Raw genomic sequence first — 57,264 nt, 5'->3', positions numbered from 1 at the left:
TATAGGATTTTCTCCATGTGTAACCTCAGTTGAAAGGAGGACCGCTGTGAAACAAGATCGTGATCTCCGAAGCATTATTAAGAGCCATCAAGAAGAAATGACGGAGCTAGAGTTAGACATTGCCCGCTATTTTTTATCTCCTGAAGCACAGCAACACTCTCTTTCCTCGTCTAGAGTGACGGAACTGTTGCATGTATCAAAAGCTGCTTTGACCCGTTTTTCCCAAAAGTGTGGCTTCACAGGCTATCGAGAATTTATCTATCACTTTAACGAAGAAACCAAATCTCAAAAACAACAATCCCCGCACGACGAATTAACCCAGGATGTCTTGCGTCGCTACCAACATGTCCTTCAGGCTACAGAAAACCTAGCAAAAGATGACCAAATCAAAGAAGTCGCTAACTTAATCACTCAAGCAGATCGGGTCTACTTCTTTGGAAAAGGAAGCTCAGGATTGGTGGCTTCTGAGATGAAACTTCGTTTCCTCCGACTAGGCGTTATTTGTGAGGCCTTAACCGATCAAGACGGCTTTGCATGGACGACCAGTATCTTGGATAAATCCTGTCTGGTCATTGCCTTCTCTCTGTCGGGAACCACACGCTCGATTATCCATAGCCTCTTGGATGCTCAAGAAATGGGGGCAAAAACCGTTCTTCTTACTGCTCAACCAGACGCTATCAAAGATGACTTTACGGAAATTTTACCAGTTGCTCCCCTACCTGGAAGCACCTATATTGACCGTATTACGGCGACCCTTCCGTTCTTAACCACGATTGATTTAATCTACGCTCACTTTCTTGAAATGGATCGGGAGCGCAAAGAGAAAATTTTCAATAGCTATTGGGAAAACAAAAAACTCAATGGCTACGATTCACGTAGACGGTAGTCTCCATATGTATCACCAGGCGCCAAGGGCTTTTGCCTTCGGCACCTGGTTTTTCTTTTCCACAAAAAGAGAGTGGGACAGAAATCGGTAATTCGTTAGAATTCGATTTCGTCGTCCCACCTCCGCACAGTTGAGTAGGGCTATAAAAGCTGATGAAAGCAGCATAGTAGAGCCCATTCAACCACTGCGTCTTGCTCGACAATGCAAAGGCTGGGACAAAAGTCCCAGCCTCTTTTCGATTTAATTGCGTCTAGCTTGCTGTTGCTTGAAATGGTAGTAAGCCCCTATCATCCCCGCAGTATTTTGATGATGCGCAAACTCCAATCGTGTTTTGTCTGCAAGGCTCGGAACGAGGGAGTCTTTGAGGGCAACTGAAATTTTTGGTTTCAATATAGCTTCCTGTCCCATGACCCCACCACCAAGAATGACCACTTGAGGATTGACAACATAACAGATATTTGCAAGCCCCTTACCTAGGTAGTCGACCATGCGATCGATTCCCGCCATACAGATGGTATTTCCTTGGGTCGCTTCCTTGAAAATACGACGACCACTCCATTGTTCGACAGGGTCCCCATGTTGCTTGGCAACATATTCAACTAAAGCTGTTGTTGAGGCCAAATCTTGGAAGGCGCCATCTTGAAGATGGAGGTAACCGACTTCACAGGCAGAATTGCTAAAGCCATGGAAAATCTCCCCATTGATTAGGAGACAGCCACCGATTCCAGTGCCGACTGTTAAACAGACCGCAACTTGAGACCCCTGGCCATTCCCTGACATGACTTCTGCTAAACCAGCACAGTTGACGTCATTTTCAATTTCGCAGGGAATATGATAGGCATCTTCAATTTCTTTTTTAAACTGAGTTCCCGCATAATTGGGAATCTGAGGACCTGCATAAAAGATTTCTCCCTTATCGGGATCAACCATGCCAGCTGACGAAATACAGACTCCAAGAATATTATTTTCTTGGAGGTAAGATTCTACTAAAGCTTTGGTTTTCCCTAGAATTCCAGGTCCCCCTTTTTCAGCTTCTGTCGGCATTTCATGCGACTCAATCAAATTCTCTGCTTCATCAATCAGACCATATTTAATATTGGTCCCACCGATATCAATCGCTAGGTAATAGGCCATACACCTCTCCTTTCCGATTTCCATTCCTTTTTAAAGAAAACGTTCCTTGACTTCACGGATTAAACTAGCTGCCTTTTGAACTACTTCCTGGTCTGCTTCAGTTACTGGAGTTAATGGACTCCGAACAGATCCCAGTTCTAGACCTTCATTGATCCGCAAGACTTCTTTAATGACTCCATACATGTTTCCATGAGCAGACGTCAAGACTCCGATGATACCATTGACGGCAAACTGCAAGGCACGCGCAGTCTCCAAGTCCTTGTCCGCAATCAGTTGATTGAGTTTCAAGAAGAGCTCAGGCATGGCACCATAAGTGCCTCCAATACCCGCTCCTGCTCCCATCAGACGGCCACCTAAGAATTGCTCATCCGGACCATTGAAGACGATATGGTCTTCACCACCTAAAGAAGCAAAGGTTTGGATATCCTGCACAGGCATCGAAGAGTTTTTCACCCCAATGACCCGTTGGTTTTTCAACATTTCTTTATAAAGACTCGGTGTCAAAGCCACACCTGCCAATTGAGGGATATTGTAGATAACAAAGTCTGTGTTTGGCGCTGCTGCGCTGATTTCATTCCAATAGTGGGCGACACTATATTCTGGCAAGCGGAAGTAAATAGGCGGAATGGCCGCAATGGCATCTACTCCTAGTTCTTCTGCATGTCGTGCCAATTCCACACTATCCTTGGTGTTATTGCAGGCTACGTGAGCGATGATAGTCAATTTTCCTTTAGCCACTGCCATGACTTCTTCTAAGACTAGCTTGCGATCGGCCACACTCTGATAGATACATTCGCCGGAAGATCCGTTGACATACAAGCCCTGCACACCTTTCGCGATAAAATATTCTACGAGAGCACGTACCCGCTCCGGGCTAATTTCTCCTTGGTCATCATAGCAAGCGTAAAAAGCTGGGATGACTCCTTCATATTTTTTTAAATCTGACATTCTTTTTTCCTTTCACGAGTGTTTACTAAATCCTAATTTTTCTTTTTTATTCTTTAAAACGAGCAAATATCTTTTCCATCAATCCAACCTGTAGGAAGGTCAGGCTAGAAAAACCAATCAAGAAGAAGACCATGAGCCCTAGTAGAAAGCTTAAGACAGAAGTCACAAAAACCATAGCTACCAGCAACAAGAAAGTCCCCATAACGAAAAACCATGGGAAATACAAACCGGTTACAATCAGAGCTTTTTGAAGACACTCTACCCAAGTCAAGCGGTAACGCGCCGCAATTGGATAGGCCGCTAGCATAACCAGAAGGAGGAAGATGAAGAGCCCTAGACACACAGCTTTTAACACCTGCATCGGCAAAGCTGTCTGGTTCCAAAAGAGCAACAAGTCAAAGAGACAGACCCCTGAAACGAGCAACTCAATCCCTCCGAGCTGAAGACCCAACTTCCAATTTTCGCGAAAGGCGCTGATGTAGGTTCGAATGACTGGTAGGCGACGCTGGTGTTTGATCGCAAAAACCGTTTGATACAAACTAATCTTCGCGATTCCGATGGTGACAATCGGTAGACAGCTCAGCACAAAAAGAAGATTGACTGTGACTAAGTCCGCTATTTTCTCGCTGATTCGCATCACCAGATTGTCTGTATTAAAAACTGTTTTGATCAATCCTGTTTCTCTTTGTGACATACCGTCTCCTTTCTGACTCTCTTAATCGATTAAAATCTTCACTAACTGTTTTCGAACCTTATCTTCTTGACCTGCATAACCATTTGGCTGGTGAGGTTCTCCTGGGAAGAAAATCGCAAAATTATGATAACCCAGATGCAGCGGATAAGACTCCTGACAATGGACAAAACCGATGTCAGATGCTTCATCAAATGCGATAGCCTCACCTGTCACACGAGATCCATAACTCGAAAACTCATGACCTTCTACCAATAGATGCAAATCGGCATATTTTTTGTGATGCTCAAAGCGGTCGCTTTCTTCTTTATTGAGGGTGTTTTCTTGAACAAGAAGAAAAACCTTATCCCCATCAATATCGTATCTTCCCAATTCAAAAGAATCCTTCCGATGCTCATAGAGAAAATCAATGGCCTGATCTAGATTGGGGTGGATTCCCTTGTAAAAGGTGATGTTTTTTAAATCATCAAATATCATACACTCATCCTTTCGACACTTCTTAAGACGAGAAAAGAAAACAAGCAGTTTCTTCCCCAGCCCCTTCTAAGGCACCGATGAGGTGTGGAGCTCGCAAGAGCCCTACACCTCTCAGCCTAGAAAAAAGTATCTGTACACAACTATCGTTTGTCCAAACGGACAACTTATCCTTTGACCGCTCCCATAGTAATCCCTTGGGTGAAGGATTTTTGGAAAACGAGGAAGACCGTAACGATTGGCACCGCTGCTAGGGCTGCACCAGCCATAATCAAGCCATAGTTAGTAGCCATTTCAGCCTGCATGGTCGCAACCCCTAAGGAAATGGTCAAGTTTTGACGAGAGGTCAACATAACCAATTGCATAAAGTAGTCGTTCCAAGTGTTGATGAAGGTGAAGATGGCAAGAGCTGCAAATCCCGGCTTGACAATTGGGAAGGCAACGCTCCAGAAAGTCCGTAACTCTCCACAACCATCGATCTTAGCAGATTCTAAGAGTTCTGTTGGGATGTTTTCACTAAACTGCTTCATCAAGAAGACCCCGAATGGCCATCCAACCAATGGCAAGATAACCGCTGCTAGGGTATCGTGGATTCCCATAAAGTTGATAATCCGTACCAATGGAACCAAGACAACTTGCTTCGGAAGGGCCATGGCTGCGATAAAGATGGCAAAGAGAATTCGCTGTCCATAGAAACGTTTCTTAGCTAAGACATAACCCGCTAAAGAAGAGGTCATACACACTAAGAGCATGGTAGCAAGGGAAATGAAGACACTGTTCCACAACCATTGTAGGGCTGGGTTTTGTACCATTAACTGTTGGAAGTTTTCCATGGTTGGTGTCTTTGGCCACCATTGAGGTGGGATCATAATGGTATCTGGTTGAGACTTAAAGGCCCCCGTCAAAATCCAATAAAATGGGAAAATGAACAAGACTGTCAAAAGGAGCAAAACGATGGTGGAAATCACTGTAAAGGCAGTGATGGGTTTCTTTTGTGTTGATTTCATCTGAGGCTCCTTTCTTTAGTATTCTACGTCGTTTCCGAGGATCTTGAATTGCGCAAAACTAATAATGGCAATCATCACCGCAAGGAAGACACCCATGGTGTTAGCATAGCCGTATTCAGAGAGTTTAAAGGCTTTTTCATATAAGTAGTACATAAGGGTACTTGTTGAGTAATTAGGACCACCGGATGTCAACAATTGGATCAAGGCGAAACATTGGAAAGAGTTAATGGTCGTAATGATCGCAATATACAAGGTTGTTGGCAACAAACTTGGCCATTTGATCTTCCAGAAAACTTGAAGTTCTGTCGCACCATCGACACGCGCCGCTTCTACGAGAGAATTATCAATATTCCCCATAGCTGCGATGTAGAGGATGATGGGTTGACCAACAGAGGTGGTTAACAAGATAACAATAATAGCCATCAAAGCCCAGTTCTTATCTCCCAACCAAGAAATATTTTGGTTGATGACATGTCCAGATTTCAATACAAAGTTCAAAATACCAGATAGTGGATCATAGATCCATTTCCATACCACTGTAACGGCCACACTCCCTGTAACAACAGGAAGGAAGAAGACGAAACGGTAGAAGGAACGCGCAATAGCATTTTGATGATAGGTCTGAGAAGCCACAAACAAGGAGAACAATACTACGATTGGAACGGATCCAATAACGATGATAACGGTATTGATCAAGGACTTGATAAAGACTTTATCCGCAAACATGCGGGAATAATTTTCAAAACCAACAAATTTGAAGGAGGTCATAGAGTAGTTGAAGAAACTAGTGACAAACCCCATAATCATTGGTGCTAATACAAAGACAATAAAGAAGATTAAAATGGGTGCTAAGAATGCGTAGGAAACCAGCGTCTCCCTCATTCGGATTTTGTTTACCTTCACAATAAGGCACCTCCTGATGTTCTTTTTCTATTTTGATTACTTGATTCTTTATTTGAAGCAATTCCATGTTGCTTCAAATAAAGAATCAATAGGGAGAATGAAAACACAAGGGCCCCTCTTTCAATCTACACATGGAGATAAGAAATCGAGGGGCCTATGCTTTCTTATTTCTATGAAAGGATCATTTTAATTTCATAGATGATCTATTTTTTCTTGATCGTTTCGTTTGCTTTTTCGGTGAATGTCTTCAAAGCATCTTCTGCTTTTTCATCTCCGTTTGAAACAGATTGCAACATTGGGAACCAAAGTGTACGCATTTCTGCAAAGCCATCGATTGTGTTGTAGTATGGTGAGTAGTATTGAGTCCAAGTGCTGATGGTTTCCATCCGTTTGTCATCATACAATTTACCAAATGAGCTACGAACCGGGAAGGCACCTGTACGAACAACGTTCTTAGGACCCCATTCTTTGTCATCAGCGATGAATTGCACAAATTTCTTAGCTGCTGCTACTTTCTTTTCATCCTTGTTGTTGAAGACTGCAAAACCATTGACAAGGTATTCCAATTTTGGTTTGCCTGAATCAGATGGGAATGGTACTTCGACTACTTCAACTTTACTTGCGTCCAACAATTTAGCTTGAATACCGTTTTGTGAAGGAGCCCAAAGGATAGTGTAAGAAGTTTGGCCGTTGGCAAAGTTTTGGATGTCTGCTCCACCATCAAATTGGGAACCATTCATCATCAAGCCATCATTGATCCATTTAGAAGCTTTTTCTAAACCTTTGACAAATTTTGGATCATCCGTTGTATACTTGGTTACTTTTTCATCTGTTACAGAACCACCGTAAAGGTTGGCGATAAAGGCACGAGTACCTTGGTCTCCACCTTGACCGTTACTGAAGAGTGATCCTGGTGTGTAACCCTTGTCTTTCAAGGCTTTCAAGACTTTTTCAAAGTCATCTGTTGTCCAACCTTCTTTCACAAGGTCTAGAACTCCTGCATCTTCCAACATTTTCTTGTTCATGGCCATGTAGAATGGTGCTGAACTGATTGGATACATGTAGGCAGTGTCGCCAGCCTTGCTAGCTTGGATGATATTGTCGTTGTTGACATCTTTTACAAAATCTTCTGTAAAGAGATCGTTCAAATCAGCCAATTTACCATTTTTACCATATTGGATGATCCGCCCTGGTGCGTCAAAGAGCACGTCTGGAGCAGTTCCAGCTTCGATGGCTGTAGTGATCTTTTCAGGACCAGATTTGAAATCGATGGTTTCTAATTTCACTTTGATATCTGGATTGGCTTTTTCGAAGGCTTCGATAATTGATTTTTCGTAAGTTCCTACGCCATCCTCAGCTTTTTCTTGTGTAAAAACTGGGAAAGCCCACCAAGTGATTTCTGTTTTACCAGAGTTATCGCTTGAAGATTCAGATTTAGATCCTCCTCCAGAGCCACAAGCTGCAAGTGCTAGCACCGCTGCACCAGCTACCAACGAGTACAGTACTTTTTTCATTTTCATGTGATTTCTCCTCACGTTTGCGGTAAGATTTCTCTTACTTAGTGTATCCTCACTGAGGACGGTGGTCATTAAGTATTCTCATTTCTACTGGATGACTTTTCTCTTCCTGGCTTCCTCCTTGTCTCTTTTTACTGTTATTTTTTCTATTTTAAAGCTGCGACGAAGCGTTCTGTAATTTCTTTAGGTCGCGTAATAGCTCCCCCTACCACAACCCCTCTGACCCCCAGGTCGTGAATTTCTTTGGCTTGGGCAGGATAGTGGATCTTACCTTCAGCAATCACATCGACACCCGCTTGGCAGAGTTGACGAATCAAGTCAATGTCAGGTCCGTCTATTTTCGGACTATAATCTGTGTAACCAGATAAGGTCGTTCCGACAAAATCAACCCCTGCTTCGACAGCTGTTAAGCCTTCTTCAAAGGTGCTGATATCTGCCATCAAGAGTTGATCAGGATATTTATCCTTCACTTGGTGGATAAAGTCGACAATCGATAGACCGTCATGACGCGGACGTTTGGTACAATCCAATGCAATCACTGCGATATCTAATACAGCCAATTCATCTACTTCTTTCATCGTAGCAGTAATGAATGGTTCTTCAGGAGGATAATCTCGTTTGATAATCCCGATAATCGGAAGCTTTGTTACTTCCTTGATTTCTTTGATATCGCGAACGCTATTAGCTCGGATTCCAACCGCCCCTCCTTGCTCAGCTGCTTTAGCTAAGAGAGGAATCACTCCACCAGCCTCTGTGTAGAGAGGTTCATGAGGAAGCGCCTGACAAGAAACGATAATGCCGTCTTTGATCTGTTGAATTAATTCTTCTTTCGTGATCTTGGACATACATTCCATCTCCTTTGTTTATTACGACAACTCGAGTACTTGTAAAATTATTATATAGTATTTTTAAAGCGCTTACAATATTAGCCAACCAAATTGATTATAGTTTCATATTTTAAACTATTATTCCTTTCCTCTGAAACTAGTTTCAGAACTCCGGGCATTCTAAAACTTTTTAACAAATTTTTTTCATTTCCAGATTTTTATACGAATAGTATAAGTGACCAAACAAAAGAAAGGAGGACCACAGATGTACTATACTCCCATTATCATCCCATGGTTTTTGTATTACTTCTTCCGCAAATAAATAAGGAAAGGGAATACCTAATATGAAAAAAAATACCAGAGCTTTTGTTTTATTCATCTTGCTTTCATTGATTTTATTTTAAGCAAAAACTTGAAACGCAAGCTAAACACTGCATTGGTTATTTAACCTTATCCTTGCTTCATCTAATCAGCTCAGCTGATACAAAATGAACAAAAGTCAACCACATACAAGCTAGCTCTATTGGAAAATTATCCTAGCTTTGCTATTCAACAAAAATTAGGAGTATTAAGATATGAGATGGCCTATCCACACTATGATTTTTGCAATCATCATCGCATTAACAGTTTTACATGATGCACATCTGATTGCATTTCAACCAAAAATGAATTTAGCCATTGTGGCTACAATCTATCTAGCAGTTGATGCTAGATGGCAACAATCAAGAAAGAAAGAGGACAACTAAATGACAACAAAATTAACACAAAAATTCACACCCTTAACAGAAGCAGAATTGGCTCAAGTCGATGGGGGAGCTATCCCATTTATTGCTTGGATCGCTGCTCATCCCTACATATCTGGCTCTATCGCTGGTGGTGTAACAGCTATTGGAACTGCCATTTGGGGAGCGTTTAAATAATTATTTTGAAGGAGAGAATCAATGAGCAACCAAGTACAATTTAAAGATCTCACGCATGAAGAATTAAGTGATATTAACGGTGGAGGACTCCCTTTTCTGTTAGTTTTTGGCTACGGTTTTTCTACTGCTTATATCGGGACGACTAAACTGATTGATGCCTTTCATCGAAATATGACACGAAAATGGTAAAGGAGGAGACTTATGAGCCTGGTATTTATCACCCTCATCCTTTTGACAGGGTACTGCATTCTTGATAAAAAAGCACCCAAACAGGTAGAAGGGTACCTTCCTAAATTTGCTATTGCCTTTATGGTCACTTTCACCATTCTGAACGAGGCAATTGATTTACTCTACACGATTTTACATTAAGGAGGACAGCTATGGATACAAGCATCCATTATACTTGCCTAACGGAAGCTGAACTTGCGACCATTGATGGAGGTGCCTCCGTCTTTGACTCGGCAAAATTCATCGTTCAAACATGGAATATTTTATACAATTCCGGACGTGATTTTGGCCGTAGTATCATCAACGGCATCATGCACTAGAAAGGAGGATCCATGAAACTCGAAGAAACACACTTCAAAAGCTTATCCGAGCAGGAACTCAGTCAAGTGGATGGAGGATCCGTCTGGCTGGCAGTTGGACTAATCGCCACCCCTCTCATCATGGGGACCTTCGCCGGAGCCTTTGATGAATATGCCCGCAAACGTGGGGCTCACTAAGCAAGGACAAAAAGCCTTAAGGTGTCTTCCTTGCACATCTCTTAAACAGTTTAAAAAATCCCAGCTTTTAAGAAAGCTAGGATTTTTTCGTGTGAACGAAGCAAGACCTTTTTCTATTCTCCCTCTTCCTTCTTCATCATCAAGGCAAAGAATAGGACGGGTTAGGAAAGCAATAGACAAGTTCAGGAACTCCAACTGGACCAAGGACTAGATATTCCGAACGTATAACGTATTATCCCAACAAGAGATCCCAATAAAATGATTAGTCCCTGCTAGCTATTATTGCTGAGGAAGTAGAGGAACAAAAACTTGGACCGACAATCAGAAGACTAAAAAATCAGGTAAGGAATGGAGACCCTCCCCAGGGTGCTAGGCGCTTGCAAGACTATTAGTAGTAAAAGAGGAAAGTGATCCCAAATAAATGTCTTCTAGAACTTTCAATTCACTAGCCCACCTTTTGAATCGGTTTTTCCTTTACGACAAACACAAAGCCAATAGAGCCGACGAATGCCCCAAGCAAGATCCAATAAACTATATCCGTTGAAGTGAACGGACCTTCTAAGAGACCAGCCAATAAAAAGAGATCAATATACAGTCTGGTGTCACGATAGAAGGCCCAATTGAAATGGTAGCTACCCACTGGATACTGCCTCTTTGGCACACGTGGTTGAAAGACTTGCAAAATAAACAAGATAACTACAAAACAAAGGTACGCTAAATCGATAATCGAAAACGGTGGTTTCTTCCACAAAACTACTGTCACTAAAAGCAAGACCAAAAGCCAGAAATGAAAGTCCAACCAGAACTCACGATGATAATGGAATATTTTCATAAGATCACACCTTTCTATTTATGTTATATTTCTAATCATATTATAGTATGTTTTATTAGGAGTAGCAAGTAAATAGATGTGACAAGAACAACTACTACATCTGTTAAAAAGGACAGGAACATGAAACTGTTCCTGTCCTTTTTATTTCAGCATCAAACGATTGATCCTTCTTAGCTGAGGTCGTTATCAATAATGACTTTCAAGGCATTGTTTTCGCCAGCATGTTTGAAGATTTCGTATGCCTTTTCTGCTTCGGAAAGTTTGAAGTGGTGGGTTACCAACTTGGTCGCATCAATCTTACCAGATTTCAATACATTAAGAAGCATTTCGGTTGTATTGGCATTAACCAAACCAGTATTAAGCGTGATGTTCTTAATCCAAAGGTCATCAAGATTGAAGCTAACTGGTTTACCATGCACTCCGACGTTGGCAATATGACCACCGACAGAGATAATATTTTGGCAGATATCGAAGGTTGCTGGATAGCCCACACATTCCATAGAGATGTCAACACCACGACCATCGGTCACTTCATTGATAAAGGCCTTGATTTCATCAATATCACTTGAACAAATGGTATGAGTCGCTCCAAATTTCTTAGAAGCTTCAAGACGAGATTCTGACAAGTCTACCATGATAATAGTAGCTGGAGAGAAGAATTGTACGGTTAAGAGAGCTGCTAAACCAATTGGCCCCGCACCAACGATACAAACGTTGTCTCCTGGTTTCACATGAGATGGGAGCACCCCGATTTCATAAGAAGTTGGGAGAATATCTGAGAGCATAACCAGAGCTTCGTCATCAACAGAGGCAGGTGCATGATAGAGACTGCCGTCTGCGTGAGGAATATGGACATACTCTGCTTGAGTTCCGTTAATTAAGTGGCCAAGAATCCAGCCCCCATCTTCACAGTGAGATGGTAAACCACGTTTACAGTAGTAGCAGGTGTTACAAGCTGTCACACAAGAGATGATAACCTTATCGCCCACCTTAAAGTTAGTGACCGCATCGCCGACTTCTTCGACAATCCCGATTCCTTCGTGACCGAGGATGGTCCCTTCCTTACAAGCCGGAACATCTCCTCCCAAAATATGGAGGTCTGTTCCACAAATGGTCGTTTTTACCAAACGCACAATAGCATCAGTTGGTTTCTTGATGACTGGTTTTGGTTGATCGATCAACTGAAGATTTCCTGCGGATACATATGTTGCTGCTTTCATAAGCGACTCCTTTTTTGTTGGTTTTGTCAAACCATTTTATTACAGTTTTTACTTTGTGAATATTATAACATACAAAGTAAGCGCTTGCAACATATTTATTAGATTTTTTATAAAAGTATTTTCAAGAAATGAACCATCCTATCAAATGAAAAAATCCCCCACTCTTTCGAGTGAGGGATAGCTGATAAACATCATTTGTTCAGTAGCGTCTTATTTTCGACGTCCTGGACGTTCTTTGTAACCATAGTAAGCATCTTCGATGATTTCTTGCATATGATCCACCATTGGAAGACGTGGGTTAGCTGGCGAACATTGATCTTCGTAAGCAAGGAAGGCCAATTCACGAGAATGTTTCTTCCATTCTTTTTCATCGATTCCTTGTGCTTTAAAGTTCATTTGGATACCTACGCGCTCACCAAGTTCGTAAACAGCTTTTGCATAAGCTTCTACTGCTTCTTCTGGTGTAGAGCATGGAAGTCCTAACATACGAGCGATGTCTTGATATTTCTCATCTGCACGGTAGTAGTTGTACTTAGGCCATGTTGCTGTCTTGGCTGGACGTGTACCGTTGTAGCGGATAACGTATGGAAGCAAGATCGCATTGGTACGTCCGTGAATCGTGTGGAATTGTGCACCAATCTTGTGGGCCATTGAGTGAGAAATACCGAGGAAGGCATTGGCGAAAGCCATACCTGCGATAGTTGACGCATTGTGCATCTTTTCGCGTGAATGGAAGTCCGCGTTCTTCACTGAGCTTTCCAAGTTTTCAAAGACAAGTTTGATGGCTTGAAGAGCAAGACCATCCGTGTAGTCACTTGCCATTTGAGATACGTAAGCTTCTGTTGCGTGAGTCAAGACGTCCATACCAGTGTCAGCTGCAACAGATCCTGGAACTGTCAATACCAAGGCAGGGTCTACGATGGCAACTGTTGGAGTCAATGAGTAGTCAGCGATTGGGTATTTACGGTTATTTGCTTTATCAGAGATAACAGCAAATGGTGTTACTTCAGATCCTGTACCAGATGTTGTTGGGATCGCGATGAATTTAGTCTTCTTACCAAGCAATGGGAACTTGAAGGCACGTTTACGGATATCCATGAATTTTTGAACCAAGTCACGGAAGTCCACTTCTGGTTGTTCATAGAAGAGCCACATTACTTTGGCCGCATCCATTGGAGATCCACCACCAAGAGCGACGATGGTATCTGGTTTGAAGGCACGCATGATCTCTGTACCACGTTCAACGGTTGTGATATCTGGATCTGGTTCTACGTCTGCAAAGATTTGGTAAACTACCTTGTTGCGACGAAGGTCAAGCTGTTCGATGATGCGATCAAGGAAACCAAGCTCTACCATAGCGTGGTCTGTAACGATCATGACACGTTCAACGTCACGACATTTTTGTAGGTATTCAATTGAATCACGTTCAAAGTATGTTTTTGAAGGAAGTTTCATCCATTGCATGTTATTTCTCCGGCGTCCGACTTTTTTGATATTCAAGAGGTTGATGGCACTAACGTTGTCCCCAACAGAGTTGCGTCCGTAAGAACCACATCCAAGTGTTAAGGATGGCAAGAAGGCATTGTATACATCCCCGATACCACCGAAAGTCGAAGGAGAGTTGCAGATCACACGAATGGCTTTGACTGCTTTACCAAATTCTTTGGTCAATTCTTCGTCTGCTGTATGGATAGCAGCTGAGTGACCAAGACCGTTGAATTCAACCATTTGGCGTGCTTTGTTAATTCCGTCTTCACGGCTTTCAGATTTCAAGACAGCGATGACTGGCGACAATTTTTCACGAGTCAACGGCTCTTTTTCACCAACTTCTTTACATTCTGCAGCAAGGATATTGGTTCCTTCTGGTACAGAGAAGCCAGCTTGTTCAGCGATCCATGCTGCTGGTTTCCCAACGATGTCCGCATTCAATTTCGCACCCGCACAGTTTTTGCTATTGGCTTTGACACCGAAGCAGAACTCTTCAAGAAGGGCTTTTTCTTTTTTGTTAACAAAGTAAGTATGGTAAGATTTGAATTCTTCAACAAACTCATCGTAGATTTCTTTATCGATGATCACCGCTTGTTCAGATGCACAGACCATTCCGTTGTCAAATGACTTAGACATAACGATATCGTGTGCAGCTTGGCGGATATTGGCTGATTTTTCAACATAAGCTGGAACGTTTCCGGCACCTACCCCAAGAGCTGGTTTCCCACATGAGTAGGCCGCTTTCACCATGGCGTTCCCACCTGTTGCAAGGATTGTTGCAACACCTTCGTGGTTCATAAGCGCACTAGTTGCTTCCATAGATGGTTGCGTGATCCATTGCACACAGTTTTCAGGAGCTCCTGCTTTAATTGCTGCATCGCGGACGATTTGTGCCGCATGAGCAGATGATTCTTGAGCAGATGGGTGGAAGGCAAAGACGATAGGGTTCCGTGTCTTCAATGAGATCAAAGCTTTAAAGATTGCTGTTGAAGTTGGGTTGGTTGTAGGAGTGATCCCGCAGACTACTCCGACTGGCTCAGCAATAAGGGTCAAACCAGTGACGTCATCTTCTTGAATGACACCAACTGTCTTAGTGTGGCGCATGTTGTTCACGACGTGCTCACAAGCGAACAAGTTCTTAGTCGCTTTGTCTTCAAAGACCCCACGACCAGTTTCTTCATAAGCATGAAGAGCAAGCTCACCGTGAGCGTCAAGAGCAGCTACAGATGCTTTCGCAACAATGTAGTCCACTTGCTCCTGATCCAATTTGCGCATTTCTTCAAGCGCCACAAGCGCTTTTTGCACCAACTCGTCTACGTGTTTTTCAGCAGCGAGTTTCTTTTCTTCAGGTGAGAGAGATTTTTTATCAGCCATTTGATGCTTTCCTCCAATGTTTGAAACCCTTATCCTTTTCCGGAACTTTTTCTTGTTTTCAGAAACTTTCAAGAATAGTGTAAGAAATTTCGATTTGTTAATTTTTTCACAATATTATTGTACTCTATTTTAGAAAATTTGTAAATAGTTTCACAAAGATTTTTTTAACTTTTTTCCATGATCCCTCCTTCTCCTTCTATACAGGAGTATTTTCAAGAAATAATTGAAGGATTTTTTTGAGAAAGCACTTCAATTTCACAAACAAATATTTTCACGCAATTTTTGTAAGCGTTTTCTTAATCTTACTAAAAAAAGCAATTTTCTTCAAGTGAAAATTGCTTAAATGACTTAGTAAATTTTACGGTTTAACCGGCCCCTGATTGGCTTGATCAACTGCTTCTTTCACGACATTGGCATATAGGTTTCCTCCAACATTGATGGAACCATCTGATTCTAAACCAAAGTGGACACTATCCGTTCCCACCCAAATAGCTGGGTTATCGATAGCAACTTTGTACCAGTCTGCTATATAGACATAGTCATATTTTTTAGCCAACTCCAACTCATACTTTCGAGTCTGAACGGTGACGCTATTGCTATCGTTGGCTTCACGCCCGTCATATGGTGTCACAAAGATTAAGCGATGTCCTTTTGGTAATTCTTGAACAAACTTATCTAACAATTCTTGATAATTATTAGAAGAGTTGGTTCCAAGTGCAATCACCACGTTCTTGAGCAAGACTCTATTGGCAATATCCGTTTCATATACTTTTAAGCCTGAGTCCAGATTGCGGCTCACCAAGGCATCCATTTGGATATCCGGCATAACTTGTTTCAAATAATCTGATGCCCGGAGGTTTACAGAATCTCCGATCATAGTCACTCCATCTGACACATTGTAGGAAGTCGCTGAAGCATTGTCTACTTGGGCACGCGTAATCTGCATCTTGCTGTCGGATTGACGAAGCCCTTCGGTAATCAGGTTTTCATCAAAGGCTCCGACGCGTGGCGCAAAAAGTGCAATCCCAAACATGAGCAAGGTCAACGGAATCGCGCTGTAAAAGAGTGGTTTCGTGAAACTTCTGAGATCCATAGAAATGCCAAAAATCTTTGGTTCACGTCCAGCCAAGGTTGGTTCAATAATATAAAAACTTAAAGCAGCAAGGCTAAAGGATACCAGTGTTGTTAGCAGAGAAGCCCAGCCATTGGTCATTAATTGAGAAAAGATGATGTAAAAGGGCCAGTGGAAGAGATAGACCCCATAACTTGTATCCGCAATAAAGGTAATCACTGCAGGTTCTTTCTGATCTGGCGTCTTTTCATGGAGGACACGAGTCATCACAATCATCACAGATCCAGCAAGAGTCGCTACTAAAAAGCCAAATAAATAGGTCCAAACACTATCAAACGGAAGAATAAAGGTCAAGAGCAACAAGACTAGAAAAGCACCAGCTAAAATCGCTAAGGTCTTCTGTAGAGATAACTTCTTCACTAATTGAGTAAGATTTGGGCTAGTCGTTGTAATCCCTGTCACTGTCGCTAAAGCACTCCCCACAAAGAAAGGAAAGACGTGAGCGATGCTAGAAAAATAGACATTGGACAAATTCTTCGTGACCAGTGCTCCGACAAAGAAGGTCAGGAAGGTCACCAAAAAGAGACCTGTCGAAGAAAGGAAGATATAACCTCTATATTGGCCAACTGATTTAGCTTTTTTACCCAAAAACCAAGCCAAAAGAGCCCAGAGTACGTAGTAATGAACTTCAAGAGCCAAACTCCAGGTATGAATGAAAAGATGAGGGATGAACTGGCTTTCGTAACTTCCGCCACTTAACATCTCATAGAAGTTGGTCACAAAGCCAAAGACGGCCGCAATCTGTGTCCCAATTCCAGCAATAAAGTCTCGTCTGACCAAGAAGGTAAAAGGCATAACCAGCAAGACCATAAAGACTAACGGAGGAACAATCCGGTAGAAGCGTCGTCGCAGGAAGCCTTTGAGGTCAATTTTTTGATGACGGGCAAACTCATCGATCAGAAGAGCCGTGATCAAAAATCCTGAGAAAGTAAAGAAGATATCGACTCCAATAAATCCACCAGGAAAAACTTTTTGAAAGAAATGGTAGAGAAGAACGAGAAGAAGTCCCGTTATCCGTACCAATGAAAACCATTTAATTCGCATTTTGATAAATTCCTTGTTTAAACGTTCCTTTATAAACGACATTTTGTTCTGTCGTCAAGGTTCCCTGGCCTTCTGGTTGGCCATTGACAAATTCACCTTCATATTTCCAACCAGCCTTGGCTGTAAAGGTTCCATGACCACTAAAGGTTCCATTGACAAAATTGCCCTTGTAGGTATCTCCGTTTTCAAAGGTCACCGTCCCTTGGCCATTCATCTTACCACGGACGATACTTCCGTCGTAGCGAATAGCTCCTTTATCGAGGGTCAAAACACCTCCGAAAGGAACAGAGGAAAGAAAAACCCACAAAGCAGACAGAACAATTATCCCCAAGGACAATCGTTCAATATTCTCTCTCGTAACATAAATCTTATAGGTCTCATATAGTTCTTTTATTTTTTCCATATTTTGTTCATTCTGTTTCTATTCAACCGGTTACTCATTTAAGGAGCAAGTCCAAAACTAATCTTCTAATCGTTCCAACCATTCTTGACAACCAGCTAGGACGCGGCGATAGGTCTCTTCGAAATCTCCTGTGTACCAAGGGTCTGGGACACTTTCTCCTGCAAAGAGATGAATCTTGTGCTCTGTTCCAGGCGGTGCCATTCGTTTGAGGTCGGACACATTATTCTCATCCATTCCTAAGATCAGATCAAAGGTATGAAAATCTTGGTCACTGATTTGAAGGGATGTTTTAGACGCATCATAGGGTACGCCATGGCTACGAAAAATCTTTTGAGTCCCTTGGTGAATAGGGTTCCCGTGCTCCCAGTTAGAAGTAGCACGGCTTTCAATCTCATACTGGTTGGTCAAGTCCTTCATGACAAACTCCGCCATGGGGCTTCGACAAATATTTCCTAAACACACAAATACGATTTTTTTCATGACAGCACCTCCTTTCTATTATAACAGAATGTAAGAAAAATATAATCTGCTAAAATTATAATTTTGAGGCAAGACGAAAAAAGCCTGTCCACCATTGAGGTGGGCTGACTTTCTTTTTTTATTCAGGCAGGATGATCTGAAGGGCTGGCCATTTCCGTTTCCAATCTTTCTTCCGCATGCGTTCCGTATAAACTGCCAAACGCTCTGGACTAGCTAAAAAATGTGGAGTCGGCTGAACGACGAAGTCTTCGATATCCCTTGTCCCATAGGGGAGAAAGAGCTCCAACTGACCATCTTTCCTTAGGCGAACCGCAAGAGCCGTACACTGCTCGGGGTATTTAGAAACCGCATCACAGGCACTGCGATAAGGGGCCGTCCCCGGGCTATGCTGGTGCATGTAGACTTGATTCTTCACTTCCCAAGCGTACTGGGGATAGACCTTCTTTAATTCCTGCTCAATCTGTTGCGTCTCCTCATAGCTGATCGCAGGGTCATAAAAGACCAGATCCAGATCCGTTGTCGCATCAAACCCAAGTCTTCCAGAAAGCTGGTTCCAGATGAAATTTCGTACCGCACCCGCTGCTAACCAAGCATCTGCCAAATCTAGATCTCGAATAATGGCCAAGACCGCCATCATCTCTGGATCCGCTTGAATTTGTTCTACTATCGTTTCTTCCGTCAGCATCTTCTGCTAGTCTCCATTGTAGGGATAGCCTAGGTGTTCATAGGCCTTGCGGGTTGCCACGCGCCCTGTCCGGGTCCGCATGATAAAGCCTTTCTGAATCAAGTAAGGCTCATACATATCTTCTACAGTCTCCCGCTCTTCAGCAATATTGACCGATAGGGTCCCAAGGCCAACTGGGCCTCCTCCGTACATCTCTATCATGGTGCGCAGGATCTTTTGATCGACATAATCCAATCCTTCATGGTCCACATCTAGCATGGAGAGGGCTTTATCAGTAATGGTGTCGTCAATCAGGCCATCGCCCATGATTTGAGCAAAATCGCGCACCCGTTTGAGCAAGCGGTTGGCAATCCGAGGGGTCCCGCGACTACGAAGAGAAAGCTCTTCAGCAGCCTCATGGGTAATCTCCATCTCAAAGATCTCGGCGGTCCGCTCGACAATCTCTGTCAGATCATCCTGCTCGTAGTATTCCATATGGCCCGTAATCCCAAAGCGAGCGCGCAAGGGATTGGACAGCATACCCGCTCGGGTCGTCGCCCCAATCAAGGTGAAAGGAGGGAGGTCCAGATGAACACTCCGACTGGTCTCGCCAGCACCAATCATGATATCGATGTAAAAATCCTCCATGGCACTGTAAAGCACTTCTTCGACTGACATAGGCAGACGGTGGATCTCATCGATAAAGAGAACATCACCCGGCTCTAGGTCATTGAGGATGGCTACCAAGTCACCAGCCTTTTCAATGACAGGACCGGAAGTCTGCTTGAGATTAACACCCAGCTCATTGGCAATGACAAAGGCCATCGTAGTCTTCCCCAGTCCCGGAGGGCCAAAAAGAAGGACATGATCTAGCGCTTCATCCCGAAGTTTAGCCGCTTCAATAAAGATTTTCAGCTGGTCCTTGACCTTATCCTGGCCGATATATTCATGTAAATATTGCGGGCGCAGCGTCCGTTCAACAGCTTCTTCATCGCCCATGATTTCATTGTCTAAAATTCTACTCATACAGTCTATTATAGCAAAAAATAATACCTTCGGTACCACCAATAGAACGTGTTTTTTAAGAATCGTAGTTCTCACTAGCGCTCGAACTGCGTCAATATAGCTAAGTTCGCCTGAGTCCCATGTCAGGTTTGGTTCAATGAAATAGTAAGGAACGTAGTTTTCCCTCTTAAAATAACTTGTTTCTTTTTAAGGAAAGTAGTTCTCACTGCCGTTCGAACTGCATCAACGTACCTAAACTCGCTGATACTTGCTAAAAAATAAGGAACGTAGTTTTCGCTTCGCTCAAACTACATCAATGTACCTAAGCTCACTAACGTTCGCTAAGGTACATAGAAAAAAGCCACCGGTTTTGGTGGCTCTTATAGGGAGATTATTATGAAAAAGTTTTATCATTCAAAGTTAGGAGGTCTTTGATGATGGTATTAGTATACGACGGGAAGCTTAAAGTTTCCTTATAGTTATTTTTGAAAAATATTTTCTAAAAAAGAGGGGGCCTTCAGCAAGAATTTTACATCCTTGTTTGGAGCCTCCCCTTTTCTCATTATTTTTTAGCGATGGCATGGTAGCTGGTCTTGCTGGTAAAGACTTGACCTGCTCTCAAGATGACCTTTTCAGCTTGGTCACTATGAATGGCATCTGGCACTGTTTGAAATTCGAGGGCCAGGCCATTGTGCTGAACCATTGGTTTGCCTTGAAGATGAACGGTTTCATCTACAAAATTGGCTGAATACACCACCAAGGCTGGGGCTTCTGACTTGAAGGTCAAAAAGCGCCCAGACGGCTGATGGTAGAAGAAACCTGCATTTTCATGCCCTTCTGGCAAAGCGAAGGGATGGTCTAATCCTTCTACCAGGCGGATTTGCGGATCAGAATCCTTGAAGAGATCCTCTAATAGCATGGCTTGGTAGAGATGCTGAACAATTGGACTTTCTCTATCCACAGTGTGAAGAGGAACGCCATCTGGATGAATGGGGTAAAGTCCCTGATGATTGATCTGGAAGACATGGTCATTAACCGGCTGGGTGAAGTTGCCTGATAGGTTGAAATAGCTGTGGTTGGTCGGATTGACCAGGGTGTCCTGGTCCGTTTCCACCCGGTAGCTGATTTCCAACTCCCCTGCTTCGGTCAAACCATAGGTCACCCAGATCTTGAGATTTCCAGGGAAACCACCGGTGCCATCTGCACGTTCTGTGTACAGAGTGATTTCTTGGTCCGTCACCGACTCCACGCTAAACAAGGCGCTGTCCCAGCCAGTCGGTCCACTATGGTTGCAGTTGGTTCCATTATTGGCTTCCAAGTGGTAGGTTTGCCCATTGAGGTCAAAGCTGGCACCTGCGATCCGACCAGCGACTGGACCAATGCTGGCTCCATACTTAGGGCTATTCCCAACATAGGCATCAAAATTATCGAAGCCCAATACAATATTAGCAAATTGGTCATGCTTGTCTGGTGTTACATACTCTAAAATAGTAGCTCCATAAGTCATGACAGACAATTGATAACCCAGGTCATTTTCGAGGCGATACGCTTCTACATCTTGACCGTCCAATTGACCAAATAGATATTTTTGATAGTGTTTCACAAGTTGTCTCCTCCAAGATCATTCATTCTAGTGAAAGGGGTGAATCACCACTCCTTGTACAACACGGTTGACCGTTCCTGTCGGTGATGGCGTATCTGGGCGATTTTGAACCTTAAGCGAAGTCAAGAGAGAAATCAATTGACCGTAGATAATGTATGGGAAGGCACGGTAGATATCCAGCGACTCTGCTGATGCTTCTACCAACACTTCTCGTACATGCTCAATTCCAGCAGCTTGGTCGGTCAAGAGAACAACCTGACGGGCAATCTGATCTCCGGCCACTTCTCCAACCAAATCCAAATCGTACTGGCGTGTATAAGGATCAATGGATCCAAAAACCAAGACCAGGGTCTGGTCATTGATGAGGGATTTCGGTCCATGACGGAAGCCGACAGGGCTCTCATACATGGTCGCGATTTTACCAGCTGTTAACTCTAAAATCTTGAGCTGGGCTTCATGAGCTAGCCCGAAGAAAGGTCCTGCTCCTAGATAGATGACGCGTTCGAAGTCTAAATCTACAACTTCCTTGACCTCGCGATCTTTCTCCAAGACCTGCTCTGACAGATAAATCAATTCTTCCACTCGTTTTTCCTTGATTTCTTCCTCACTTGGGTCAAAGACCAAGAGGGCTGTCAAAAGCATAGAAGTAAAGCTGGAGGTCATGGCGAAGCCGGCATCGTTGGTTTCTTTTGGTTGGAGAAGCAAGAGATTGCGCTCATCTCCGTGGGCCTGCTGGGCCAGCTTTCCTTCTTCCGCACAGGTAATGGTGATCTGATAGAGTTCATCGACCAAGTCTTGAGCCAACTCAACTGTCGCGACACTTTCAGGTGAGTTGCCACTTCGTGCAAAGGAAACTAAGACCGTCGGCACTTCTTTTTTGAGGTAGGTTTGTGGATGTGCCACGATATCAGTCGTCGCAATGGATTGGAAATTCCAATGGCGTTCATCGTGCACTTCCTGCAAATAGGGAACCAAGGTGTCCCCCACATAGGCCGAGGTCCCTGCCCCTGTCAGGATGACTTTGATGTAGCCATGACGCTTCCCAATGGTCTCTAAAAACTCTTGGATTTCTTTTGCTTTCTCTTGATAGAGACGATAGGTTTCTTTCCAAACTTCCGGTTGCTGGTAAATTTCGCGAGTCGTAATTTCAGCCCCCAGTTCAAGCAGTTCTTCTTTTGTATAATCTAGCATGCTTCTCCTCTTTTCTACCCGCCTTATAAGCGGTAAGAGGCCGAGACAATTGTCCCAGCCCCATTCCGAATGTTCAAGCGGTTTTCGCTATCGTATCTTACTCATCCTCGTCGTCATCAAAGTTGGATAAAAGATCATTAACCTTCACGATGCTTTCTTGTGCACGCGCTGGATAGTCTTCTTCTCCTCCGACCAGGCTGTTATTAATAAATTCAATTACCATTGGCAAGTTCATCCCTGCATAGAGGTCAATCGCACGTCCTTCAAGAATCAGGCGACTAACTGTATTACAAGGAGTGCCTCCCAAAAGATCCGCAAAGACGATGTAGTCCTCAAAGTCTGCAACACTGGCTTCAAACTTGGCTGTAAACTCCTCAGGACCTTCCTCTGGCAAGAGGGCCACGGCATGAATGTTTTCTTGTGGTCCCATAATCATTTCTGTACTAGCTTTGAGCTCTTCACAGAAGCGACCATGACTGACCAATACTAGGTGTTTTGCCATACCTTACTCCATTATGCCATTCCAAAGAAGAAGTGGCCAAATGCTGAGAATGCGATTGCTGCAAGGATGATGAGCAAGATAGCTTTTGTAGAGTTCATACCCTTACGTCCAAGCAACCAGTAGATCACACCTGTGATGATAGCTGGTACCAAGCGTGGGAAGATCAAATTAAGCATGTCTTGGATATCGATGGCTTTTTTCCCGATGTGTGGAGCCCAAGAAACTTCAACACCAATCATGCTAGCAATCAAGGCACCAACCATGAAGATACCCAGAACGGCAGCTGCATCGATCAAAGCTGTCAAGGTACTTTGCATGTTGTTGATGAGGTTAACCCCTTCTTTATAGGCAAATTCCAATTGTTTCCAACGGAAAATGTCATAAGCAACTGCCACAGCAATCCACAAGAAGATACCGGCTGGGTTTCCTGCAACAGCCAAAGTTGCTGCGATTGAACCCATAATCGCTGGTACCAATGATCCAAAGATTGAGTCCCCAAGAGGAGCGAATGGTCCCATGAGACCTGTCTTGATACCATTGACCGCATCTTTTGATTTGACACCATCTTTTTCTTCCAAAGCAAGGTCAAAACCAGTGATAATGGTGTGGAAGAATGGTGAAGTATTGAAGAATTGCGTATGCAATTTCATCATTTCTTTTAGTTCAGGTGTGCCGTCTCCATACATTTTACGCAACTGAGGTAAAATCATATAAAGGTAACCAGAAGCCTGCATCCGTTCATAGTTCCAACCTAATTGGAAAGTAAACAGACTACGTTTGTTAATTTGATTAAAATCCTCTTTAGTGAGTTTGTAATTCTTAGAATTCGTCATCTTCAATTTCCCCGCTTTCTGATTCAGTTACTGGAGCAGCTACGACTGTACGTTGACTGTTTTTGAAGTGTTGTACTGCAAGGAAGATACCGATAATGGCAATACCAATCATAGATACAGATTTGAAGTTGTTTGTGAAGGCAACCATTTGTTCTTGTGGAAGTTTTGCAAAAGCATCTGTTCCAAGCATTGCTGAAACGGCATTACCAACACTTTGAACATTGCTATAAAGCACTGTCAACATTGCTGTTAAGCCAAAGCCAAGTGCTAAGTAGTGAAGGTTACGACGAACAGGAAGGTAACGAAGCAAGATCGCAAATCCAAGACCTGGAAGCATTTGACCTGCAAGTTTCAGACCATTTGCCAACCATTGTACATTAGCAAGACCTGTAACAACAGTTTCTACGAAAGTTCCACCAAAAGCAAGCGCGAAGTAAACTGGGAGAGCTCGAGAAAGAGCCCATGGAATCGCCCCAAGGAGATAGTTACGTTCGATGCCTTTGTAATCAAAGCGTTCAATCGCAGCATCTACACGGTGAGCGAAGTAAGTTGTAGTCATACGACCAAGAATATCAAAGTATGTCAACAAAGTTGCTACCGGTACAGCGATTGTAGCAATAGCAAGCTCTGGATCAATCCCTTGTGCTACTGAGAAGGCAGTCGCAAGAACGGCACCAGAAGTGGCGTCGATACGAGAAGCTCCACCGAAAGTACCAACACCGAGCACTGTCAATTGAAGAGAAGCTCCGATTAAGAGACCTGTCTTTAAATCTCCCATGACAAGTCCTGTAATGAAACCAGCAAAGACTGGTGATCCTGCTGATGAAACAATCGTCAACTCATCACAGATTTGATAAGCTGAGTACAAAGTAAGTAGTAAAATTTGCCACCATTGTATCATGACAATTTCCTCCTAAAATTTTTCTTTTTTATTTATAAACTATTTGAGCAACTTCAAGAAGTCTTCAATTGGATCATTTGGAACCATTTGAGCAGTTAGCTTAACTCCTTTTTCAGCTAGCTTGTGGAAAGCTTCCACATCGGCATCCACCACGTTGATCGAACGAGTAACGGGACGAGTCTCGTCTGATTGAGACATATTCCCCACATTTAAGGTTTCAAGTGGCACACCTGCTTCTACCAAACCGAGGAAACGATCTGGTTTGCGAGCTACGATGAAGAGACGTTGGCTGTCATATTTTCCAGCCAAGATATTTTCTGCAGCCTTTGCTACTGGCAAGATACTGAGCTTGACACCAGGTGGTGTCGCTAGTTTCAAACCACTTTTTTCGATATCATTTTGAGCGACTTCATCATCGATCACCATGATACGTGAAATATTCAGTTTGGTAGTCCAAAGATTGGCTACCTGCCCGTGGATCAAACGTCCATCGATACGGCATCCTACAATAGTCATAAGTTTTCCCCCTTTACTTCTTTGAATGTAGGTTGTGAAACAAGTTTTAAGGTCTCCTTCCAAGTGCCCTCTGTCTCAAAGACGAGGATCTCATTTTCCCCATCTTTGAGAAAACCATGAGGGATGTAGAGGGAGAGTGTTGGACCGACTTCCCAGAAACGACCGATATGGTGGCCATTTACAAGGACGATCCCTTTTCCAAATCCAGTCATATCAAGGAAGGTATCCTCAACCTGATCTAGATGAAAAGCAAATTGATAAAAAGCTGGTTGACCTTCTTGCCATTCTTTCGAAAAATCCAAGCGATCCAGCTGGCTAAAATCAAGCGCATATTGTTTCCAATCAAGCTTGAAATGTAGATCGATGCAAACTCCTGTACGGATTCCTTTTCGCTGCGTATCCGCTAGGAGCTTGTGTCCATAATTGACTCGTCCCATATTTTCGATCAAGAGTTTTAAGCTTGTAATCGTTTTCTTTTTTCCGTTTAAAAAAAGATCTTGACCGATTTCTTCTTGGTATTGAGTGGCAATCAATTGATCATTGGCATAAACCTGTACCCGGTCACGCGCATCGATGATACGCAAGCGCTCTTCTTCCGCATCCATTTCAACATCTGTCTCATAGAGCAGATAGCCTAAGGGATGGTCGATTTCTTCCATGGTCTGTGGATAAAGACTTTCTGTGACCTGAGCAATCTCATTTAAATTACCAAATAAACTAGTCTTGTTGGTTACCTTTAGTCTATGCTCTGGCAAAGTCGACTTCACAAGCGGATCCATCTGTGGATACTCTGGATAGTAGGTCGCCATCATCTTTTTGACTGCATGGTACTTAGGAGTCGGATTGCCCTGCTCATCTAAGAGAGCATCATAGTCATAAGATGTTACCTGTGGCAAATCCACGGTCCCTCGTGCTGAGCAACCGTTCATAAATCCAAAGTTGGTCCCACCATGGAACATATAGAGATTGATAGAGCCTTCTTGTAAGACTTCATGGACTGCTTCTGCCAACTCTTCTGGATCTCGCTTGATGATAGGTTCTTTCCACCGATTGAACCAGCCATCCCAAAATTCCATACACATGAGTGGCCACTCTTTGTCATGCTCAGCAAAGAACTCTTTCATCTGAGAGAAGTTGTAATTCGCACGCGAACCAAAATTACCGGTTACAAAGAGTCCATCCTCAATCAAGGTCCCTGCTCGAAGGGTCGCCCTCCAAGGTCCATCAGAGGTGAAGAGTGGACAAGTAATATCCCGCTCAATCATTAGATCTCTGATCGCCCGAAGGTAGGCCTTGTCTTCGCCATAAGAGCCATATTCGTTCTCAACCTGCATCATGAGGATATTGCCCCCACGATCCAATTGGTACTTGGCCACACGTGGCAGGAGCTCGTCGTAATAGCGAGCCACTTCCTTGAGAAAGGCCGGATCCGATGAGCGAATCCGAAGGTCTTCTTCGATTAACCAGGCTGGCAAGCCCCCAAATTCCCACTCCGAACAGATAAACGGTGACGGACGGAGAATCACATACAGATCCAACTCTTGAGCCACTTGGATAAAGTGCTCCAGGTCCAAATTCCCTTCAAAGTGAAAGTGGCCTCTTTGTGGCTCATGAGCATTCCATGGAACATAGGTTTCAACAGTATTAAAACCTAGAGCTTTTAGGTTATATAAGGAATGATACCAATCCTCACGATCGATCCGAAAATAATGAATTGCACCAGATAAAATCTTAAAAGGTTGATCATTTAAATAAAAATCTTCACGGATTTCAAATGCCCCCATACTGAGAACCTCCTTCTAAGAAACCCTTTTCATTTATCAATATAATATATTAATAAAAAAATGTCAACCACTTTTGAAAAAATATGTTAAAATAATATTAACAAGGGATATCGAAAGAAGAGGTGAAGCACATGGCAATCCCAAAATACCAACACATCAAAGATGATTTGAAGCAACAAATTATCTCAGGTAAATTCGAAAATGGAGATAAATTTTACACAGAAGCCGAGCTGATTAAGATTTATAATGTTAGCTCGATTACTGTTGTTCGTGCTTTGAACGATTTGGCTAGCGATGGATACATCGTCCGCCAACAAGGGAAAGGAACGTTTGTTTCGCGCGCTAGAAAACACAAACTGGTTGAGTTTTCAGACGTTGAAACCTTCCCTATCCAAAAAGCGACCGTAAAAGTTCTCTCTATTAAGCGTGGCAATGCGCTGAATATCCTGGATAAACTGGGGCTCGCTCCGACTCAATTCTATTATAAGATTGATCGGACTCGTCATATTGGTGAAGATACCTATATCTACCACCAGACCTATGTCCCAGAGCAATATATTAACCCAAATTATCCGAGCTTAGATTACTATAGTTCGATTTATGATCGCTTTAAAGAAGATTATCATATCCATATGAATGATGAACACTTTGAAGAAATCAATGATATTGTATTCCCAACACCAAGCAAAATCGCTTCTGTGTTGAATATCGATGAAAACTTCCCAACTGTCCGTCAAGTGAAGACGACAAAATTGGAAGCGACCGGTCAAATTCTCGAATATAGCGAAACCTATAAACGCGGCGACTACTATAAAATCAAATTTATCTCTTGTGATCGTGATCATTGATCATTCAAAGTCTGGGGTCTGGCCTCAGACTTTTATGATACAAATTATAGCACGAAAAAATAGTTCCTAAAACATGTAAAACGAATAATCTATAATTAGTGATAGACTTCCTATAAATAGTTTAATAAGTCAAAATTTATTATGATAAATTCAGGATCTAGAGCGCCTGATATAGGCAAAGAAAAGAGAGTGGGACAGAAATCGGTCATTCGTTAGAATTCGATTTCGTCGTCCCACCCCCGCACAGTTGAGTAGGGATCTAACAGCTGATGAAATCAGCCTAGTAGAGCCCACTCAACCACTGCGTCTTGCTCGATAATCCAAAGACGAAAAGAGGCTAGGACTTTTGTCCCAGCCTCTTTTCGTCTATTTTTCAAATTCCCGTTTTTAGTTGCGGTTAGTCGCCCAAACCGATGCGTTCAAAAATCTCATCCACCCGTTTGGTGTAGTAAGTTGGGTTGAAGATTTCGTCGATTTCTTCTTGAGTGAGGCGAGAAGTTACCTCTGGATCGGCTTCAAGAAGCGGTTTGAAGTCTACTTGGTTATCCCAAGAGTAGGCTGTTTTTGGTTGCACCAAGTCATAGGCTTGCTCACGCGTCATCCCCTTTTCAATCAAGGTCAACATGGCACGTTGACTGAAGATGAGACCGAAAGTCGAGTTCATATTGCGGATCATGTTTTCAGGGAAAACAGTCAAGTTCTTAACGATGTTTCCAAAACGGTTAAGCATGTAGTCGATCAAGATGGTTGTGTCTGGTGCGATGATACGCTCTGCTGATGAGTGAGAGATATCGCGTTCGTGCCAAAGGGCTACGTTTTCATAGGCTGTCACCATGTGACCACGGATGACACGCGCCAGACCAGTCATGTTTTCAGAGCCGATCGGGTTGCGTTTGTGAGGCATTGCTGAAGACCCTTTTTGACCTTTGGCAAAGAACTCTTCCACTTCGCGTTGTTCTGATTTTTGAAGACCGCGGATCTCTGTTGCCATACGCTCGATAGATGTTGCAATGCTCGCAAGAACTGCAAAGTACTCAGCGTGAAGGTCACGAGGAAGGACCTGTGTAGAGATTTCTTGAGCACGGATACCCAATTTATCACAGACGTATTTTTCAACGAATGGTGGGATGTTGGCAAAGTTACCAACCGCACCAGAAATCTTACCAGCTTCCACACCAGCAGCCGCATGCTCGAAACGCTCGATATTACGCTTCATTTCGCTGTACCAAGTCGCTAATTTAAGACCAAAAGTTGTAGGCTCAGCGTGCACACCGTGGGTACGACCCATCATGATGGTGAACTTGTGCTCCTTCGCTTTGTCAGCGATGATGTTAAGGAAGTTTTCAAGATCCTTGCGGATGATATCGTTGGCTTGTTTGTAGAGGTAACCATAGGCAGTATCCACCACGTCGGTAGAAGTCAAACCATAGTGCACCCACTTGCGCTCTTCACCAAGCGTCTCAGAAACCGCACGTGTGAAAGCAACCACATCGTGACGAGTCTCCTGCTCGATCTCCAAAATACGGTCGATGTCAAAGTCCGCCTTCTCACGAATCAAGGCCACATCTTCCTTAGGGATTTCCCCCAACTCAGCCCATGCCTCGTCAGCTAAGATTTCTACCTCCAGCCAAGCACGGTATTTATTTTCTTCAGTCCAAATGTTCGCCATTTCGGGGCGGCTATATCTATCAATCATGTTGTTAATTTTTCCTTTCTTTTGATGTTTCACTTAAGTGAGGCGGACGTCAGCAGCTTCCTTCGGAATCTCATGACTGAATCTTGAGCCTAGAGTCTCAAGATTTCCGTCGCTTCCGCTTTCCCCACGGCGTGAAACATCCGTTTAACGACTAAAAGTCGTTTTGCAATAACTGTTTATCTTCAATAGCTTTGGTTTGTCTATATTCAAACGCTTCAGCATTCTCATTTAATTCTACAGTCAACTCTTCGTGTTTATCCAAAAGTTCTTTTATTTTTTCAAATGGAACTTTGAAATATTCTTTTCGTCCATTTACCTTATTTACTTTATAGTTAGCAAGTTGATTATGTAGCTCTGTTTCTAAAGCAAAGGCTTCTTCACTAAAAATCAAAGCATGGACATCAAATTGAAAAGGTACAGAAGCACTGCTTAATTCTCTGATGCGTTCCAATGGCTCTAAACGACGAGTAACTCCAACTTTATAAACATCTTCACCGAAAGAACCTATGTTAGATATCACATACACATATCCTGCTGTTGCATGACCTTCTCGGTAATCAATGTCTTCTTCAATTTCATCTAATTCAGATAGTTTATTCTGATATTCAGTCAATTGGCGTCTGAGTTCACCTACTTCATCATTTTTTGCTTCTTTTAGTAACTCTGTTACCTTGGCAACCATATTTTTAAAGTGATCTCTATCTTTTTCTAATTGCTTTCGTTTCGCTTTAATCTCGGCTTGAAGTTTTTTATCTTCTCGTTCCTTTTCTCTTTGTTCACGAAGCAACTCTTTTTCTTCTTGCTTTTGAAGCTCGTACTCAACAGCTACTTGAAATTCAAGCAATTTCAGTTGTAAATATTCTGGAGTGATCTCCACACCATTACTAGCATAAATTTTATTCAGCTGATCAAACGATCGTATAAGCGCGGTCTTCTTGTTTTCAACATTAGCAGGCGTTGCTTTTACTAGTAAGGCATCTGCTTCTCCATTAAAACCTCGAATTGCCACCTTTTTTAATTTATTTTGAATTGCACGACCCTTTTTTTCACTATTGTTAAAAGTGTATGTCCAAATAATCTTTGCGGCCTTATCATTTTTAACAAGTTCTTTTTCCTGAAGTCTAATATTTTCTAAAGCTTCTTTGTATTGAAGTGAATCAGTGAATTTATATTGCCGATTAAAAAAGCCAAATTCTTGTAAGCTTAAGTCATCATTTGCTAGAGAAATTTCATAGTTTAAACGATCAAGTTCACTCCGTTTATTCACTAATTCTTCGTTCAAAGAATATATTTCCTTAGCAGTTTGTATTTGAAACTTTAATTCATCTAAACTCTTTTTCTTTAATTCGATTTCTTGGTTTAATCTTTGAATTTTATTTTCCAGAACTTCATCTTTAGGCTTCCCAAAACTAAATATCCCCATATACTAAGTTCTCCTACTCAAATTCTTCTTTCCCAATCCACACTGATGGATAGTGATCTAGTGTATTCAAATCCGTATCCATCGGCAAATCATAAATAGCTAAATAGTTTTCAGGAAATTGTGCAACTAATTCTTCATACTTAGCTTTCACCTTTTCGTGATCGCTACTAGCATACAAGACTTCGACGACTGCCCCCGTCTTCTCTTTTTCAACAAATGCGTTGACAATAAGTTGAATCATAAGAATTAATCAAGTCCGTAGCCCGTATTCAGTTTTGGTGAATACGTGAGCTCTTGTTCCTTTCTATATTTTTAGTTTATTTTGAGCATTTAAACAACTACTGAACATTTTAATTTATTTTCTTAAAACCAAATACCTTTGCCAAAATTGAATCAATATCCCAAGAGATACTTAAATCCATAATAATTTCACCATCAATGACTTTAGATTTTTGAATAATATCATCATTGAAATCTAACCACAGATTATGATTTGATTTTGTTATATTCGATGCAAAGTCTTTGAAATTTTCAAATTGATGTTCATCTGCAAATATAAATCTAACAGTTTTATCATCAAGATAACAATATGACATAGCCCATTGGTTTATAATCTCTTGACAAATCGATTCAATCTTCTCATATTGAATTCTTTCAAATTCAGTATCTTTTTTAAACAAAGACAACTCTGTCTCATTGTCTGAATATGTCAATGTTCTATCCCAATTTATCACAATATTATCTTCTAATTCACTCTGTTCAATACCCAACTCTAACAAAAACGTCCTTAGCCAAAGTATAGGTGCATTTTCTATGTGATAGAACAGATTTTCAAACATCCATTTTTCATCTTCAATTTGTGTTAGAATCTCTTCAGCATGATAATCTAAACATGCTGAAAAATATTTTTTTATTTGTCCATAGAGCTCATTTCCTGAAACCATATATGTGTTGAGAACCCTCTCTAATCTATCATAAAGACCTTGATGCTCTCTTTCGTCAAGAAATGAAAGAGATGGGCCACTTTCATATTTAGCTTCATAGATGAATTTTTCACGACAAATATCTAAAATTTTATAACCTGCAGCTAATTTTTTTAAGTAAGGCGAGACACTAAATCCAATATTTTTATGGTAATTCAACTCATATTGTTTAGCGATATCATCTAGCTTAAATTTAGTCGCAAAATAAACATCTTTACTAGCTTGACTTAAAATATTCTCTAAGTCCTCAGGAGATAAATCTTCTGGAAATCCGTCCTCTAAATCCAAACTAAGGTAATCTAAGTCTTCAGACAGAGTTTTTCTAGCTTCTTTCAATAAACTTAAAACACAATTAATACTTATTCTTTTTTCAACATCCTGCCTTAACATCTTTTTGACTATATTATCAAGTTCAAATAAAAATGGATGCTCATCACTTATTAACCGAGGATTGTCACCGTGAGCGACTCTCTTAGTAAAGCACTCATTAATAATTAATCCAAATGAATAAATGTCTGCTGCTGGAGTCACATTTTGAGCATTACCTTTAATATATTGTTCAGGAGCCAGATATACTCTGTTATTTAACAAATCATTTTTCTTAGTTAGATTAGAATCCTTGAAATGTGCAATACCAAAATCCGTTAAAACTAAATGTCCGTCGTCTGCAATCAATACGTTTTCTGGCTTTAAATCCCTGTGTATAATACCTTTGCTATGAATGTACTTTAAAGCTTCTCCAAGTTCAATAATAATGTTAAAAATCTGCTCATAATCTAATAATTGAGGAATGATCTTTTTTAAATCATTTTCATAAAATGGCATGATACTATACTGAATTTCTTCACCATCAATCAATAACTCTCCATAATCAGGTTTTATAACATTGGGATGATCTAATTCTTGAACACTTTTAATTTCCTGTTTATATCTTTTAATTCTATCCGTTCTTAAATCTTTAATAACTTTGATAGCAAAAAGATTTTGTTCTTTTTCCGCCTGATATACAATGCCTTCGCCACCTTCTTTTGAATCTTTACCACTAAGAGTATAGCCAAGTTTCAAAAATTCTTTTTGTAATTTTTTTAATTTCACCATTTTCTCAAATTCTTCTTTCCCAATCCACACAGATGGGTAGTGATCTAGTGTATTCAAATCCGTATCCATCGGCAAATCATAAATAGCTAAATAGTTTTCAGGAAATTGAGTAGCTAGTTTACCAAACCTAGCTTTTGCTTTCTCGTAATTGCTACTAGCATACAAGACTTCGACAACTGCCTCAGTCTTCTCTTTTTATAAAGATATATTGACGGTAATTTGCTTCGTAATAATTGTTCAATTTATTGGCCAATCTTTACTTTTGATAATTGCTAACTCTGCAATCTCTTTACTCTTTATAAATTTACCATTTTACAAACCTATCTTCATCTCTATCCCATTCCCACCGATAATAATCTAATAGGGCACTTTCATCAGGATCGTCATAATCTAAGCCAATCGAACCACTATCGATTAACTCTATATCTACAACTTTTGCTTCTTGAATTATCAAATTAAAATCATCAGAGCAATCATTTATCAAAATGTCTTTTACATTATTTACCTGACTAGGAGAAAAATCAATTGCAACTTGAATATGAATATCTTCTACAGTAAAATCACCATTTACGCTTCGATAAACTTCATCCTCTAATCCAGCAGAAACATCGAAAACTCCCCCTAAATTAACGCTAACAATAAGTTCTACAGAAAGCCCACCGTCCTCTCCTTCATCAGAGGAATCAATTTCTACTGAAATTATTTCCGTGTCTAGGACCTCTACATTATAATCATACGGAACGTATCCTTTTGTTATATCTGAATCCCAAATGATATCATTATCTGAAATGATCAATCTCTCATTTTTCCAAACAAATTCCAAAACCTGATCTGAAACGATTGACTCTATTTCCGCTATATTTTGGAATAAATAATTGCGCAAAGATTCTTGATTATTATAACTCTCTAAAAAACTTATAAATAGATCAAAAGGAATAAATTCTATCCGCTTACCAGTTAATTCAACAAATTCTTCAATCAATTCCTTTCTAGGTTCATAAGATATCAAATCATACATTTTTTTTGGCATTTCCCACCAATCCTCTTTTAAATCAGAAGTTATAAAAAGTGCATTTTTTTCTTTACTCAAAACATCTTTTATTATCTCTGCCCAAATAAAGTAATCACCTAGATATCTTATAAGCTCTTCCGGTTTCTTCTGCCCTTGACTTTTTTTTAAAGCTTCTTTTTTTAAACCATGGTATTTGTCCTTCATATCCATATAACCAGGAGGAAAATGATGCTTAGCTCTAGTGTACCCCTCATTCATCAATTTTATTTGCTCCACTCTAGATATTACCGGAAGCAAGTTACCCGGTAACATTAGAAAATCTTCCATTAGTTCTGAAACTTTATCTATTTTTTTCTCATCTTCAGATATTTCTAATTGTCTAAAAAAAATATTAAGATCTGATAACTTTTTAATCGAATCATTCTGCAATGTCTCAAATGTACCTAAATCAGGTGAATCACTATTTGAAAGAAGCTCAGAAATTTGATTCAAACTCTGATTTACGCTATCAAAAACATTTTTCTGAAAATTCTTTATATTTTTAATTAATTCATTTTTTAAATGAGATTTGGCACTTGATACATTTCTATTATATTCTTTTTGTACCGTCGAAGGAATTCGGATATCATTGTTAACATTTTGAATATTAACATCAAAATAATCAACCAAATCTTGTCGTTTTCGATACAAAGAGAGCAACGCACTAGTATCGAAATAAAAGTTGAAATCTTTATCTATTATGTCTTCTTTAAACTCATAGTATTCCATACGATTCTCTCCTAAAATTCAACCACACTATTCGGCACATCACTAAACAAAGTCACATGTCCCATTTTGCGGTTGTGCTTCGCTTCTAGTTTACCATATAAGTGAAGGTGCGCGCTTGGATTTTCTGTGACATAACGCTCAGCTGCTTCGACGTGTTGGCCGAGTACGTTGAGCATGACAGCAGGTGCATGAAGTTTGATGGCTGGAAGTGGTGCTCCGAGGACACCCAAGATATGCGTGTCAAATTGCGAAAAGTCGCAGGCTTCGATTGAGTAGTGGCCTGAATTGTGTGGACGTGGCGCGATTTCGTTGACAATGATGTCATCAGCTGTCGCAAACATTTCCACACAAAGGGTACCAGAGAGGTTCAGTTGTTCAGCGATTCGCACAGCCATGGCTTTAGCTTTCTCAGCTAAACTTTCTGAAATGCGAGCAGGCACAATGGTCTTTGAAAGAATGTTGTTGCGATGAATATTTTCCTGAACTGGGAAAACTGTCACGTCCTTGCCATTTCCTGACACGATAACAGAAATTTCAAGGTCGAAGTTAACAAATTCTTCCAAAACGCAGTCTGCTGAATCAGCTAGTGCATAGGCTTCTTCCAAATCGGTTTCGGAACGAATAACCTTTTGTCCATGGCCATCGTAGCCGCCGGTCGCAGTCTTAAGGACATAGTTTTTCGACAGGTCGATATCTGCCAAATCTTGCCTAGAAGTCACAACCTTGTAAGGAGCCACCGTCACTTGAGCTTTGTTTGAGAGAAAGTCCTTTTCAAAGATGCGATTTTGAGAAATGCGAAGCAAGTCTGTTCCTTGTGGGAGTTGTCCTTCTTTGATAACAGCGTCAAGGCCATCAGCATCGACATTTTCAAACTCATAAGTCAGAATATCGCACCGATCCGCCAACTGACGCAGAGCATCCACATCGTTATAAGGCGCCACGATGATTTCCGCCACACGAGAGGCTGGACAATCCGCCACTGGGTCCAATGCGATAACCTTATGGCCCATATAGATAGCAGAAATGGCCATCATCTGACCAAGCTGACCCCCACCGATAATTCCGATTGTTTTAGATGAGCTCATTTGTCGACTCCTCTGCGATTTTTCCTTGTTCTTCTGCGAAATCTGCCAAAGCTGTCGCAATAGCCTGGTCCTCTACTGATAGGAGACGGAGGGCAAAGAGGGCAGCGTTAGTCGCACCTGCTTCACCAATCGCCATTGTCGCAACAGGCACACCACCTGGCATCTGAACGATAGAATAAAGTGAATCCACACCGCTAAGAGCACGAGATTTGACAGGCACACCAATGACTGGAAGGGTAGTTTTAGCTGCTACCATCCCTGGCAGGTGCGCTGCGCCACCCGCACCAGCAATGATGACCTTGATTCCACGACTCCGTGCTTCTTCCGCATGTTTGAACATGAGGTCAGGTGTCCGATGAGCAGAAACAACTTTCTTTTCGTAAGCGACACCGAAGTTATCGAGGACTTCTGCTGTTTTTTGCATGGTTGCCCAGTCGGATTTTGAGCCCATGATGATGGAAATTACTGGTTTCATTTCTTCTCCTTTTTTAATAATCGTCTATTGTAGTGCGGACGTAAGCGACCGCCTATGGCGTTCCATTACTAAAACTGGAGCCTGAGTCTCCAGTTTTCCGCTCCTAGTAGCAGAGCTACTAGGAGTTCCACTACTGCGACGATTATCCTATACTAGCTCGCTAACGCTCGCAAATCAAACGACCATTATCTTCGTTTAGCTCGCTTTCGCTCGCCACAATAAATTTAGTAGCTGTTAATCTTTTATTGCCTTGCTACCGATATCTGTACGGTAGAACAACCCATCTGTGTTTTGGTTGTTGAGTTGGCTGTAGATGATATTTTGACCGTCTTTGACGGTTTCTGCTGTGGTGACCAGCATGTAGACACGGCCTCCGTTTGAAAGAAGGTCTTGTCCATTTTCAGCTAATTTAGCACCTGCATAGTAGGTGATGATGTCTCCCTCTGTCTTGGCTGGAAGCTTGACACCCTTCTCATAAGCCAGTGGGTACCCGTTTGATGCCACAACCACACCAAGTGTCACACCCTTGTCCGTCCAAGTGATAGCTGGCTCTTTGCCATATAAAATATCCGTGATATTTTGCGCAAAATCAGATGTCAATCGAGGCAAGATGATTTGCGTCTCAGGATCGCCAAAGCGAGCGTTAAACTCGATGACTTTGGGTCCATCAGCTGTCAAGATAAGACCAGCGTAAAGGACACCAAGATAGGGGCGACCTTCTTTAATCATGCCTTCAAGAACTGGCTTGACAATGGTGTCAACCGCTGTGTCAACCACGCTCTGTGGCAAGTGAGGAACTGGCGCGTAAGCCCCCATCCCCCCAGTGTTAGGACCCTTGTCTCCATCGTAGGCACGTTTGTGGTCCTGAGCTGTTGGCATGATGTAGAACTTGTCCCCATTGACAAAGGCAAAGAGAGAGAATTCTTCCCCGTCAAGGAATTCCTCGATGACCACACGCGCACCTGAATCACCGAATTTATTGTCCAAAAGCATCTCGTGAGCGGCTTCGACGGCTTGCTCGACTGTCTCCGCAACGACAACACCTTTCCCAAGAGCCAATCCATCTGCCTTAACGACGATTGGAGCGCCTTTCTCTTCGATGTAGGCCTTAGCCCCCTCGAAATCTGAAAATGTGCCATAAGCTGCTGTTGGAACGCCGTATTTGACCATGATTTCCTTAGCAAAATCCTTAGACCACTCTAGCTCTGCTGCTAATCTTGTTGGACCAAAAGCCTTGAGACCAGCTGCATTGAACTCATCCACAATCCCAGCAGCAAGGGCATCATCTGGCCCGATAAAGGACCAAGCAATATCGTTGGCTTTTACAAACTCAATTAATTTAGAATGTTCGGAAATTCCGATATTGATCAAGTCCAGACCATCTAATCGCATCCCGTCATTACCAGGAGCCACAAAAACCTGCTCAACGTCTTTAGACTCCAACAACTTCTTGGCAATCGCATGTTCACGACCACCAGAACCAACAACCAAAAGTTTCATCTCGAACCTCTTTTGCGAATTATTTTATTAAATTATATCATAATCGTTCGTTTTATTCTAATATTTCAAGGAATGTACGATGATTTTCATTAGAAAACAAACTTTTTCCATTATTTTTTAAATTTCTACTCCTTTTTACGAATATTATAATTGAGACCTCTACTATTTTTTAAAAAAGGAGTTTTATGCAGGGAATGAAGAAACTACTCTTGGCAGCTTGCCTTTTCTGGGCAGGGGCTTCACAAGTTGCAAGAGCAGATCAAAACGTCAATTACATCTACAAGGAAAAGGGACAATTAGTTGTCCATCTTGGGACCATTCCAAATCGCTTCCAAAGCGTTAGCGTCCCCATTTGGTCCGAGCAAAACGGCCAGGACGATCTCATTTGGTATCCTGTTCGACGAGGAGAAAATGGCTTTGATTTGCACGTACCTCTGACCAATCATTTGGATCAAGCAGGACTTTACCATATCCATGTCTACGGCATCAATTCTAACGGTAACATTGAAGGGCTGTTTCCACTACAGACAATCGTTGAGAAAAAAGACCTCGCATCTTCCCAACCCAAAATCTCAGTCCGACCTAGCACTACAGAGCTATTTGAGATCCAACTCCAGCTCTTTGAAGATGTGGAGGAAGTTCTCTTTCCCATCTGGTCTGAACAAGATGGCCAAGACGACTTGATCTGGTATCCCGCAAAAAGAACGGCACCTGGTCGCTACCAATTGTCCTTCAATGCCGAAAAACATAAAGGTAAAGGAACCTTTCATCTCCATGTCTACCAGAAAGACAAGGGACACTTAAAAGGCCTACTTGCCACAGCATTTCAGGTCGAACAGGCTAAAGTTGATCCACTGGTCACCCAGCCGGACAATTACTATCCCGTTGGCGAATGTACCTGGGCAGCAAAAGAGCTGGCTCCTTGGTCACAAAACTGGTGGGGAAACGGTGGCATGTGGGCTGCTAGCGCTCGCGTTGCAGGCTTCCGGACAGGACATACCCCTGAGGTTGGCGCGATCGCCTGCTGGGATAATGGAGGCTATGGCCATGTTGCAGTCGTGACAGAGGTTGAACATGATCAAAAAATCCAAGTGAAGGAAGCCAATTACAATGGAAATCGGACCATCAACAATTTCCGTGGCTGGTTTGACCCAACGAATGTTGTCTGGGGAACAGTCAGCTATATCTATCCAAATTAAAGGTATTTCTATCAAGCAGAAAAGGCACTCATCAATCGATGAGTGCCTTATTTGATTAATGTCTGAAGTGACGAACACCTGTAAAGATCATGGTTAAACCGTATTTATCAGCTGCTTCGATAGATTCTTGGTCACGGACAGAACCTCCCGGTTGGATGATGGCCTTGATACCTGCTTTGGCAATTTCTTCTACGTTATCCGCAAATGGGAAGAAGGCATCGGAAGCAAGAACAGCACCATCAAGACGGTCTTTCGCTTGGTCAATGGCAATTCGGACGGAAGCCACACGATTGGTTTGACCAGGACCGACACCAAGTGTCATGTGGTCGTTGGTCACGATGATACCGTTTGATTTGACATACTTGATAGCCTTCCAAGCGAACTCGAGAGCAGTCGCTTCTGTCTCCGTTGGCTGGCGTTTGGTTACCACTTGCCAGTCAGCTGGACTTTCTTTGACCACGTCTTGGTTTTGCACGAGTAGTCCACCGACAACACCTGTGTACTCTGCTTCCACTTCACTAGCATCCTGAGCATCAAATGGCAAGGCAAGGATCCGCAAATTTTTCTTTTTGTTGGTCAAAATGGCTAGCGCTTCATCCGTATAGCTTGGCGCGATGATGATTTCAAGGAAAACACCATGCATCTTCTCAGCTGTCGCTTCATCTACCTCACGGTTGAGAACAACAATCCCACCAAAGATAGAAACCGGGTCAGACTGATAAGCGTAGTCCCATGCGGTCTCGATGTCGTCAGCTTGACCAATCCCACATGGGTTCATATGTTTGAGAGCCACAACGGTTGGACGGTCTTTGAAATCACGGATGATCCGAATCGCCGCATCCGCATCGCGGATATTGTTGAAGGACAATTCTTTCCCGTTGAGCTGTTTAGCGGATGCAATCGAGTAGTCTGTCGGCAAAGCTTTTTGGTAGAAATCAGCGTCTTGTTGAGGGTTTTCGCCGTAACGCATGACTTGTTTAAGGTCATAAGTTAAAGTGAGTTTTTCAGGTTTTGTTTCACCCACTTGAGCTGTAAAGTATTCTGCAATCAAGGCATCATAAGCTGCTGTGTGACGGAAAACTTTTGCTGCCAAACGTTGGCGAGTTTCATAAGTAGTTTCGCCCTTGGCTGCCAATTCGTCCAAAACCACAGCATAGTCAGCAGGGTCTACCACAACTGTCACGCTAGCGTGGTTCTTAGCTGCTGAACGAAGCATGGATGGCCCACCGATATCGATGTTTTCAACCGCATCCGCATAGGTCACATCTGGTTTGAGAATAGTCTCCTTGAATGGGTAGAGGTTTACCACAACAAGGTCGATCAATTCAATCTTATTGTCCTTGGCTGCTTGAATGTGGCTATCCAAGTCACGACGAGCGAGAATCCCGCCGTGGATATTTGGATGGAGAGTCTTCACACGACCGTCCATCATCTCTGGGAAACCAGTCACATCATCGATGGCAATAGTGTCTACCCCAGCATTGTCAAGGGCAACCTTGGTACCACCTGTTGAGATAATGTCCCAACCGAGTTTTTTGAGTTCTTGGGCAAATTCAACGATGCCCGCTTTATCTGAGACACTAATTAGTGCGCGTTTAGTCATTTTATTTTCCTTTTTAAAGTTCTTTCTCTGCTACAGTCGAAAATTTTCGTTCCGCTCTAACACTTCCTCATTTTCTCGCTACTCCTAAACTATCCAAGACTTCTGGATAGAGCTTGTACTCTGTTTCGTGGATGCGGGTTTCGAAAGTGTCAAGGGTATCATCTGCTAGGCGTGGCACACGAACCTGTTTGATGACCTGACCTGTATCAACACCAGAATCCACCCAGTGAATCGTCACGCCAGACTGGTCGACACCTGCATTCCAAGCATCCTCAATGCCATGAGCACCTGGAAATTCTGGCAAGTAAGCTGGATGAATGTTAATAATACGACCCTCGTAAGCAGCGAGCAAAGTCGGACCAACGATTTTCATGTAGCCGGCCAGACAGACTAGGTCAATCTGGTGCTCATTCAAAAGCTCGACAATGGCAGCTTCGTAGTCTGCCTTGCTCTCAAACTCCTTGAGTTCAAAAGCGTAGCTTAAAATCCCAAGCTTTTCTGCTCGCTCCAGTACGTAGGCATCCCGATGATCTGAAAAGACAAACTCTACTGGAAATTGTTCCGCAATCACCTGGAAGTTTGAGCCGTTGCCAGAGGCAAAAACAGCAATCCTTTTAGCCATTATTTAATCACCACACTAGCATCTGTCTTCTTCACAATTCGACCGATTTCATACACAGGTTCGTCAAGAAGTTCTTTGACACGTTCCACATGTTCTGGTTTCACCGCAAGCATAAGTCCAATCCCCATGTTGAAGATTTCAAACATTTCTTCATGTTTGATGTCACCATATTTTTCAAGGGCTTTGAAAATTGGAAGAACTGGGACCTTGCTTTCATCAATTTCAGCAGCCAAGTCATCTGAGAACATCCGTGGGACATTTTCGATGAAACCACCACCTGTGATATGGGCAATCCCGTTGACCAATTCTTCTTTGATGAGTGGCAAAACAGCTTTGACATAGATACGAGTTGGCTCCAAAAGAACGTCTTTGAGTTTTTTGCCATCCAATTCTGGTAAGATTTCTTCCCCTGTGTAATCCGCAAAGACACGACGCACCAGAGAGTAACCATTTGAGTGGATACCGCTTGAAGCGAGACCAAGAAGGACATCACCTGCAGCTACTTTTGAACCATCGATGATTTGGCTTTTTTCAGCAACACCGACTGCAAAACCAGCCAAGTCATAGTCGTCTTCACCGTACATACCAGGCATTTCAGCCGTTTCCCCACCGATAAGGGCTGCACCAGCTTGCACACACCCTTCGGCCACACCAGCAACCACTTGTTCTAGCTTAGCTGGTTCATTCTTCCCAGTCGCTACATAATCGAGGAAGTAGAGTGGCTCTGCACCTGCAGCGATGATGTCGTTGACACACATGGCCACACAGTCTTGACCGATGGTATCGTGCTTGTCGTACTTGATAGCCAGCATGAGTTTGGTACCGACACCGTCAGTTCCTGAAATTAGAACAGGCTCTTTGACACCCGTTTTTGAAAGGTCAAACATGCCACCGAAACCACCTAGAGCTCCCATGACACCTGCACGCTCTGTACGTGCCACGTGTTTTTTGATCCGTTCAACAACTTCATAACCTGCTTCAACGTCTACACCAGACTGGGCGTATGCATTCTTATTTGTCATTTGTTTATTCCTTTTTCCGTTTCTAGATCCTACTGTGAATGGACAGATTCACTTTCAAAAATTCCTAATAAAAGGATGTCTGCTCATTCAAGCTTTCCAAATAGCGTTCTTCGTAGTCATACAAAGGGGTTGGATATTTCCCATCGAAGTAAGCCACACAAAGGCCACCGTTTGGTGCATCGGTATCAATCCCTATAGAATCAATCAAGCCCTCAACAGATAAATAAGTCAAACTATCCGCACCGATAATCTCACAAGTTTCCTCTACTGTATGATTGGCTGCAATCAGCTCTTCACGGCTCTGAATATCAATTCCGTAGAAACATGGATAAGCCAAAGCTGGGCTGGCAATTGCCACATGGACTTCTGTAGCCCCTGCTTCTTTCAACAATTTCACAATCCGACGAGAGGTGGTTCCACGCACGATAGAGTCATCAATCATGACAACTCGTTTGCCTTTCACGACACCAGATACAGCAGAGAGCTTCATTCGCACCCCTTGTTCCCGCAATTCCTGAGTCGGTTGAATAAAGGTCCGTTGGACATACTGATTCTTGATCAAGCCCATTTCATTTGGTAAACCAGATTCTTCCGCAAAGCCCATAGCAGCACTGAGAGAGGAGTTGGGAACCCCCACTACAATATCTGCTTGGTTCTTAAATTCTCGTGCCAACTGTGCTCCCATCCGCTTGCGAGCCGTATGGACATTAACCCCTTGGATATTGGAATCAGGACGGGCAAAATAGATATACTCCATGGAACAAATCGCCAGTTGGGTATCATCCGTATAACGATCATAGGTAATGCCATTTTCATCAAAGATAACTAGCTCGCCAGGATGCACATCTCGAATCCATTCTGCTCCAATAACCTCAAAAGCACAGGTTTCAGAAGAAACAACCAAGGCTCCATTAGACATTTTTCCGATGGATAGAGGACGGAAACCATTTGGGTCCAGAGCTGCGATTAGCTTATCTTCAAACAGCATCAGATAAGCAAAACCACCTTTGACCGTATTGAGTGCTTCCTTGATTTTTCCCATAAAGGAAGGGTTGTGGCTCCGACGAATCAAGTGAGCTAAAATTTCTGAGTCAGAGGTTGAGCTAAAGATGGCTCCATTTTTTTCTAATTCAGATTTGAGCGATTGGGCATTGGTCAAATTTCCATTATGGGCCAGACCAAATTGGGTATCTTGAAAGCGGAAGAGGAAGGGTTGGATGTTATCCACCGAAGCTTCCCCTGCTGTCGCATAGCGAACATGCCCAATAGCAGAACTTCCTGTCAATTTTTCCAGATTTAAAGGATTTCGAAAGACTTCTGAAAGCAGACCGGTATCCCGATGGCGTCTCAAGGTTCCTTGATCATTGGCCAGGATTCCTGCCCCCTCTTGTCCCCGGTGTTGGAGACTGTGAAGGCCAAAATAGGTGAGTTTCGCAGCGTCTGGATGTCCCCAAATCCCAAATACTCCACACTCTTCATTAAGAGATTTTACTTCGTATGTCATGTTGTATACCTTTTATTTTCCAGTAAAATATTGAACCGCTGATGCAAAGAGATGCTGGTCTTTATTTCCTGGAATATTTTGGAAGAGACCGTCTTCGAAACGTTCTGAGTGTCCCATCTTCCCAATGATTTGACCGTTCTTGCTAGTGATTCCTTCAATCGCATGGACAGAACCATTTGGATTGTATTTAGAATCCATGCTAGGTTTTCCTTCGAAGTCAACGTATTGGCTAAAAATTTGACCATTGTCACGAAGCTCTGCAAATTCCTCAGCTGTCACGACAAACTTCCCTTCACCGTGTGATACTGGGATAGCATGGATGTCACCAACTTCCACGCCAGCAAGCCATGGTGAGTTCGTGTTTGCAATCCGTGTTTCCACCATCTTCGCCACGTGTTGGTTGGCATCGTTGTAGAAAAGGGTTGGACTGGTACTGCTTGCATCTTCAAAGTTACCGTATGGAAGGAGACCTGATTTAACAAGGGCTTGGAATCCATTACAGATACCGATGATCAAACCACCACGTTCGATGAAGCTATCAATAGCAGCACGCACTTTTTCATTGAGCAAGATGTTGACGATAAATTTAGCAGATCCATCTGGTTCATCCGCTGCTGAGAAGCCACCCGCAAAGAAGATAATGTTGGCTTTTTCGATATTGTCAACCATGGTGTCAACCGACTTGACAATCGCTTCTTCATTCAGTGTTACAAATGGTACCAAGTTGACTTTGGCACCTTCTTTTTCAAAGGCCTTAGCGGAGTCGTATTCCGAGTTGGTCCCTGGAAATACTGGAATGTAAACCACTGGTGTCTCCACTGTTTCTTTAGCTTTGATCACAGGATTTGATGCAATAGCAGGTACTTCTTCCAGTTCAGTAGCCTGTTCAAACTCAGTAGGGTAAACTTCTTCCAATTTACCTTGGAAGGCACTGTCAAGCTGGTGTCCATCAAGCGTTACACCGTTGACAAGCAGTGTAAAGTCTGCAACTGTTTGTCCAATCTTCTCAACACCTGCAATTTCTTCAGGAGATGTGAAGACAAATCCGCCTAATTGAGCTGTCAAGCTGGTGTCAAGATCAGCTAATTGAACAGTGGCACCAATATGGTTCCCAAAGCTTGCAAGGGCAAGAGCTTCAAGGACACCACCATATTTGACAGCTGATGCTGCTGTCACTTTGTGAGCCTTTTGAATGGCTTCAAATTGAGCAAAGTTAGACTTGATGAGATCAAAGTCAATCTCTTGGGTTAAAGCTTGACCTGGGATGTAGTAGATATGTTCACCAGCAGCCTTAAATTCTGGAGAAAGAACCTTACGGCTGTCTGCAGTTGTCACCCCAAAAGCAACCAAGGTTGGTGGTACTGTCAATTCTTCAAAGGTACCTGACATAGAGTCCTTACCACCAATAGATGGCAAACCAAGTTGAATCTGAGCTTCAATAGATCCAAGAAGAGCAGCTACTGGTTGACCAAAACGCTCTGCTTGTTTATCCATCCGCTCGAAGTACTCTTGGTAAGAGAAACGAGCCTTAGACCAGTTTGCACCAGCAGCAACCAAACGAGCAGTTGCTTCGATGACCGCATATGCAGCTCCATGATATGGAGACCATTCTGCGATGTATGGGTTAAATCCTTGTGCCATAACAGACGCAGTATGAGTCACGCCATGTTGGACTGGCAATTTCTGAACAGAAGCTTCCGTTGGTGTGATTTGGTAGCGACCACCAAGTGGGTGATTGACTGTTGAACGACCAACTGAGCTATCAAAGATAGTTTGCAATCCTTTTTGACTAGCATGGTTCAGGTCAGCCAAGACTTCAAGAGTGTCTGCTTCAAGGGTTTCAGCAGATGTTTGGCGTTCTTCTGGAAGCTTGACATCCTTGTCAACCACCTTGGCATCGACAACTACCCGTACTCCGTTTGTATCAAGGAAACGACGTTCCAAATCAACGATGGTTTGGCCATTCCAGTGCATAACCAAATTTGGTTTTTCCGTCACAGTTGCAACGACAACTGCATCAATATTTTCTTTGTTACATTCAGAAACGAAGGCCTCTACGTCTTCTGGACGAACCACTACAGCCATCCGTTCTTGAGATTCAGAAATGGCAATTTCGGTTCCGTTCAAACCTTGGTATTTCAATGGCACTTTGTCTAGATCAATTTCAAGACCATCTGCCAATTCACCGATAGCCACACAGACACCACCAGCTCCAAAGTCATTTGATTTCTTGATCAGACGGGTCACATCCCCATTACGGAAAAGACGTTGAATCTTCCGTTCTTCGATAGCATTCCCTTTTTGAACCTCAGCACCAGCAGTTTCAACCGATTCAACCGTTTGAACTTTAGAAGAACCTGTCGCACCACCGACACCATCACGTCCAGTCTTCCCACCGAGCAAGATAATCACATCACCTGCTTCAGGTTTTTCACGAACTACATTTTCCTTAGGAGCTGCACCGACAACGGCACCTAGTTCCATACGCTTGGCAACGAAACCTGGGTGGAAGTATTCACGAACATAAGTTGTTGCAAGACCAATTTGGTTCCCGTATGAAGAATAACCATGAGCTGCTGTTTTAGAAATCACTTGTTGTGGCAATTTCCCAGCACGCGTTTCGGAAATCGGCGCTGTAATATCACCAGCACCTGAAATACGCATGGCTTGGTAAACGTAGGAACGACCTGACAAGGGGTCACGAATGGCACCGCCGATACAAGTAGCTGCCCCACCAAATGGTTCAATCTCCGTTGGGTGGTTGTGGGTTTCGTTTTTGAACATGAGGAGCCATGGTTCTTTGACACCATTGACATCCACTTCAATTTCAACTGAGCAGGCATTGATTTCATCAGACACTTCCATGTCATCCAAACGACCATTGGCACGCTCATAACGACCAAAAATAGTCGCCATATCCATCAAGGTTTGAGGTTTTTCCGTACGTCCCAACTCATCACGCATGGCAATGTATTTGTCATAAGTCGCTTGCAATTGTTTTTGGAATTTAGAAGCTGAGAAGTCGATGTTTTTCAACTCAGTCTCGAACGTTGTGTGACGGCAGTGGTCAGACCAGTAAGTATCCAAAACCTTAAGCTCCGTCTCCGTTGGAACCCGTCCAATTGACTTGAAATAGTCTTGGATGAAGAGCAGGTCGTCCACTTCCATGGCCAATCCTTGCTCTGCCTTATATTGAGCAAATTCTTCTGCCGTATAAGTTTCAAAGAAATCCAAGTTTGGAATGGTCTTATCAGACTCAGAGAAATCCTGCTTCGCAATGCCAACAGTGATATCTTTGAAACGAGAGTCCACTGGGTTCAAGAGGTAGTTCTTGACAGCTTCCAATTCATTCGCAGCAATGTCCTTGTTAACCAAGTACAATTGAGCAGTATTAACCGTTACATCACTTGAGCTACCAAGCAAAAGTAAAGCTTCTTGTGAAGATGCTGCACGTTGGTCAAATTGACCAGGCAAGCTTTCGATAGCAAAGAAAGCGACCTTCTCAAGATCAGCCTTGATCGTAGCTTCATCCAAAACAGTATCGGTCACTTGCTCAGAGAAGATGTGTTTTTCCGCACGCGCAAACAAATCTTCTGCCAAATTAAAGACATCGTAAACCTGCACAATCCGAAGATCCTTCAAGGTTTTCAACTGAAGATTATGCTGTAATTCTTTTACTAAAGAGTCAGATTTCACACGAAAATCAGCTTTTTTCTCAACGAAAATACGTTTATCCATTTTACTTCCTTTATTTCTATTCAAATAGGTTATTGAAGACGAAGATAATATTACTTCAAGCCCTGCAATTTCTCCAAGACAACCTGATAAACATCTGTCAAACTTCCCAAATCCCTACGGAAAACATCCTTGTCCATATGGTGCCCTTCCGCATCCCAAAGACGGCAGTTGTCTGGTGAAAATTCATCGGCCAAGATAATCTTGCCATCCTTATCAAAACCAAATTCCAATTTGAAGTCAATCAAACGCAGACCAATTTGTGCAAACCAATCTTTCAGCAATTCATTGATACGGCGTGTTTCTTCCTTGATATAAGCAATTTGCTCATCATTGGCAATGTCCAAGAACTTCACATGCTCATCATTGATAAATGGATCATCCAACTCATCGTTCTTATAGTAAAATTCAACGATTGGAGTTTCCAAGTCCAACCCTTCTTCCACGCCAAACCGTTTGGAGAAAGAACCCGCAGTCACGTTACGAAGAACAACTTCTAAAGGAATGATGCTCACTTTCTTGTTGAGTTGTTCGGTGTCAGAAATACGCTCGATAAAGTGTGTCGCTACACCTGCAGCATTCAATTTTTCAAAAATAAGAGACGAAATCTGATTATTCAGCACACCTTTCCCCTCAATGGTCTCTTTGCGAGCTCCATTCAGCATAGTGGCCTGGTCCTTATAAACGGACTTAATCACATGTTCGTCTTCTGTACTATAAATATCTTTTGCTTTCCCCGTATAAATTAATTGATCGGACATCTTCTTGTTCGCCTTTCATCTTTTATCCCTTACAGTGTATCACAGAGAGGTTGTTTTTTCAAGTTAAATCCGTATCTTGTTCGTTTGTAACACAAAAATAATAAGAGATTGAATCAAAAAGATTCAACCTCTTATTTTTAGATCCTTATTCTTCCGTAAAAACCGAACTTTATTTGCTTGTTTTCTTCAAAACGTAGTCTACCATATCTCCCACGGTTGCCATAGCATCAATGTCTTTGTCTGGGATATCAATTTGGTAGGCTTCTTCCAAATAAATAATGTATTCCATTAGATCAACAGAATCCACTTCTAAGTCCTTTCGTAAATCCAAATCCAAAGAAACCTCATACTCAGATCCTTTATGATCTTTGATCAACCCTTCAACTAGTTTAAAAATTTCTTGACGACGACTCATTTCTCTTCCTCCAATTCTGATAATTCAACCACAGACTTACGAATCACATCTGTTTCTAACATGGTCCGGATCTGGCGAATCGTGCTATAGACTGCCTTGGCATCACTAGAACCATGGGTTTTTACGACAGGGGCTTGCAAGCCAAACAAGACCGCACCTCCAACATCTGAATAATCCAACGTCTTTTTCAAACCTCGTAAATCATTCTTCAAGAGGAAGGCACCAATCTTAGCCTTCAAGCCACCACCACTCAGGACTGTTTTCAACTGTTTAAAGAGCCCCAAAGCAGTACCTTCCATGGTCTTAAGGACAGCATTTCCTGTAAATCCATCTGTAACAATAACATCAGCAACTCCATCCATCAAGTCACGGGCTTCCACATTTCCTACAAAATTGAGAGAAGGATCCGCTGCTAACAATTGATAGGTCTCCTTGCGGAGGGGATCTCCCTTGCTTTCCTCAGTTCCGTTATTTAAGAGACCGATACGAGGTCGCTTAATTCCACGAACATTCTCTGCATAATAGGCTCCCATAATCGCATATTGGTGCAAATGTGTTGGTGTATTTTCAGCATTTGCCCCCAGATCCAGCATATCATAACCCTTCCCATCAAGGGTAGGAAGAGTCGACATCAAGCCTGGACGATCAATAACCTTGATCCGACCGACGATAAAGTAACCAGAGGCCAAAAGCGCTCCTGTATTTCCCGCAGAAAGCATGGCATCCGCTTCCCCATTCTTAACCGCATGCGCTGCTAAGACCATGCTGGCTTGCTTTTTCCGACGAATGGCACGAGTAGGCTCATCATCTGAATTGATTTTCTCATCTGTATGGACGATGGATACCCGCTCAGTTGCTGTCAAGTATTGCTTAATTTTAGCCTCATCTCCGTACAAAATGACTTCGATATCCTTAAATTCGTGTATAGCTTGATTGACCCCTTCTACTAGGGCCTGTGGAGCATGATCTCCACCCATTGCATCGACTGCAATTTTTTTCATTTCTTACCTCCAGACTGATCTTTTAAGATCTCTCCCCAGCTTCCCAGGGAATCAATAAATTTCTTAGCTTTGAGATGAATACCTACATACTCATCATAGAGTTGGTCTAGACACTTTCTCAACTCTTTCTTCATCGCATCATGGATGGAAATCGTCTCTAACTCACTAAATTTTACAGCTTGAAAACGATCCAACAAATAGAGGGCATTTGGATCCCAGTGAGCTCGTCTTTCGTCCCGATCATAATGATCTGGGCAAAGGACACCGCCCAATCGGAATGAAAAATCAAAAGGCAACCCTACTCTATGACAGACACAACACTCATGGACGTTTAAGGCGACACCAAATCGGGATAAAATCTGCATTTCAAAAATATTGGTCAAGATTTCGTAATCCAAGCCCCGATCCATCAATTGCAAGGTCTGCTCTAAAAAAGCAAATAAGGCTGGATCAGGTTGACGGTCCTGGATACTAGCATCTGCCAAAGCCAGTATATAGGTTGCGTAGGAAAGACGAAAAAGATCTTGATTAATCCCTTGGAAACTTTGGACCTCATGAATATCTTCGATATAGCTGAGTCCGTCATCATTGATTTTCAGATACATATCCGCTAAGGTCAAGGGTTGGATCATAGCATTCAACCGAGAACGATTGGCATGTTTCACGAAAAACATCAACTTACCAGCTTGCTCCGTAAAGATTTTAACCAGCTTATCGTCCTCCCGATAATCCCGATGGTAGAGGACAATGCCACGACTCTCAATGCTCTCCAGCATGTTCTTTCATAAACTCCTTCAACCGATTCATCGCTTCTTGGATCACTTCCATACTTGCTGCATAAGACAAGCGTACATAACCTTCGCCATATGGGCCAAAAGCCATTCCTGGAATAAAGGCAACGGCCTTTTCTTGGGCTAGGAGCTTCAAAAAATCGAACGAATCTTGATGATACCCTTGTGGGATCTTAGCAAAGATATAGAAGGCCCCATCTGGGCGGATGATGTCAAATCCCATGGCAGACATTTCTTTGATGATATAATCTCGACGCTCTATGTATTCCCGTTTCATCGGCTCTGCATCATCTTTTCCAACCGTTAAGGCTTCAATGGCTGCATACTGGTTCATGGTCCCCGCTGCAGTCACCAAGTACTGATGACTCTTGATTAATTGAGCTATCAACGGAGCCGGAGCAAAGATAAAACCGAGTCTCCAGCCTGTCATAGCATGAGACTTAGATAAGCCATTGATAATAATGGATTGGTCCCGTAGATAGGATCCCAAGGAAACGTGAGGCTGACCTGTGTAGGTTAATTCTGAATAAACCTCATCACAAACGACAAAAACTTCATATTTCTTCAAGACTCTAGCCAAATCCTGCATCTGCTCCTTAGAGTAGGTGACACCTGTTGGATTAGCTGGATAGTTGAGAATAATCGCCTTAACGCGATCCCCTTGCTCTTCTAAGGCCTTTTCTAAAGCCTCTGGGCTAAGAACAAAGCGATTATCAGTGGTATCGATTTCGACGACACTAGCCCCCATCAGTTTAACAATGGGTTCGTAACCAGGATAAGCAGGTGCTGGTAATAATACCACATCTCCAGGTTCCAATATAGCGGTCAAGGTAGCAGAAAGAGCCTCCGTTGCTCCAATTGTGACCAAAATTTCATCCTCTGGTCGATACTGTAGGTTATATTTTTCAGCTACAAACTGGCTAGCAGCTTCTCGTAGAGCTAATAAGCCACTCATACCCGTATAATGACTTTGATTAGCGTCAATAGCTGCTTTTGCCGCTTCCTTTACATGATCTGGTGTCGTAAAATCTGGCTCACCCAAGGTCAATCGTAAGACACCTGGAATAGAAGAAATGGCTTGGTCAAACTGACGAATCAAGGAAATCTCGATTCGATTCAAATTTTGATTAAACCGTTTTGTTAAATCCATAGCCACCTCCAAAAAAAAGTTCTATCACCATTATACTATAAATAGAAAGCCATCGCAAAAAAGGGGCTAGTCCCAACTAAAATGATACAATAATGACCTTTCTCATCAAAATCAAAAAAAGGACTTAGCACATGCTAAATCCTCTCATTGAATAAATTTTACCAAATCCTTTTTATTATTGACCACGTGTTGCCACATAATTCAATTGGTCACCATGTTTCGCCAAGAAATCCTTCATTTCTGAATCTGGAATTTGACGAAGGTAGAGATTGGAACGGATAGTTTCATCTTCTTCACGACAAGTAGACAAGACTAGGTATTTATCAGAAGCTTTGATTTTGATATTTGGATTCTTTGTCCGCGCTCCTTCATAGTTATGCTTCAATTGGGTAGTGAAATCTTCATCATCCTTAAAGCTTGTACGGTAGAAAGCAGTCGTTTCAGGAACAATGACCAAGCACATTGCTTCATAATAATACTTACGCTCAGGTGTTTCAATAACTACATAAGGATGTTGGTCAAAGTACTCTTGGTTATCATAGAAGTTAACATCGTTAAACATCCGATGATCTGCAACCTTGCTCCCACGAGCATGACCGAATAACCAAGTCAACCGATCGCTAAAATCTTTTTTGTTATCCGTATCCATGAAAACCGTACCTAAATACGGTTGATAGCCACCATCAAAAGTTTTATCCAAGTAAGTAGCATTATCACCTGTTTGAACTACTGGCTCATCTAACTCCGTACCAGGAGCATAAACATAGGCAATCGTCTCTGGATTAACTGCAGTAAATTGAGCAAAACGATTTGCTAGGTAATCTTTCTCCTCTTGACTAGGGGTATATTTTACCTCTTGTTTAGAACTAGTCGAACCGCTTGTCGATTTCGCAGTTTCCTGATGTGTCGATGTGGATTTTTGTTTACCAAATGGATTAAAGAAAATAAACCCAAGAACAAGTGCTACAACGGCTACTAAGGCAAAAAGAATTCCCAATCCCTTTCCTTTGGAAGTCGTCTGTTTCTCTGCTCGTTTCATAAATTAGAATTCTCCTAATAAGTATTCGATTTTTTCTAAAAAATACACTGAGCCCAAGGACCCAGTGTATTTTTATGAGCTAATTAATAATTAAATTATTTAACTGCGCTTGTTTTTGGAAGAGTTTTTTGTCCTGCTGCTGCTGGAGCTTTAGCGTCTTCTTTTTTAGCTTCTTTTTTAGCATCTTTAGCTGAACCTTCAACTACGAATTCACCTGGTTTACCTGGTACAGGTACAAGTTTTTCGCCATTTTCATTGAATTTAGCTTCAGTTGATTCAGCATCAACATTGTTAAGACCGTCTTTAGCTGCTTGAGTAAGACCACCTTCGTTATCAGTGAAGAATTGCTCTCCTTTAACAACTTCTTGGTTATCAAGACTTCCTGTGTGAACATGGCCGTCGTTAGCGAAAACTGGTGCTGCTGCTGCAAATACTGCAAGTGCTGCTACTGATGATAATAAAACTTTTTTCATTGTTTTATCTCCTTTTTTCATTTTAAAAATATTTCGTTACTTCGTAACTAGTTTAAGTATACTACTATATCATATATCTGTCAACAAATTTTTTAGCTAATTTTAAAATTTTTTTAATTTTTTTTAGGAAACAAACTATTTGATTTTCTAAGGCATTTTCCTTACTCTATTTGATTGCACCACTTTTTGGCAAGGTCTTTTTGGGGAGACAAGGATCCAATCTATCCTCATTTTTTTGTGCTTCTTTCAGCAACTCCTCCCTCTGATTATTGATCTTACTTTCTTTTTTTAACCAGTTGAAAAACATATTTTTCCTTTCTAAAAAAAGAGGCTTTCTACAACCTCTTTTTTACATTTTAAGATTTTTTCGCATTTCCAATTTCAAATAGAGGAGACAGAGGACGTTTTTCATGGATACGGATAATCGCTTCTGCCAATAGTTTTGCGATAGAGATTTGTTCAATTTTATCAATTAAGCGTTCTTCAGGTAGGTAAATGGTATCCAATACTACCAACTTCTTAATGGCTGATTTCTGAATATTGTCCATAGCTGGGCCAGACAATACCGGATGCGTACAGCTAGCATAGACTTCTACTGCTCCTGCTTCATCAAGTGCATCTGCAGCGTGGCAAATTGTTCCCGCAGTATCGATCATATCGTCAATCAGGATACAAGTTTTCCCTTCAACGTTCCCAATGATGTTCATGACTTCACTGGTGTTCATCTTATCAACACTCCGACGTTTATCAATGATGGCAATCGGTGTTTTCAAAAATTCGGCTAGCTTACGAGCACGAGTCACACCACCGTGGTCCGGACTTACTACCACATAGTCAGAACCAACCATACCACGACGTTCAAAGTAGTCTGCAATCAATGGAGCCCCCATCAAATGATCCACCGGAATATCAAAGAACCCTTGAATCTGAGCTGCATGTAAATCAATTGTTAAAAGACGATCAACACCAGCAATCTCTAACATATTGGCAACTAATTTGGATGTAATCGGCTCACGAGCACGAGCTTTACGGTCTTGACGAGCATACCCATAATAGGGCATCACTACATTAATGGTTTGAGCACTGGCACGTTTTAAAGCGTCTACCATGATCAAAATTTCCATTAAATTATCATTTACAGGAGAGCTCGTAGACTGAAGAATATAAACCTCTTTACCACGAATAGACTCCTCAATATTGACCTGGATTTCCCCATCTGAAAATTGACGTACGGTCGACTTACCAAGTGGCAATCCCATCTCCTTAGAGACACGTTCAGCCAAATCTTGGTTAGAAGATAAAGCGAACAGCATTAAATCCGAAAACGACATGATTTCCTCCACATAAATTTAACCACAATGTACGAATTGTACAAATCTTCTCCTTACCCATTGTAACCCTTTTTACATGATTTTTCAATCCATAATCCACCAAAAATTAAAATAGTAACTATAATAAAAAACACCCACTAAAAGCGGGTGTTTCAAATTCTTAGTTTGGATAGATATAAGTAACTGTTCCTTGTGCATTAACTGGGTTAAACCATCCACGGTAGTTCCCAATGCTACGGATACCTAAGTAGTTAGATTCAGATACTTGGATACTTGTAGTTGACTGAACAGCTGTAACCACTGCTACGTGTCCATATCCACCGTCATTCCAACAAGCAATAGCGCCGACTTGTGGTTGGCTACCAGTACGGAATCCAGCTGCTGCAGCACTTGCAGCCCACTGCGCTCCATTACCCCAGTAATCACCAGCCCAAGGAGCCAATACTTTCGCACCCCAAGTACATTCACCTACTGGATATGAACTTGCAGAACTGCTGTATGTTGGACGACTAGTTGCTGCAGGTGTAGCAACAGTTTGAGTTTGAACTGCTGGTGCTGCAGGAGTTGAAACAGTTTGAGTTTGAACTGCTGGTGCTGCAGGAGTTGAAACAGTTGCTTGAGGTTGTGCTGCTTCAGCTGCTGGTGTTTGAGTAGCAGCTTGAACTTGTGCTTGCAAGTTCGTATTAGCAGATGCTTCTACAGCCTTACGTTGCTCTTCTTGTTGTGCGCGGTATGCTGCTTCAGCTGCTGCTGCTTCAGCTGCTGCTTTCTCTGCAGCCGCTTTTTCTGCAAGCAAAGCATTCTTTTCATTTTCTGCAGTTGATTTTTCAGCTGCCAAATTCAATTGTGCAACCTTCAACTCAGCTTCTTTAGTTGTCAATGCTTGCGAATCTTCATCTAATTTTTGTTGGTTAGCAATAACAGTGTTGATCGCTTCATTGTTTTCTTTTTGCTTAGCGTCAATTGCTTCTTTATCGCGTTTTTGCTCTTCGAGCATTTTGTTGTTGGCGCTAGCAATTTCATTCATTGCAGAAACACGTGAAATAGCTTCAGTCAAAGAACCAGAACTTACAATAGCGTTAATGTAACTTGTAGCAGTTCCTGTTGTTTGAGCACTACGTGCTTGGTTCGCCAATGATTCTTGACGAGCAACAATGTTTTTAGAGAGTTCTTCAATCTCAGCAGAGAGACGAGCAGACTCTTCATTCAAACGTTCATTCTCGGCTTTAAGAGTTTCTTGTTGTTTTTTGATTTCAGAAACTTGAGATTGAATTTGATCAACTTCTGCTTGAGCACTTTGTTCTTTTGAACTCAAATCAGCAATCTTACTATCTTGTGCTGCGATTTTATCATCAGTAGAATCAGCTCCTACAGAAATAACTGTACCTACTTGTGATAAAGCAACTGTACTAAGTAAAATAGTCGTTAATAATTTTTTCTTCATAAAATAAAAGACTCCTTCATATAAGACACTAACTAGTATAACAGAAAAAAAAAGATTTTATGTTACGCCTTTGTTACATTTTTATTTCTATTGATGTATTAAAATAACAAAAAAAGTTAGCTAGAAAGCTAACTTAATTTTATACGGAGAATGGGGGATTCGAACCCCCGCGCCGGTTACCCGACCTAACGATTTAGCAAACCGTCCTCTTCAGCCTCTTGAGTAATTCTCCTAATGGGCACGAGTGGACTCGAACCACCGACCTCACGCTTACGCGAGACGGAATCGAACCGCCGACACATGGAGCTTCAATCCATTGCTCTACCAACTGAGCTACCGAGCCAAATATTGCGGGAGCAGGATTTGAACCTACGACCTTCGGGTTATGAGCCCGACGAGCTACCGAGCTGCTCCATCCCGCGTTAATATTAAGGAGGATGTGGGATTCGAACCCACGCACGCTTTTACACGCCTGACGGTTTTCAAGACCGTTCCCTTCAGCCGGACTTGGGTAATCCTCCAGCTAATTATGGACCTTGTAGGACTTGAACCTACGACCACTCGGTTATGAGCCGAGAGCTCTAACCAGCTGAGCTAAAGGTCCGACAAGATCAATAGTATAGCGGCGAAGGGGATCGAACCCCCGACCTCCCGGGTATGAACCGGACGCTCTAGCCAGCTGAGCTACACCGCCATAAATCGGGAAGACAGGATTCGAACCTGCGACACCTTGGTCCCAAACCAAGTACTCTACCAAGCTGAGCTACTTCCCGAACTAAAGCTTATGCTTTATGCACCCTAGAGGAGTCGAACCTCTAACCGCCTGATTCGTAGTCAGGTACTCTATCCAGTTGAGCTAAGGGTGCTCGTTCTTATTCAATTCTTACATAGTCTTCCGACCATGCACCCTAGAGGAGTCGAACCTCTAACCGCCTGATTCGTAGTCAGGTACTCTATCCAGTTGAGCTAAGGGTGCTTCTTCTCCAACCTAAGTCTATGCCGAGGACCGGAATCGAACCGGTACGATCGTTACCAATCGCAGGATTTTAAGTCCTGTGCGTCTGCCAGTTCCGCCACCCCGGCCTCCTCAAGCGAACGACGGGATTCGAACCCGCGACCCCCACCTTGGCAAGGTGGTGTTCTACCACTGAACTACGTTCGCATCTGTTTCTTTATATAAAAAAATGCCGGCTACATGACTTGAACACGCGACCCTCTGATTACAAATCAGATGCTCTATGACTTGAACACGCGACCCTCTGATTACAAATCAGATGCTCTA

The 57,264-nt window shown here is 42.4% G+C and carries 54 protein-coding genes, 11 tRNA genes and 1 pseudogene; 9 read left to right on the top strand and 57 right to left on the bottom strand.

Features of this window, described 5'->3' with window-relative positions; translation table 11 throughout:
- Positions 1-46 precede the first annotated feature (46 nt).
- On the top strand, positions 47-886 hold the full coding sequence (locus tag D8785_RS08370; protein WP_023024932.1) for a MurR/RpiR family transcriptional regulator: 840 nt from the start codon (positions 47-49) through the stop codon (positions 884-886).
- A 240-nt stretch (positions 887-1,126) separates the two neighbouring features.
- On the opposite strand, the gene D8785_RS08360 is transcribed toward D8785_RS08370, so the two are convergent.
- The 8 genes from D8785_RS08360 to D8785_RS08325 all read right to left on the bottom strand — a co-directional run bounded on the left by D8785_RS08360 (position 1,127) and on the right by D8785_RS08325 (position 8,405).
- The gene (locus tag D8785_RS08360; RefSeq protein ID WP_125375125.1) at positions 1,127-2,020 is read right to left on the bottom strand and encodes an ROK family protein; all 894 of its coding nucleotides are present in this window, start codon (positions 2,018-2,020) and stop codon (positions 1,127-1,129) included.
- Between the two features lie 30 nt (positions 2,021-2,050).
- Positions 2,051-2,968, bottom strand: a complete 918-nt coding sequence (locus D8785_RS08355; protein ID WP_125375124.1) for a dihydrodipicolinate synthase family protein — start codon at positions 2,966-2,968, stop codon at positions 2,051-2,053.
- A gap of 46 nt (positions 2,969-3,014) precedes the next feature.
- The gene (locus D8785_RS08350; RefSeq protein ID WP_125375123.1) at positions 3,015-3,662 is read right to left on the bottom strand and encodes a YesL family protein; all 648 of its coding nucleotides are present in this window, start codon (positions 3,660-3,662) and stop codon (positions 3,015-3,017) included.
- 21 nt (positions 3,663-3,683) lie between these two features.
- Positions 3,684-4,136, bottom strand: a complete 453-nt coding sequence (locus D8785_RS08345; protein WP_125375122.1) for a NanQ anomerase/TabA/YiaL family protein — start codon at positions 4,134-4,136, stop codon at positions 3,684-3,686.
- Between the two features lie 164 nt (positions 4,137-4,300).
- On the bottom strand, positions 4,301-5,140 hold the full coding sequence (locus D8785_RS08340; protein ID WP_048788695.1) for a carbohydrate ABC transporter permease: 840 nt from the start codon (positions 5,138-5,140) through the stop codon (positions 4,301-4,303).
- Between the two features lie 15 nt (positions 5,141-5,155).
- A complete protein-coding gene (locus D8785_RS08335) occupies positions 5,156-6,043 on the bottom strand; it encodes a carbohydrate ABC transporter permease (protein WP_125375121.1) in 888 nt (295 codons plus the stop codon).
- 203 nt (positions 6,044-6,246) lie between these two features.
- A complete protein-coding gene (locus D8785_RS08330; protein WP_125329988.1) occupies positions 6,247-7,563 on the bottom strand; it encodes an extracellular solute-binding protein in 1,317 nt (438 codons plus the stop codon).
- Between the two features lie 143 nt (positions 7,564-7,706).
- Positions 7,707-8,405, bottom strand: a complete 699-nt coding sequence (locus tag D8785_RS08325; protein ID WP_125375120.1) for an N-acetylmannosamine-6-phosphate 2-epimerase — start codon at positions 8,403-8,405, stop codon at positions 7,707-7,709.
- Between the two features lie 557 nt (positions 8,406-8,962).
- Here D8785_RS08325 and D8785_RS09775 point away from each other — a divergent pair.
- Genes D8785_RS09775 through D8785_RS08300 form a run of 6 tightly spaced genes read left to right on the top strand, consistent with a single transcriptional unit; the run spans position 8,963 to position 10,032 of the window.
- Positions 8,963-9,133, top strand: coding sequence for a hypothetical protein (locus tag D8785_RS09775; protein ID WP_185759640.1), 171 nt, complete (start codon positions 8,963-8,965; stop codon positions 9,131-9,133).
- Entirely contained in the window at positions 9,134-9,307 is a 174-nt protein-coding gene (locus D8785_RS08315) for a Blp family class II bacteriocin (RefSeq protein ID WP_125375119.1), read from the top strand.
- Positions 9,308-9,328: 21 nt separating this feature from the next.
- On the top strand, positions 9,329-9,496 hold the full coding sequence (locus D8785_RS08310) for a lactococcin family bacteriocin (RefSeq protein ID WP_125375118.1): 168 nt from the start codon (positions 9,329-9,331) through the stop codon (positions 9,494-9,496).
- Between the two features lie 12 nt (positions 9,497-9,508).
- Positions 9,509-9,676 (top strand): hypothetical protein, encoded by a 168-nt coding sequence (locus D8785_RS09770; protein ID WP_023024914.1) that lies wholly within the window; start codon positions 9,509-9,511, stop codon positions 9,674-9,676.
- 11 nt (positions 9,677-9,687) lie between these two features.
- A complete protein-coding gene (locus D8785_RS08305) occupies positions 9,688-9,855 on the top strand; it encodes a hypothetical protein (protein ID WP_023024913.1) in 168 nt (55 codons plus the stop codon).
- Positions 9,856-9,867: 12 nt separating this feature from the next.
- Positions 9,868-10,032, top strand: a complete 165-nt coding sequence (locus D8785_RS08300) for a class IIb bacteriocin, lactobin A/cerein 7B family (RefSeq protein ID WP_125375117.1) — start codon at positions 9,868-9,870, stop codon at positions 10,030-10,032.
- Between the two features lie 445 nt (positions 10,033-10,477).
- Here the strand turns inward: D8785_RS08300 and D8785_RS08295 are convergent, their stop codons facing one another.
- The 15 genes from D8785_RS08295 to D8785_RS08220 all read right to left on the bottom strand — a co-directional run bounded on the left by D8785_RS08295 (position 10,478) and on the right by D8785_RS08220 (position 27,004).
- On the bottom strand, positions 10,478-10,864 hold the full coding sequence (locus D8785_RS08295; protein ID WP_125375116.1) for an ABC transporter permease: 387 nt from the start codon (positions 10,862-10,864) through the stop codon (positions 10,478-10,480).
- Between the two features lie 170 nt (positions 10,865-11,034).
- On the bottom strand, positions 11,035-12,084 hold the full coding sequence (locus D8785_RS08290; RefSeq protein WP_125375115.1) for a zinc-dependent alcohol dehydrogenase family protein: 1,050 nt from the start codon (positions 12,082-12,084) through the stop codon (positions 11,035-11,037).
- Positions 12,085-12,294: 210 nt separating this feature from the next.
- Positions 12,295-14,946: a bifunctional acetaldehyde-CoA/alcohol dehydrogenase gene (gene adhE, locus D8785_RS08285; RefSeq protein ID WP_123159736.1), complete on the bottom strand. Its 2,652-nt coding sequence runs from the start codon at positions 14,944-14,946 to the stop codon at positions 12,295-12,297.
- Between the two features lie 358 nt (positions 14,947-15,304).
- On the bottom strand, positions 15,305-17,122 hold the full coding sequence (locus D8785_RS08280) for an acyltransferase family protein (protein WP_125375114.1): 1,818 nt from the start codon (positions 17,120-17,122) through the stop codon (positions 15,305-15,307).
- A complete protein-coding gene (locus tag D8785_RS08275) occupies positions 17,112-17,525 on the bottom strand; it encodes an MORN repeat-containing protein (RefSeq protein WP_125375113.1) in 414 nt (137 codons plus the stop codon). Before D8785_RS08275 ends, D8785_RS08280 begins: the two co-directional genes overlap by 11 nt.
- Before the next feature lie 57 nt (positions 17,526-17,582).
- Entirely contained in the window at positions 17,583-18,005 is a 423-nt protein-coding gene (locus D8785_RS08270; RefSeq protein ID WP_023024900.1) for a low molecular weight protein-tyrosine-phosphatase, read from the bottom strand.
- A gap of 118 nt (positions 18,006-18,123) precedes the next feature.
- Entirely contained in the window at positions 18,124-18,690 is a 567-nt protein-coding gene (locus D8785_RS08265; protein ID WP_125375112.1) for a nucleotidyltransferase family protein, read from the bottom strand.
- A gap of 6 nt (positions 18,691-18,696) precedes the next feature.
- On the bottom strand, positions 18,697-19,695 hold the full coding sequence (gene ruvB / locus D8785_RS08260; RefSeq protein ID WP_045760104.1) for a Holliday junction branch migration DNA helicase RuvB: 999 nt from the start codon (positions 19,693-19,695) through the stop codon (positions 18,697-18,699).
- A gap of 541 nt (positions 19,696-20,236) precedes the next feature.
- Complete coding sequence (locus D8785_RS08250) at positions 20,237-21,277, bottom strand: aldose epimerase family protein (protein WP_125375111.1); 1,041 nt, start codon at positions 21,275-21,277, stop codon at positions 20,237-20,239.
- Between the two features lie 27 nt (positions 21,278-21,304).
- The gene (locus D8785_RS08245) at positions 21,305-22,468 is read right to left on the bottom strand and encodes an SIS domain-containing protein (RefSeq protein ID WP_125375110.1); all 1,164 of its coding nucleotides are present in this window, start codon (positions 22,466-22,468) and stop codon (positions 21,305-21,307) included.
- A 97-nt stretch (positions 22,469-22,565) separates the two neighbouring features.
- Entirely contained in the window at positions 22,566-22,970 is a 405-nt protein-coding gene (locus D8785_RS08240; protein ID WP_125375109.1) for a PTS sugar transporter subunit IIA, read from the bottom strand.
- 11 nt (positions 22,971-22,981) lie between these two features.
- Complete coding sequence (locus D8785_RS08235) at positions 22,982-23,803, bottom strand: PTS system mannose/fructose/sorbose family transporter subunit IID (RefSeq protein ID WP_125375108.1); 822 nt, start codon at positions 23,801-23,803, stop codon at positions 22,982-22,984.
- Positions 23,790-24,704, bottom strand: coding sequence for a PTS mannose/fructose/sorbose/N-acetylgalactosamine transporter subunit IIC (locus D8785_RS08230; RefSeq protein WP_125375107.1), 915 nt, complete (start codon positions 24,702-24,704; stop codon positions 23,790-23,792). The genes D8785_RS08235 and D8785_RS08230 overlap by 14 nt, the downstream gene beginning before the upstream one ends.
- A 39-nt stretch (positions 24,705-24,743) precedes the next feature.
- The gene (locus D8785_RS08225) at positions 24,744-25,220 is read right to left on the bottom strand and encodes a PTS sugar transporter subunit IIB (RefSeq protein WP_125375106.1); all 477 of its coding nucleotides are present in this window, start codon (positions 25,218-25,220) and stop codon (positions 24,744-24,746) included.
- Positions 25,217-27,004, bottom strand: coding sequence for a glycoside hydrolase family 35 protein (locus D8785_RS08220; RefSeq protein ID WP_123160885.1), 1,788 nt, complete (start codon positions 27,002-27,004; stop codon positions 25,217-25,219). Before D8785_RS08220 ends, D8785_RS08225 begins: the two co-directional genes overlap by 4 nt.
- A 131-nt stretch (positions 27,005-27,135) precedes the next feature.
- Between D8785_RS08220 and D8785_RS08215 the strand changes: the two genes are divergently transcribed.
- On the top strand, positions 27,136-27,852 hold the full coding sequence (locus D8785_RS08215; protein WP_006595289.1) for a GntR family transcriptional regulator: 717 nt from the start codon (positions 27,136-27,138) through the stop codon (positions 27,850-27,852).
- A 397-nt stretch (positions 27,853-28,249) separates the two neighbouring features.
- Here D8785_RS08215 and purB read toward each other — a convergent pair whose 3' ends face one another.
- The 9 genes and pseudogenes from purB to purD all read right to left on the bottom strand — a co-directional run bounded on the left by purB (position 28,250) and on the right by purD (position 37,892).
- Positions 28,250-29,548 carry an adenylosuccinate lyase gene (purB, locus tag D8785_RS08205; protein ID WP_125375105.1) on the bottom strand — a complete coding sequence of 433 codons (1,299 nt, stop codon included), beginning with the start codon at positions 29,546-29,548 and terminating at the stop codon, positions 28,250-28,252.
- Positions 29,549-29,699: 151 nt separating this feature from the next.
- Complete coding sequence (locus tag D8785_RS08200; protein ID WP_125375104.1) at positions 29,700-30,971, bottom strand: SNIPE associated domain-containing protein; 1,272 nt, start codon at positions 30,969-30,971, stop codon at positions 29,700-29,702.
- Between the two features lie 13 nt (positions 30,972-30,984).
- Positions 30,985-31,212, bottom strand: coding sequence for a phosphoribosylaminoimidazole carboxylase (locus D8785_RS08195; RefSeq protein WP_125375103.1), 228 nt, complete (start codon positions 31,210-31,212; stop codon positions 30,985-30,987).
- 109 nt (positions 31,213-31,321) lie between these two features.
- A complete protein-coding gene (locus D8785_RS08190; RefSeq protein WP_260469882.1) occupies positions 31,322-33,052 on the bottom strand; it encodes a serine/threonine-protein kinase in 1,731 nt (576 codons plus the stop codon).
- Between the two features lie 3 nt (positions 33,053-33,055).
- A pseudogene (locus D8785_RS09895) lies at positions 33,056-33,247 on the bottom strand (phosphoribosylaminoimidazole carboxylase); the annotation flags it as partial.
- A 109-nt stretch (positions 33,248-33,356) separates the two neighbouring features.
- Positions 33,357-34,832 carry a PIN-like domain-containing protein gene (locus D8785_RS08185; RefSeq protein WP_125375102.1) on the bottom strand — a complete coding sequence of 492 codons (1,476 nt, stop codon included), beginning with the start codon at positions 34,830-34,832 and terminating at the stop codon, positions 33,357-33,359.
- 11 nt (positions 34,833-34,843) lie between these two features.
- The gene (gene purK / locus D8785_RS08180) at positions 34,844-35,917 is read right to left on the bottom strand and encodes a 5-(carboxyamino)imidazole ribonucleotide synthase (RefSeq protein WP_125375101.1); all 1,074 of its coding nucleotides are present in this window, start codon (positions 35,915-35,917) and stop codon (positions 34,844-34,846) included.
- On the bottom strand, positions 35,904-36,392 hold the full coding sequence (purE, locus tag D8785_RS08175) for a 5-(carboxyamino)imidazole ribonucleotide mutase (RefSeq protein WP_049496665.1): 489 nt from the start codon (positions 36,390-36,392) through the stop codon (positions 35,904-35,906). Before purE ends, purK begins: the two co-directional genes overlap by 14 nt.
- 234 nt (positions 36,393-36,626) lie before the next feature.
- Entirely contained in the window at positions 36,627-37,892 is a 1,266-nt protein-coding gene (purD, locus tag D8785_RS08170; RefSeq protein WP_125375100.1) for a phosphoribosylamine--glycine ligase, read from the bottom strand.
- 194 nt (positions 37,893-38,086) lie between these two features.
- Between purD and D8785_RS08165 the strand changes: the two genes are divergently transcribed.
- Entirely contained in the window at positions 38,087-39,091 is a 1,005-nt protein-coding gene (locus tag D8785_RS08165; RefSeq protein ID WP_260469879.1) for a GBS Bsp-like repeat-containing protein, read from the top strand.
- 55 nt (positions 39,092-39,146) lie between these two features.
- Here D8785_RS08165 and purH read toward each other — a convergent pair whose 3' ends face one another.
- The 25 genes from purH to D8785_RS08035 all read right to left on the bottom strand — a co-directional run bounded on the left by purH (position 39,147) and on the right by D8785_RS08035 (position 57,144).
- The gene (gene purH, locus D8785_RS08160) at positions 39,147-40,694 is read right to left on the bottom strand and encodes a bifunctional phosphoribosylaminoimidazolecarboxamide formyltransferase/IMP cyclohydrolase (protein WP_125375098.1); all 1,548 of its coding nucleotides are present in this window, start codon (positions 40,692-40,694) and stop codon (positions 39,147-39,149) included.
- Positions 40,695-40,761: 67 nt separating this feature from the next.
- The gene (gene purN / locus D8785_RS08155) at positions 40,762-41,316 is read right to left on the bottom strand and encodes a phosphoribosylglycinamide formyltransferase (protein ID WP_125375097.1); all 555 of its coding nucleotides are present in this window, start codon (positions 41,314-41,316) and stop codon (positions 40,762-40,764) included.
- On the bottom strand, positions 41,316-42,338 hold the full coding sequence (gene purM, locus D8785_RS08150) for a phosphoribosylformylglycinamidine cyclo-ligase (RefSeq protein ID WP_125375096.1): 1,023 nt from the start codon (positions 42,336-42,338) through the stop codon (positions 41,316-41,318). The genes purN and purM overlap by 1 nt, the downstream gene beginning before the upstream one ends.
- A 64-nt stretch (positions 42,339-42,402) precedes the next feature.
- A complete protein-coding gene (purF, locus tag D8785_RS08145) occupies positions 42,403-43,842 on the bottom strand; it encodes an amidophosphoribosyltransferase (protein ID WP_117745156.1) in 1,440 nt (479 codons plus the stop codon).
- Between the two features lie 12 nt (positions 43,843-43,854).
- Entirely contained in the window at positions 43,855-47,580 is a 3,726-nt protein-coding gene (locus D8785_RS08140) for a phosphoribosylformylglycinamidine synthase (protein WP_125375095.1), read from the bottom strand.
- A gap of 50 nt (positions 47,581-47,630) precedes the next feature.
- On the bottom strand, positions 47,631-48,338 hold the full coding sequence (gene purC / locus D8785_RS08135; protein ID WP_125375094.1) for a phosphoribosylaminoimidazolesuccinocarboxamide synthase: 708 nt from the start codon (positions 48,336-48,338) through the stop codon (positions 47,631-47,633).
- Positions 48,339-48,507: 169 nt separating this feature from the next.
- Positions 48,508-48,753 carry a phosphopantetheine-binding protein gene (locus tag D8785_RS08130; RefSeq protein WP_117745159.1) on the bottom strand — a complete coding sequence of 82 codons (246 nt, stop codon included), beginning with the start codon at positions 48,751-48,753 and terminating at the stop codon, positions 48,508-48,510.
- Positions 48,750-49,754, bottom strand: a complete 1,005-nt coding sequence (gene plsX / locus D8785_RS08125; protein WP_125375093.1) for a phosphate acyltransferase PlsX — start codon at positions 49,752-49,754, stop codon at positions 48,750-48,752. Before plsX ends, D8785_RS08130 begins: the two co-directional genes overlap by 4 nt.
- Positions 49,751-50,530: a DNA repair protein RecO gene (gene recO / locus D8785_RS08120; protein ID WP_125375092.1), complete on the bottom strand. Its 780-nt coding sequence runs from the start codon at positions 50,528-50,530 to the stop codon at positions 49,751-49,753. The genes plsX and recO overlap by 4 nt, the downstream gene beginning before the upstream one ends.
- On the bottom strand, positions 50,514-51,695 hold the full coding sequence (locus tag D8785_RS08115) for a pyridoxal phosphate-dependent aminotransferase (RefSeq protein WP_125375091.1): 1,182 nt from the start codon (positions 51,693-51,695) through the stop codon (positions 50,514-50,516). The genes recO and D8785_RS08115 overlap by 17 nt, the downstream gene beginning before the upstream one ends.
- 175 nt (positions 51,696-51,870) lie before the next feature.
- Positions 51,871-52,734 carry a class B sortase, LPKTxAVK-specific gene (srtB, locus tag D8785_RS08110; RefSeq protein WP_023024851.1) on the bottom strand — a complete coding sequence of 288 codons (864 nt, stop codon included), beginning with the start codon at positions 52,732-52,734 and terminating at the stop codon, positions 51,871-51,873.
- Between the two features lie 95 nt (positions 52,735-52,829).
- A complete protein-coding gene (locus tag D8785_RS08105; protein WP_125375090.1) occupies positions 52,830-53,207 on the bottom strand; it encodes an LPKTxAVK-anchored surface protein in 378 nt (125 codons plus the stop codon).
- Between the two features lie 356 nt (positions 53,208-53,563).
- Positions 53,564-54,538, bottom strand: a complete 975-nt coding sequence (locus D8785_RS08095; protein WP_125375089.1) for a ribose-phosphate diphosphokinase — start codon at positions 54,536-54,538, stop codon at positions 53,564-53,566.
- Positions 54,539-54,698: 160 nt separating this feature from the next.
- The gene (pcsB, locus tag D8785_RS08090; protein WP_125375088.1) at positions 54,699-55,982 is read right to left on the bottom strand and encodes a peptidoglycan hydrolase PcsB; all 1,284 of its coding nucleotides are present in this window, start codon (positions 55,980-55,982) and stop codon (positions 54,699-54,701) included.
- Positions 55,983-56,126: 144 nt separating this feature from the next.
- Positions 56,127-56,214 (bottom strand) — tRNA-Ser (locus D8785_RS08085).
- Between the two features lie 38 nt (positions 56,215-56,252).
- Positions 56,253-56,326 (bottom strand) — tRNA-Phe (locus D8785_RS08080).
- Positions 56,327-56,330: 4 nt separating this feature from the next.
- Positions 56,331-56,404: transfer RNA gene (locus D8785_RS08075), tRNA-Met, on the bottom strand.
- Between the two features lie 9 nt (positions 56,405-56,413).
- Positions 56,414-56,503 (bottom strand) — tRNA-Ser (locus D8785_RS08070).
- Between the two features lie 9 nt (positions 56,504-56,512).
- A tRNA-Ile gene (locus D8785_RS08065) sits at positions 56,513-56,586 on the bottom strand.
- Between the two features lie 16 nt (positions 56,587-56,602).
- Positions 56,603-56,676: transfer RNA gene (locus D8785_RS08060), tRNA-Met, on the bottom strand.
- Between the two features lie 5 nt (positions 56,677-56,681).
- A tRNA-Pro gene (locus tag D8785_RS08055) sits at positions 56,682-56,755 on the bottom strand.
- Between the two features lie 19 nt (positions 56,756-56,774).
- Positions 56,775-56,848: transfer RNA gene (locus D8785_RS08050), tRNA-Arg, on the bottom strand.
- Between the two features lie 36 nt (positions 56,849-56,884).
- Positions 56,885-56,958 (bottom strand) — tRNA-Arg (locus D8785_RS08045).
- 21 nt (positions 56,959-56,979) lie between these two features.
- Positions 56,980-57,065: transfer RNA gene (locus D8785_RS08040), tRNA-Leu, on the bottom strand.
- A 7-nt stretch (positions 57,066-57,072) separates the two neighbouring features.
- Positions 57,073-57,144: transfer RNA gene (locus D8785_RS08035), tRNA-Gly, on the bottom strand.
- Positions 57,145-57,264 lie beyond the last annotated feature (120 nt).

Origin of the sequence: Streptococcus australis (assembly GCF_003943615.1) — a bacterium.
In the GTDB taxonomy this organism is placed as follows: domain Bacteria; phylum Bacillota; class Bacilli; order Lactobacillales; family Streptococcaceae; genus Streptococcus; species Streptococcus australis_C.
The sequence above is the reverse complement of the archived record's forward strand: the minus strand, read 5'-3'. Positions and strand labels throughout refer to the sequence as shown.

What these genes read in the sequence shown, in the direction of transcription:
- purM (WP_125375096.1), bottom strand. Translation starts at nt 42,338, where the DNA reads ATGACAAATAAGAATGCATACGCCCAGTCTGGTGTAGACGTTGAAGCA.
- D8785_RS08350 (WP_125375123.1), bottom strand. Translation starts at nt 3,662, where the DNA reads ATGTCACAAAGAGAAACAGGATTGATCAAAACAGTTTTTAATACAGAC.
- D8785_RS08280 (WP_125375114.1), bottom strand. Translation starts at nt 17,122, where the DNA reads ATGCGAATTAAATGGTTTTCATTGGTACGGATAACGGGACTTCTTCTC.
- recO (WP_125375092.1), bottom strand. Translation starts at nt 50,530, where the DNA reads ATGCTGGAGAGCATTGAGAGTCGTGGCATTGTCCTCTACCATCGGGAT.
- purH (WP_125375098.1), bottom strand. Translation starts at nt 40,694, where the DNA reads ATGACTAAACGCGCACTAATTAGTGTCTCAGATAAAGCGGGCATCGTT.
- D8785_RS08165 (WP_260469879.1), top strand. Translation starts at nt 38,087, where the DNA reads ATGAAGAAACTACTCTTGGCAGCTTGCCTTTTCTGGGCAGGGGCTTCA.
- purE (WP_049496665.1), bottom strand. Translation starts at nt 36,392, where the DNA reads ATGAAACCAGTAATTTCCATCATCATGGGCTCAAAATCCGACTGGGCA.
- D8785_RS08275 (WP_125375113.1), bottom strand. Translation starts at nt 17,525, where the DNA reads ATGGAAAAAATAAAAGAACTATATGAGACCTATAAGATTTATGTTACG.
- D8785_RS08300 (WP_125375117.1), top strand. Translation starts at nt 9,868, where the DNA reads ATGAAACTCGAAGAAACACACTTCAAAAGCTTATCCGAGCAGGAACTC.
- D8785_RS08360 (WP_125375125.1), bottom strand. Translation starts at nt 2,020, where the DNA reads ATGGCCTATTACCTAGCGATTGATATCGGTGGGACCAATATTAAATAT.
- D8785_RS08235 (WP_125375108.1), bottom strand. Translation starts at nt 23,803, where the DNA reads ATGACGAATTCTAAGAATTACAAACTCACTAAAGAGGATTTTAATCAA.
- purN (WP_125375097.1), bottom strand. Translation starts at nt 41,316, where the DNA reads ATGGCTAAAAGGATTGCTGTTTTTGCCTCTGGCAACGGCTCAAACTTC.
- D8785_RS08190 (WP_260469882.1), bottom strand. Translation starts at nt 33,052, where the DNA reads ATGGTGAAATTAAAAAAATTACAAAAAGAATTTTTGAAACTTGGCTAT.
- D8785_RS08200 (WP_125375104.1), bottom strand. Translation starts at nt 30,971, where the DNA reads ATGGGGATATTTAGTTTTGGGAAGCCTAAAGATGAAGTTCTGGAAAAT.
- D8785_RS08195 (WP_125375103.1), bottom strand. Translation starts at nt 31,212, where the DNA reads ATGATTCAACTTATTGTCAACGCATTTGTTGAAAAAGAGAAGACGGGG.
- D8785_RS09770 (WP_023024914.1), top strand. Translation starts at nt 9,509, where the DNA reads ATGAGCCTGGTATTTATCACCCTCATCCTTTTGACAGGGTACTGCATT.
- ruvB (WP_045760104.1), bottom strand. Translation starts at nt 19,695, where the DNA reads ATGAGTAGAATTTTAGACAATGAAATCATGGGCGATGAAGAAGCTGTT.
- D8785_RS08225 (WP_125375106.1), bottom strand. Translation starts at nt 25,220, where the DNA reads ATGACTATTGTAGGATGCCGTATCGATGGACGTTTGATCCACGGGCAG.
- purB (WP_125375105.1), bottom strand. Translation starts at nt 29,548, where the DNA reads ATGATTGATAGATATAGCCGCCCCGAAATGGCGAACATTTGGACTGAA.
- D8785_RS08305 (WP_023024913.1), top strand. Translation starts at nt 9,688, where the DNA reads ATGGATACAAGCATCCATTATACTTGCCTAACGGAAGCTGAACTTGCG.
- D8785_RS08095 (WP_125375089.1), bottom strand. Translation starts at nt 54,538, where the DNA reads ATGTCGTTTTCGGATTTAATGCTGTTCGCTTTATCTTCTAACCAAGAT.
- D8785_RS08220 (WP_123160885.1), bottom strand. Translation starts at nt 27,004, where the DNA reads ATGGGGGCATTTGAAATCCGTGAAGATTTTTATTTAAATGATCAACCT.
- plsX (WP_125375093.1), bottom strand. Translation starts at nt 49,754, where the DNA reads ATGAAAAAAATTGCAGTCGATGCAATGGGTGGAGATCATGCTCCACAG.
- D8785_RS08185 (WP_125375102.1), bottom strand. Translation starts at nt 34,832, where the DNA reads ATGGAATACTATGAGTTTAAAGAAGACATAATAGATAAAGATTTCAAC.
- purC (WP_125375094.1), bottom strand. Translation starts at nt 48,338, where the DNA reads ATGTCCGATCAATTAATTTATACGGGGAAAGCAAAAGATATTTATAGT.
- D8785_RS08290 (WP_125375115.1), bottom strand. Translation starts at nt 12,084, where the DNA reads ATGAAAGCAGCAACATATGTATCCGCAGGAAATCTTCAGTTGATCGAT.
- D8785_RS08240 (WP_125375109.1), bottom strand. Translation starts at nt 22,970, where the DNA reads ATGGCAAAACACCTAGTATTGGTCAGTCATGGTCGCTTCTGTGAAGAG.
- adhE (WP_123159736.1), bottom strand. Translation starts at nt 14,946, where the DNA reads ATGGCTGATAAAAAATCTCTCTCACCTGAAGAAAAGAAACTCGCTGCT.
- D8785_RS08140 (WP_125375095.1), bottom strand. Translation starts at nt 47,580, where the DNA reads ATGGATAAACGTATTTTCGTTGAGAAAAAAGCTGATTTTCGTGTGAAA.
- D8785_RS08215 (WP_006595289.1), top strand. Translation starts at nt 27,136, where the DNA reads ATGGCAATCCCAAAATACCAACACATCAAAGATGATTTGAAGCAACAA.
- D8785_RS08105 (WP_125375090.1), bottom strand. Translation starts at nt 53,207, where the DNA reads ATGAAAAAAGTTTTATTATCATCAGTAGCAGCACTTGCAGTATTTGCA.
- pcsB (WP_125375088.1), bottom strand. Translation starts at nt 55,982, where the DNA reads ATGAAGAAAAAATTATTAACGACTATTTTACTTAGTACAGTTGCTTTA.
- D8785_RS08355 (WP_125375124.1), bottom strand. Translation starts at nt 2,968, where the DNA reads ATGTCAGATTTAAAAAAATATGAAGGAGTCATCCCAGCTTTTTACGCT.
- D8785_RS08270 (WP_023024900.1), bottom strand. Translation starts at nt 18,005, where the DNA reads ATGAAAAAAATCGTATTTGTGTGTTTAGGAAATATTTGTCGAAGCCCC.
- D8785_RS08325 (WP_125375120.1), bottom strand. Translation starts at nt 8,405, where the DNA reads ATGTCCAAGATCACGAAAGAAGAATTAATTCAACAGATCAAAGACGGC.
- D8785_RS08295 (WP_125375116.1), bottom strand. Translation starts at nt 10,864, where the DNA reads ATGAAAATATTCCATTATCATCGTGAGTTCTGGTTGGACTTTCATTTC.
- D8785_RS08245 (WP_125375110.1), bottom strand. Translation starts at nt 22,468, where the DNA reads ATGCTAGATTATACAAAAGAAGAACTGCTTGAACTGGGGGCTGAAATT.
- D8785_RS08315 (WP_125375119.1), top strand. Translation starts at nt 9,134, where the DNA reads ATGACAACAAAATTAACACAAAAATTCACACCCTTAACAGAAGCAGAA.
- D8785_RS08130 (WP_117745159.1), bottom strand. Translation starts at nt 48,753, where the DNA reads ATGAGTCGTCGTCAAGAAATTTTTAAACTAGTTGAAGGGTTGATCAAA.
- purD (WP_125375100.1), bottom strand. Translation starts at nt 37,892, where the DNA reads ATGAAACTTTTGGTTGTTGGTTCTGGTGGTCGTGAACATGCGATTGCC.
- D8785_RS08310 (WP_125375118.1), top strand. Translation starts at nt 9,329, where the DNA reads ATGAGCAACCAAGTACAATTTAAAGATCTCACGCATGAAGAATTAAGT.
- D8785_RS08330 (WP_125329988.1), bottom strand. Translation starts at nt 7,563, where the DNA reads ATGAAAATGAAAAAAGTACTGTACTCGTTGGTAGCTGGTGCAGCGGTG.
- purF (WP_117745156.1), bottom strand. Translation starts at nt 43,842, where the DNA reads ATGACATACGAAGTAAAATCTCTTAATGAAGAGTGTGGAGTATTTGGG.
- purK (WP_125375101.1), bottom strand. Translation starts at nt 35,917, where the DNA reads ATGAGCTCATCTAAAACAATCGGAATTATCGGTGGGGGTCAGCTTGGT.
- D8785_RS09775 (WP_185759640.1), top strand. Translation starts at nt 8,963, where the DNA reads ATGAGATGGCCTATCCACACTATGATTTTTGCAATCATCATCGCATTA.
- D8785_RS08265 (WP_125375112.1), bottom strand. Translation starts at nt 18,690, where the DNA reads ATGCTGACGGAAGAAACGATAGTAGAACAAATTCAAGCGGATCCAGAG.
- D8785_RS08340 (WP_048788695.1), bottom strand. Translation starts at nt 5,140, where the DNA reads ATGAAATCAACACAAAAGAAACCCATCACTGCCTTTACAGTGATTTCC.
- srtB (WP_023024851.1), bottom strand. Translation starts at nt 52,734, where the DNA reads ATGAAACGAGCAGAGAAACAGACGACTTCCAAAGGAAAGGGATTGGGA.
- D8785_RS08345 (WP_125375122.1), bottom strand. Translation starts at nt 4,136, where the DNA reads ATGATATTTGATGATTTAAAAAACATCACCTTTTACAAGGGAATCCAC.
- D8785_RS08230 (WP_125375107.1), bottom strand. Translation starts at nt 24,704, where the DNA reads ATGATACAATGGTGGCAAATTTTACTACTTACTTTGTACTCAGCTTAT.
- D8785_RS08115 (WP_125375091.1), bottom strand. Translation starts at nt 51,695, where the DNA reads ATGGATTTAACAAAACGGTTTAATCAAAATTTGAATCGAATCGAGATT.